Genomic DNA, 56,620 nt, shown 5'->3' with positions numbered 1-56,620 from the left:
GCCTGGAGCTGCCCCCTGGTGACGAGGGTCACGAGGGGAACTCCACAGACGTCCCGCCCGGCGCGGTGTCCCTGGCCCGGCCGATGGACGCCACGGGCTCCATCGGGCCGGAGCTGGAGTGGGGCGCCGACGCCTGGCTCGAGGTGCGTACGCGCGCCCAGCGGGCCGGCCGCGCCTACATCTGGCTGAACCTCGTCGAGCAGCGGATGCGGGCCGTCGTGGCCGCCGTGCTGCGGCCCATCTACGAACCCGTCCACGGCGACGACTGGGTGGTCGCCGCGGCCGGTCCGGCCGGCCAGGAGTGGGTCCAGCGGGCCGCCGCCGTCCGCGAGGTCAGCCGCCGCAAGGGCTATCTGCTGGACCCCGCCGACGACAACGTGCTCAGCTTCCTCACCCTCCCGCAGCTGCGCGAGCTGATGGTCCAGCACTGGCCCTGCTTCGAGCCGTACTTCGACGAGCGCCGGGACGTGGAACTCGCCCTGGACGAGCTGGAGGTGACCCGCAACATCGTCTCCCGCAACCGCGCCCTGTCCGGTGCCGTCCTCGACCAGGCCGAACGGGCCTCCGCCCGGCTCCTGGAGATGCTCGGCGCGGGCGGTGACGTGCCCTCCGCGCGCCGGCTGCCGGTGGACGCGGTGGAGGACCTGGTCGGCGACCGCTACGCGGACGTGGTCGCCGTGCACCCCGACCGGGTCCGCCTGATGCGCCAGTTCCCGGCCGAGGACCTCTTCGGCGGCGCCCGCCGGCTGGACGCCATCGGCATCGGCCTCAACCTGCTCGTGCAGAACTTCTCCGGCCGCCGCCTGGTCCGCCTCGCCGAGACCGGCTGCCGGGTCCGCCTGCTCTTCCTCAACCCCGCCTCCAGCGCGGTCAAGCGCCGCGAGCGCGAACTCGGGATGAAGCGGGGCGAACTGGCCCGCTCGGTCGAGATGAACATCCTCCACATGCGCCGGGTGCGGTCCCGGCTGCGCGATCCGGGCGCCTTCGAGATCCAGGTGTACGACGACACCCCCCGCTTCTCCGCCTACCTGGTGGACGGCGACGGCGCGGACGGCGTCGGGATCATCCAGTCCTATCTGCGCGGCGCGCGGGGCATGGAGTCGCCGGTGCTGGTGCTGCGCAACGGCAACAAGGTGGTCAAGACCGACGACGTCGTGGAAACCGGGCTCTTCCCGACATATCGCGAGGAGTTCGAAATGGCTTGGGCGGATTCGCGCCCGGTGTCCTGATGTGTGCGCGGCGCTAAGCGGAATGCCGGTCCTCTGATTGTCAGTGGCGCATGCGAGGGTGGAGACCACTGGGGGAAAGCACCACCAAGAAGGGGGGCCGCCCATGGGCTGGCACCAGGAGCTCCTGATCGGCTTCGACCTGGAGACGACGGGTACGGATCCGCGCGAGGCGCGGATCGTCACGGGGGCCGTGATCGAGGTCAGGGCCGGGCAGGAACTGGGCCGCCGCGAGTGGCTGGCCGATCCGGGCGTGGAGATCCCGGCGGACGCGGTGGCGGTGCACGGCATCAGCAACGAGCGGGCGGCGGCCGAGGGCCGGCCGGCCGACCAGGTCGCCGACGCCCTCGCGGACGTCCTCACCGGCTACTGGAAGACGGGCGTCCCGGTCGTCGCCTACAACGCGACCTTCGACCTCACCCTCCTCGCGGCGGAACTGCGCCGCCACGGACTGCCGTCCCTCTCCGACCGCCTCGGCGGCCTCGACCCCGCGCCGGTCGTCGACCCGTACACCATCGACCGCTGGGTCGACCGCTACCGGCGCGGCAAGCGCAACCTCGAAGCGGTCTGCGCCGAGTACGGCATCACTCTCGCCGCCGCCCACAACGCCTCCGCGGACGCGCTCGCCGCGGCGCGGCTGGCCGGTGCGATAGCCGAGCGCCACCCGAAGATCGCGGCGCTGGGTCCGGCGGAACTGCACCGGCGCCAGGTGGAGTGGTATGCGGAGTGGGCGGCGGACTTCCAGCAGTTCTTGCGGCGCAAGGGGGAGGCGGACGCGGTGGTGGACGGGGCGTGGCCCCTGCGGGAGCTGGCCGACGTGGTCTGAGTACCGGGTTACGTGGTTTGTTGGCCGCAGGCCGGTGGGGGCTGGTCGCGCCCACGCGGCGGTAGCCGCAGATCCAACACAGCCCCGCGCCCCTTCGGGGCGCTCCTCAGAAGGGGTACCAGCGCACCGACTCGTCGCCGTCCCGCAGGGATCCCACCCGGCGCTCGAATTCCGCCAGGGCCTTCGGGTTGCTCGGGGCGTGCTGGGCGACCCAGGCGCAACTGGCCGTCTCCCGGGCTCCGCGCAGGACGCCGCACCCCTCCCACTCGCGCACATCCCAGCCGTAGGTCTCGGTGAACGAGTCGTAGGCCTCGGCCGACAGCCCGTACCGGTCCCGGGAGAGTGCCATCACCACGAGGTCGTGCTCGCGCAGGTCCGAGGAGAAGGTCTCCAGGTCCACCAGCACCGGCCCCTCGGGCCCGACGTGCACATTGCGGGGCAGCGCGTCCCCGTGGATCGGACCGGGCGTCAGGTGGGGCGTCAGCGCGGCCGCGGCCGCGGCGAAGCCGTCCCGGCGCTCCCGCAGGTATGCCGCGTCGGCGGGGTCGATCGCGTCGCCGGCCAGCCGTAGCCAGCGCTCCACACCGCCCAGCAGCTCGCGGGGCGGCAAGGCGAAGGGAGGAGAGGGCAGTGCGTGGACGATGCGCAGCAGTTCGGCCAGATCGCGCGGCTCGGCCGGCCGCACCGGATCCGGCAGCCGGTGCCACACCGTCACCGGGTGGCCCTCGACGAGCCGCGCCTTCGGCTCGGCGGCGCGTACGGCCGGTACGTCGGCCTCCGCCAGCCAGCCGGCGATCTCCAGCTCGCGGCGGGCCCGGTCGAGGAGTTCGGCGTCCCGGCCGACCTTCACCACCAGGTCCCCTGCGGCGAACACCGCGTTCTCGCCCAGCGCGAGCAGCGAGGCGCCGGCCGCCGCACCGGGCAGCACATCCGCCGCCGCCAGTACGTCCCGCGCCCTTGCCTCGTCCATGGTCCGCCTCCGTGTCCGTGAGCGAAGCCCGCGCACCCGTGGCTGTGCGGGTGCACACGGCGTCGTCTTCTCGCCATCCGGCGGTCAGTCTCGCATCCACGGAGGTCGGACGGTGTGCGCGGTGCCTTGACGGGACCTCCGGCCTTCACGACCATGTCCAGGCCCGACCGGGCCGCGCAAAGGGGGATGACGTGGCATTGGTTACCGACGCGGCGAGTACGAGGCGGCCGGCCGCCGCACGTGTCACCGACCGCGGCGCCTGGTTCCTGGTCCTGCCCGCCCTGATCCCGATCCTCGTGCTGAGCGTCGGCCCGCTGCTCTACGGCATCCTGTTGGCGTTCACCGACGCCCAGTCGGGCCGCACCGCGGCGACCCGGTGGATCGGCGGCCTCAACTTCCAGGACCTGCTGCACGACACCCTCTTCTGGGAGTCGTTCCGGATCGGCCTGGTCTGGGCCGTCGGCGTGACCGTGCCCCAGTTCCTGCTCGCGCTCGGCCTGGCCCTCCTCCTGGACCAGGAGTTACGGCTGCGGTGGCTGGCCCGGGCCCTCGCGATCGTCCCCTGGGCGATGCCCGAGGTCGTGGTCGGCATCATGTGGCGGCTGGTCTACAACCCCGACGCGGGCGTGCTCAACGAGACCCTGCGGGACCTCGGCCTCGGCGACGGCCGGGACTGGCTGAGCGGCCTCGCCACCGCCCTGCCCGCCGTCATCGTCGTGGGCGTCTGGGCCGGGATGCCGCAGACCACGGTCGCGCTGCTCGCCGGCCTCCAGAACACCCCGCGCGAACTGCACGAGGCCGCCGCCGTGGACGGCGCGGGCGCCTGGCGCCGCTTCCGCACGGTCACCTGGCCCGCCCTCAGACCCGTCGCCCTGGCGATCACCGCGCTCAACCTGATCTGGAACTTCAACTCCTTCGCCCTGGTCTACGTCCTGACCAACGGCGGCCCCGGCGGCAGGACCCGGCTGCCGATGCTGTTCGCCTACGAAGAGGCCTTCCGCTACGGCCAGTTCGGGTACGCGGCCGCGATGGGCTGTGTGATGGTCGCGGTGATCGCGGTGCTGCTGGCCGTCTTCCTGGCGGGCCGGCTGCGGGGAGGCGAGGACGCGTGAGGACCCGTACCGGCACCCGCGTCGGCCAGTACGCGGCCCTGCTCGCCTATCTCGTCTTCCTGGCCTTCCCGCTGCTCTGGCTGCTCTCCACGGCCTTCAAGCCCCCGCAGGAGCTGGGCAGTCCGCACCCCACCTGGATCCCCCGGCACCCCACCCTGGACAACTTCCGCCAGGCCTTCGACGAACAGCCGCTGCTGCGCGCCGGCCTCAACTCCCTGCTGGCCGCGCTCGGCGCCGCCGTGATCGCCGTACTCCTCGCGACCCCGATGGCGTACGTCATGGCCCGGCGCCGCACCGCGCTCTCCCGGGCGGCCACCGGCTGGGTGGTGGTCAGCCAGGCCTTCCCGTTCGTGCTGGTGATCATCCCGCTGTTCCTGGTGCTGAAGAACCTGCGGCTGATCGACTCCCTGTCCGGCCTGGTGCTGGTCTACGTGGTGTGGGCGCTGCCGTTCGCGCTGTGGATGCTCGTCGGCTATGTCCGGGCGGTGCCCGTCGAACTGGAGGAGGCGGCGGCCGTGGACGGGGCCGGGCGGCTGCGGACGCTGGTGTCGGTGACGGCGCCGCTGCTGGCGCCGGGGATCGTGGCGACCGGGCTGTTCGCCTTCGTCACCGCGTGGAACGAGTTCTTCTTCGCGCTGGTGCTGCTGAAGACACCGGAGAAACAGACCCTGCCGGTCGTCCTCACCCACTTCATCGGCGCCGAGGGCGTGGCCGACCTGGGACCGCTGGCCGCTGCCGCCTTCCTCGCCACCCTGCCCTCGCTGCTGGTCTTCGCGCTGGTCCAGCGGCGGATCACGGGCGGGATGCTGGCCGGGGCGGTGAAGAGCTGATGCGGACCCGGGGCATCGCGGTACTCGTCGTCGCCTTCCTCCTGCTGCTCGCGGGATGCACGTCCGGGACCCGGCACGGCAAAGGCCCGATCACCCTCCGCTTCCAGTCCCTGGCCTGGCAGGAGGAGTCGGTGGCCGCCAACAAGGAGCTGGTGAAGGAGTGGAACGCCACCCACTCCGACGTCAAGGTCGAGTACGTCCAGGGAAGTTGGGACAGCGTCCACGACCAGCTGCTCACCTCCTTCGAGGGCGGCGAGGCCCCGGACATCATCCACGACGCCTCCGACGACCTCGCGGACTTCGCCTACGGCGGCTACCTCGCCGATCTCACCGATCTGCTGCCGGCCCGGCTGAAGTCCGAGATACCGCAGCGCAGTTGGGACACCGCGACGTTCGGCGACGGCGTGTACGGCGTGCCCTTCCTCCAGGAGCCGCGCGTACTGATCGCCAACACCACCTGGCTCGACCGGGCCGGTGTGCGCATACCCACCCCCGAACACCCCTGGACCTGGGCGGAGTTCCGGCAGATCACCAAGCGGCTCAGCGGCGGCGGGAAGTACGGCGTCGCATGGCCGCTCAAGGAGCCCGTCTCCGCCACGCTCAACCTGTCGCTGTCGGCGGGCGGGCGGCTCTTCCACCGGGACGCGGACGGCAGGGTGACCGTGCGGTTCGAGGCCGCCGACCAGGTCGTGCCACGGACCGTTCACGACCAGGTGGACGTCGACCACAGCGCGCCCGGCTCCACCCTGGGCAGCGGCGGTTCGGACACCCTGCCGGGCTTCTTCGGCGGCAAGTACGCGATGGTGCCGCTCGGCTTCTCCTACCGCCAGCAGATCGTCCAGCAGGCGCCCAAGGGCTTCGACTGGGAGGTGCTGCCCGCCCCGGCCGGTGCCGACGGGCTCGCGCAGGGCGTCAGCCCGCAGACGCTGTCCGTCGCCGAGGACAGCCCGCACAAGAAGGAGGCGGTCGAGTTCATCGACTTCCTGCTCCGGCCGGAGAACATGGTCAGGCTCGCCCTCGGCGACTGGATGCTGCCCACCGGCACCCAGGCCCTGAAGGATCCCGCCCTGCACACCGCGAAGTACGGCTGGGCCACCGGCACCGCCCTCGCCGCCCACCTCGGCCCGGCCCCCGCCCAGACGGTCCGGGGCTACCCGGAGTGGAAGGACAAGGTGGCCACCCCGGCCCTCCAGGAGTACTACAGCGGTGCCATCGGCATCGACGAACTCCGCCACCGGCTGGAGAAGGACGGCAACCTGGTGCTGGCCCGCTACCAGCGCTGAGCGGTCGTAGCCGCACGGACAGGGCCCGTTGGCTCCCCCGGAGACCAACGGACCCTGTGTCAGAGGCTGTTACCAGCAGGGTGCTGCCAGAGCGTCGCTAGACGGGCAGCCGGTCGTGCTCGCCGTGCCGGTCCGGCGCCACCGGCTCCGGCGACTCGTCGTGCGTCAGGTCCGGCAGCCAGCGCAGCCAGCTCGGCAGGTACCAGTTGCGCTCGCCGAGCAGGGCCATCACCGCCGGGAGCAGCACGCCCCGGATGACCGTCGCGTCGATGAGGACCGCGGCCGCCAGGCCCACGCCCATCTGCTTCATGGACTGCATGGAGAGCGTGCCGAAGATCGCGAACACGGCGACCATGATGACGGCGGCGCTGGTGACGACCCCGGCCGTGGTGACGACCCCGTGCTGGATGGCGTCCCGGGTGGACCGGCCGCGCAGCCGGGCCTCGCGGATCCGGGAGACCACGAACACGTGGTAGTCCATGGAGAGGCCGAAGAGGATCACGAAGAGGAACAGCGGCAGCCAGGTGACGATGGCACCGACCCCCTCCGCGCCCACCAGGGAGGCGCCCCAGCCGTGCTGGAAGACGGCGACCAGGATGCCGTAGGCCGCGCCCACCGAGAGCAGGTTGAGCACGATCGAGGTGATCGCGACCGTCAGCGAACGGAACGACAGCAGCATCAGGAGGAAGGCGAAGACCACCACGAAGGCGAAGACCGGGACGACCGAACCCATCAGCTGGTCGTTGAAGTCCTCGTTGCCCGCGACGTTCCCGGTCACCGGGGCCTGGACTCCGTCGACCTTCCCGAGCGTGGCGGGCCGCACCTCGTCGCGCAGCTTCTGCAGGCTCTGGCCGGCCTTGTCCATGTCGGAGCCGCCGACCAGCGGCACGGAGATCAGGGCGACGTTCTGGGCGTCGTGCAGCTTGATGTCGACCGGGCCGCGCGAGACGCCCGAACTGATCGCCCGTTCCCGGAAGTCGGTCAGGGCCTGCCTGACCTCGGGGGCGTTGATGTCCTTCGCCTTGACGACCACCTCGGCCGGCTCGGAGCCGCCCGGGAAGGCCTGGTTGAGCCGGTCGTAGGTGCCCACGATCGGCAGCGAGTGGCCGAACTCCTGGTCCAGGGTGAGCTGCGAGGTCTTCATGCCCAGGGCGGGCGCGGCGACCGCGAGCAGGGCGCCGACCGCGACGACCACGGAGACCAGCGGCCTGGCGAGGACGCCCCGCAGGACGGCCGTCCAGAAGCGGCTCTCGGAGGGGCCCTGCGTGCGCTTGCGGCGGCGCAGGAAGGGGATCCGGCCCTTCTCGACCCGCTCGCCGAGGAGCGAGAGCAGTGCGGGGAGCACCGTCACGGAGCCGACCATGGCGACCGCGACGACCATCAGGGAGGCCAGGCCCATCGCCTCGAACTCGGCGAGGCCGGTGAAGAGCATGCCCGCCATCGCCACGCACACCGTGACACCGGAGACGATGATCGCCCGGCCGCTGGTGGCGGCGGCGATCCTGAGCGCCGCGCCCGCGTCCCGGCCGGCGTCCCGCTCCTCCCGTTCCCGGCGGAGGTAGAACAGGCAGTAGTCGACCCCGACCGCCAGGCCGACCAGCAGCATCACGGAGTTGGCGGTGTCGCTCATCGGCTGGAGATGGCTGACGAGGCCCATCAGGCCCATCGTCGCCATGATCGCGGTGATCGCGAGGCCGACCGGCAGCAGCGCCGCCACCAGCGCGCCGAAGGCGATCAGCAGGATGCCGAAGGCCACCGGTACGGCCGAGTACTCGGCCCGCTGGAAGTCCTTGCCGAAGGCGTCGTCGTACTGCTTGTTCATGCTGGCGCCGCCGATCTCCTCGATCCGCAGCGTGCCGTGCGCCTTCTGCACCCCCGCCACCGCGTCCAGGACCGGCTGGACCCGGTCGGCGGCGGTCTCCGCGTCACCGCGCATGTCGAACTGGACCAGCGCGCTGCGGCCGTCCTTCGAGATGGTCCCGGCGTCGTACGGCGAGGTGACGTCCGTGACCTTGCCGGTGCCGTCGACGGCCTTCACCACGTCCGCGACGGCGGCCCTGAAGGCGGCGTCCGTGGCCTTGACCGATCCGTCCCTGCCCTGGATCAGGACCGTCTCACCGGCCGGTTCCTTGATCCCCGCGTCGTCGATGATCTTCGCTGCGGTGTGCGTCTCGCCCTTGAGCTGGTCGCTCTCGTCGACGTCGACCCGGCCGGCCGCCGAGCCGAGTCCCATCGCCAGGACGACGAACAGCACCCATATGCCGACGGCGGCCCAGCGGTGCCGGGCGCTCCAGCCGCCGGCCCGGGCGGCCAGGCCCCGCACCCGCGTGTCTCCGTTCCCCATGACGGGATTGCCCCCTCGTGTGCGGTGACGGCCCCCGGCCGCCACGGTCTCTTCACGACTTCCTTCGCTGGAATCGAAGGTAGGGGCCGGATAAGAGCGACTCGTCGTGCTCTCCGGTGAAGTACGGCGGCCGCCCGTCGTCACCCAGGAGGATGTCGGGCCCCTACATCTATCGCCCCATCTCGGGGGTGTTCATCAGGGCTGTCCCTTCCGACGACGGGGGTCCTCTTTGTGATTGCGAAACCTTGTTGAACAAGTCACAGGTGCGTGTAGGAGTTGATCCGGACCGGTCCGATCGGCCAGAGTTTCGGGCAGCCCGGCCTGCCCGGCACGGCCGTCGTGCCCACCCCCACGGGGCACGACGGCCGTTCTAAGGTGTTCGAATGACGACGTATGCGGCGCTGCTGCGCGGGATCAACGTGGGCGGCCGGAAGAAGCTCCCGATGGCCGAGCTGCGCGGGCTGATGACCGGGCTGGGCCACGACTCCGTGCAGACCTATCTGCAGAGCGGGCAGGCCGTCTTCTCCTGCGGCCACGGGGACGCCGAGTCGCTCGCCGCCGAGCTGGGCGGGGCGATCGAGGAGCGGTTCGGCTTCTCCGTCGACGTGCTCGTCCGCGACCACGCCTATCTGAAGGCGGTCGCCGAGGCCTGTCCGTTCCCGGCCGCCGAGCTGGAGGCCAAGCAGCTGCACGTCACCTACTTCTCGGCGCCGGTCGGCCCGGAACGCTTCGCGGACATGGACCCCGCCGCCCACCTCCCCGAGGAGTTCCGGCTCGGCGACCGCGCGCTGTACCTGTACGCCCCGGACGGCCTGGGCCGCTCCAAGCTGGCGGAGGCGCTGGCCCGGCCCCGGATCAACAAGGGGCTGATCGCCACCACCCGGAACTGGAACACGGTCGTCAAGCTGGTGGAGCTCACGGCGCGGGGAGCGTGACCGTCCGCAGGCCGAGGAAGGGGGCCCGCGACCGGATCTCGCGCGGTACCGCGAGCCGCGGGTCCCGGGCCAGGCGGCGCAGCTCGCCGGGGTCGTCCGCGGCCGCCACGGCGTCGACCAGCGCCAGCTCCTCCGCGGTGGGCGCGCCGTCCTCCAGACCGGCGAGGCGGCCCCAGCCGTCCCAGGGCAGCGGTTCGGTGCCGTGCCGGGCGGCGAGGTCCAGGACCACGTTGCGGCGCACCAGCCACAGGCCCCGCAGCCCGGGTTCGGACCACACCCCGAACGTCCCGGGGTCGGCCTCGCCCGCCCGGCAGGCCCGCCACGCCCGCCCCGCCACCACGAACCGGTCCCGGGGCACGTCCAGCGGGTCGAAGGGCACGTCGTAGAAGTCGGCGGACACCTGCGCGTCCGCCAGCCGCCGGCCGCCGTCGGGCGCCCGGTACTCGGTCACCCAGTGGTCGTCGTGGAAGCCCTCGACGAAGTAGGTGGCGTAGCCGCCCCGGATGCGGGCCGGTGTCCCGGTCGCCCGCAGCAGCGCGCACAGCAGCAGGGAGAAGTCCCGGCAGGTTCCGACGAACCGCTGGTCGAAGGAGCGGGGTCCGGTCAGCGGGGCGTCCTTGCGCTCGCGCAGCAGGCGCAGGATCTCCCGGACGTAGCGGGCCTCGCCGTCGTGGCGCAGCCGCTCCTCGGGGATGTCGTAGCCGAGCCGCCCGCCCTCCGCCCGGTGAACGATCAGCCCGCGGACGATCCGGGTGAGCGCGCGCGGATCACGGGGCAGGCCCCCGACGTCGAGGCCGCCCGGATCGCTGTACGGCGTCTGCTTCAGGCAGGTTTCCATGCCGGAACCCTGGGCCTTGTCCCGGGGGCAAGGTCAAGAGGGCGTACCGATCCGATGAATCAAGGGAGTTGGCCGGATCGCTTCCCGTATTTCTGTCCCCTTCATTGACTCGGGCATCCAAATGCTCCTACCTTTCCCGGCGTTGGGTACCGGCTGATCCCACGGGAGGGGTATATGCCCGCGCACCGAAGAGCCGCCCTCGTCACCCTCGCCGCCACCGTTCTCGCCCTCGGCACCCCGGGTCTCGCCACCCCGGCCCCGGCGGCCGGGGCCGCGGCCTCCTCCGACGTCTACGTCTCACCCGCCGGCGACGACCACGCCGACGGCACCGCCCGCCACCCCGTCCGCACCCTGGACCGCGCCCGCGACCTGGTCCGGGCCCGGGTGGCCCACCTGAGCGCCGACCTCACCGTGCACCTCGCCCCGGGCACCTACCGCCGCACGAAGCCCCTCGTCCTCGACGCCCGCGACTCCGGCGCGGGCGGCCACCGGGTGATCTGGCAGGGCACTGGCGACGACACCCTGATCAGCGGCGGCCGCCGGGTCACCGGCTGGCAGCGGGTGCCGGGCCGGGCCGGGCTGTGGTCCGCGCCCGCGCCCCAAGGCCTCCGCGACACACGGCAGTTGTACGTCGACGGGGTGCGGGCGCAACGGGCCCGCGGAGCCGTTCCGGTGACGCTCACCCAGACCGCCACCGGCTACACCGCTTCCTCCGACACGATCGCCCACTGGAAGCACCCCGCCGACGCCGAGTTCGTGTACACCAGCGGTGAGGCCCTCTGGAACATCGAGCGCAACGGACTCGGCCAGTGGACCGAGCCGCGCTGCCGTATCGCCGCCGCCGAGGGCACCACGATCACCATGACCCAGCCCTGCTGGGACAACTCCAACAAGCGGGTGGAATTCCCCGACATCCCCGGCCGCACCGTCAGCATGGTCGGCCCGGGCAGACTCACCAACGGCGGCGAGCCGTCGTACGTCGAGAACGCCTACGAACTCCTCGACCAGCCCGGTGAGTGGTACCTCGACCGGAGCGCGCACCGGGTCTACTACCTGCCCCGCAAGGGCGAACAGGTGGCCCGCGCCGACGTCGAGGCCGCCGCGGCCGAGAAACTCGTCGAGGGACGGGGCACGGCGGACGCGCCCGTGCACGACATCGCCTTCCGCGGTATCGAGTTCGGGTACGCCACCTGGCTGACCCCGTCCACGCCCGAGGGCTTCTCCGAGATCCAGGCCGGCTACACCGTCACCGGGGACAAGGGCTGGGCCACCCAGGGCCTGTGCCAGTACGTGGCGGGCGGCACCTGCCCGTTCGCCTCCTGGACGAAGATGCCGGGCAACGTGACCTTCGCGTACGGCCGGCGCATCGAGTTCGCCGACGACGTCTTCGCCCATCTCGGCGCGTCCGGGCTGGAGTTGGGGGCGGGTTCGGCGGACTCCACGGTCAGCGGAAGCGTCTTCACCGACATCTCGGGCAACGGCGTCGAGATCGGCGGAGTGGACGGACAGACCCCGGCCTCCGGCGTCCAGGTGACGGACAACCACCTCTACGGGCTGCCCCGCGAATACCACGGCGGGGTCGCGATCCTCAACGGCTACACCGAGCGCGACACCATCGCCCACAACCAGATCGACCACGTCGGCTACTCGGCCGTCTCCCTGGGCTGGGGCGGCTGGCCCGACAAGATCGGCGACGCGGCCACCCCGAACCCGAGCCACGACAACGCCGTACGGAACAACCTGATCTTCGACTACATGCAGATGCTCGACGACGGCGGCGGCATCTACACCCAGGGCCTGACCGGCACCTCCATGACGGACGGCGAGAAGGTCACCGGGAACGTCATCCACGACCAGTGGGGCCTGGGCAAGAACGTCTACACCGACAACGGCTGCACCTACGAGACCGTCGAGGGCAACGTCCTCTACCACGCCTCCTACGCCAACGTCGCCTCCCGGCACACCGACTACCGCGACGCCCTCGGCAACAACGACCCGACCCTGGTCAAGGACAACTGGTGGGAGGAGGGCACCGCCGACGGCGACAACAAGGGACTGGTCACCACCGGGAACACGATCATGACGGGACTCTCCGACGTGCCGCCGGACGTCCTCGGCGACGCGGGACTTGAGCCCGCCTACCGGCACCTCCTCGACCGCCGGACCGGCGCCCTCTCCGTCCCCGAGGCGCCCTCCCGGGTCGGGACCGCGACGGCCGGTACCGACGCGCTGTGGGTGACCTTCAACCCGGCCTTCGCGGACGGCGGTTCACCGGTGACCGGCTACACCGCCCGGGCCTACGACGCGACAGGCAGCCAGGTCGCCGAAGAGAGCGTCTCCGCGGCCGAGTTCAAGCGGACCGCCCTGATCCACCTCGGCGTCTCCGGGGGCGGCCCCGTCACCGTCGCGGTCAGCGCCCGCAACGCCCGGGGCGAGAGCGCCCCCTCGCTCGCCTCGGCACCGCTGGCCCCGACCGCCGCGACCACCCTCCCGGCCGCACCGACCGCCCCCAAATTCCGCACCTCGGCCACCGCGGCCACCCTCGCCTGGACCCCGCCGACCGGCACCGGCGACGCCCGGGTGACCGGCTATCGGGTGACCGTCTCCGACGGCCGTGCCCCGATCGACGTCACCGGACGGGACGTACTGGTGACCCAGCCCTCCGCCAAGGGCATGTTCCGCGTGATCGGCGGGCTCACTCCCGGCACGGCCTACACCGTGACCGTCGCCGCGGTCACCGCGGCCGGCCTCGGACCCGCCGCCACGGTCACCGCGACCACCCGATCAACTACCCAATAGGGACAAGTCGTTGGGAACCTGAACCGGTAAAGCCCCAGGTGTGACACCTTCACCGCACTCGACGCAGTAGTAAGAGCCGGCCACGGCAGGGAACCTCGCGAGAGCCCCCGCCGTAGGCCGGCTGTTCGCGGTCCGACGCCACAGGGGAGCGCCGGACCGCGAACCCCGGCCCGTCCTCAGGCCCCCACGGCCGCCAGCGCGGGCCGCCGCGCCGCGTCGTACCGCTCCAGCAGCACCCGGGCCACCTCCGGCGCCGGGCCCAACACCTCTGCCAGCACGTCCGCCTCCGCCGCGCCCCGGGCTATCCGGTCGGGGAGGAAGCCGGGGGCGAGGACGTAGGGGGCCACGGCCACCCGGGCACAGCCCAGCTCCCGCAGTTCGCGTACCGCGTCCTCGGTGCGGGGGAGGGCCGCGGAGGCGAACGCGGGCCGCACGGCACACCAGCCGGTGCGCCGCCACTCCCGCGCGGTTTCCGCGATCACCGCGATCGCCTCCGGGTCGGTGGACCCCGCCGCCGCCAGCACGACCCCGGTCGAGGACTTGTCGTCGGGGGACAGTCCCGCCTCGTACAGGCGCCGTTCCAGGGCCGACAGGAGCAGGGGGGACGGGCCCAGGACCTCCGCCTGGCGGATGCGCAGTTGCGGCGGCGCGTCGCGCAGGACCGCCGGGATGTCGGCCTTCGCGTGGAAGGCGCGCGTCAGCAGCAGGGGGAGGGCCACGACGTCCCGGACGCCCTCCGCCGCGAGCGACTCCAGCACCCCGTGCACCGACGGGATGTTGAAGTCCAGGAAGCCCGTCTCCACGCGCAGCCCGGGCCGCAGCGACCGTACCCGGCGCACCAGGGCGTGGACGGTCGCCGCGTGCCGCGGATCGCGGCTGCCGTGGGCGATGACGAGGAGAACGGGCTTCGTACGCATGGACCTCAGCTCTTCACCAGCAGACCGCGACTGCGCAGCACCCACCGCTCCAGCGGGCTGAAGATGAGCAGGTCGATCGCGATACCGACGAACAGGATGAGCAGGATGGCCAGGAAGACCGTCGACATGTCGCTGTTGGTACGGCCCACCTCCAGCAACTGGCCCAGGCCCATGCCCATGTCCGGCGACTGGGCGATGATCTCGGCGGCCATCAGCGAACGCCAGGAGAACGCCCAGCCCTGCTTGAGACCGGCCACATAGCCGGGCAGCGCGGCCGGCATCACGATGTGCCAGGTGCCGCGCAGGCCGGTCGCGCCCAGAGTGCGGCCCGCCCGCAGGAACAGCGGGGGAACCTGGTCGACGCCCGACACCAGGCCGTTGGCGATGGAGGGCACGGCGCCCAGCAGGATCACCGTGAACATCACCGAGTTGTTCAGGCCCAGCCAGATGACCGCCGGCGCCACCCAGGCGACCGAAGGCAGCGACTGGAGGCCGGAGAGGATCGGGCCGAACGCCGCGCGGACGAACTTCACCCGCGCCACCAGCAGGCCCAGCGGCGTACCGATGACCAGCGCGAGGAGGAAGCCCAGCAGGCCGCGGGAGACGCTGCCCCAGATGTATTCGAGGAGGGTTCCCTTGAGCCACTGGTCCTCGACCGCGCTCCACACATCCGAGGGGGAAGGCAGCTTCGACGGGTTGTCGACGACCGGGTAGAGCAGGGTCCACGCGATCAGGACCACGGCGACGGCGATGATCGGCGGCAGGATCTTGTTCTTGAAGGTCTGGCTGAAGGGCGTCCGGCCGGCGACCGAGGTCTCCAGCGCGTCGAGGCCCGCCTCGACGCTTCCGGCGTCCTGCGTCGGCGTGGTCTCAGTGCTGGCCATGGCGGCGGATCTCCCCACGCAGTACGTCGGTGATTTCAAGGGACAGTTCGGCCACGGGCGCGTCCTCGATGCGACGAGGCTGCGGGATGCCGACCGTCCACTCGCGCGCGATGCGACCCGGTCGGGACGACAGCAGGATGACCCGCTGCGCGAGCCGGACCGCCTCGCGCACGTTGTGCGTGACGAAGAGAACGGACAAGCCGGTCTCCGTCCAGATCCGCGTCAGCTCGTCGTGCAGCACGTCACGCGTGATGGCGTCGAGGGCCGCGAACGGCTCGTCCATCAGCAGCAGGTTGCTCTCCTGGCCGAGTGCCCGGGCCAGCGCCACCCGCTGCCGCATACCGCCCGACAGCTCGTGCACGCGCTTGCCGTACGCACCCTTCAGCCGGACCAGTTCGAGCAGCTCCTCGGCCTTGCCGCGCCGCTCGTTCTTCGGGACTCCGCGGAGCCGGAGAGCCAGTTCGATGTTCTTGCCCGCGGTCAGCCACGGGAAGAGGGCGTGTTCCTGGAACATCAGGGCCGGGCGGCCGTCCGTCGCGATGGAACCGGTGGTCGGCGCGTCCAGGCCGGCCACCAGGTTCAGCAGTGTGGACTTGCCGCAGCCCGAGGCCCCCAGGAGGGTGACGAACTCACCCGGGGCGACATCGAGGCTGATGTCGTCCAGGACGAGCTGCTGTCCACCCGGTCCGGCGAAGGACTTCGAGACGTGCTCAAGCCGCGCCGCGTACTCGACGGTCTCGTCGGCCTTGGCGAGGGTCGTGGCCATGGTCGTCACCTCCTGGGATCTCGTCGGGGTCCGTCAGCTGCTGCCGAGACCGGCGTCGGAGACGGTGGTCTCACCCTCGGCCTTGAGGACCTTGTTGAGGATCGTCAGGTCGTAGATCCCCTTCAGGTCGGGCTTCTCCAGCAGACCGGCCTTGACCGCGTGCTCCGCCTCGGTGTTGAGGGTGGAGGCCAGCGGGTCGTCGGTGAACTGGATGGACTTCCACGCCGGGTCCAGGACGTCCGCCGGCAGTGCCTTGCCGGAGTCGGCCTCCAGCTGCTTGTTCGCCACCGCCTTGGCCTGGTCGGGGTTGGCGTTGATCCACTTGTTGGCCTCGACCGAGGCCTTCAGCACCGCCTCGACGGCCTTCGGGTGCTCCTTGAGGAACTGCTGGCGCACGATGATGTTCGTGATCACGAACTTCTTGTCCGGCCACAGGGTCGACTCGTCGAGCAGTACCTTGCCGCCCTCGGCGACCAGCTTGGACGCGGTCGGCTCCGGCACCCAGGCACCGTCGATGGCACCGGACTGGTACGCGTCCGGGGTGATCTTGTTGTCGGTGCGGACCACCGACACGTCGCCCTTGCCGGTGTTCGCGTCGACCTTCCAGCCCTGGTCCGCGATCCAGTTCAGGAACGCCACGTCCTGCGTGTTGCCCAGCTGCGGCGTCGCGATCTTCTTGCCCTTGACGTCCTTCAGGGACTTGATCTTCTTCGGGTTCACGACGAGCTTCACGCCGCCGGAGGCCGAACCGCTGATGATCTTCAGGCTCTTGCCGTCGGACTTGGTGTAACCGTTGATCGACGGGGAAGGGCCGATCCAGCCGATGTCGATGGAACCGGAGTTCAGTGCCTCGATCTCCGAGGGGCCGGCGTTGAAGATCTGGTAGGCCGCCTTGGTGGCGCCCAGCTGCTTCTGGAAGTAGCCCTGCTGACGGGCGACGAGCGCGGTGCCGTGGGTCAGATTGCCGAAGTAGCCGATCTTGACGGAGTCGAGGCCGTCGATCTTCGAGGATCCGGCGGAGACCTTTTCCTTGGCGTTGTCGGCCGTGGAGTCCGACCCGTACCCGCACGCGGCGAGCGTGAGCAGGGGAAGTGCGGCGAGCGCGGCTATGCCGCGGCGGAGGAGCTGGGAGCGGTTGGCAGGCACGGGAGGCGTTCCTCTCGTTGGCCCGGCGGTCACGGTCTTTCAGGTCGTGGCCGGGAGGTCGGCAGGTCTTCGTCGCATCCGGGACGGCGGGTGGGGGGTGAGGGCGCGCAAGCGGTGCGCGTACGTCAACGCACACATCGCGCCACCCCGCCCTGTCCGCTGCCGAGGGCGCCGCTGCCGACGCGGCCGCCCTCCTTCGCGAACGTCGAGTAGACGTCGGTCATCGTCATGTCAGAAGTCCCAGCCGTCGTCTTCGGTCTCGTCCTTGACCGGCTCGGGGGACGCGAACGACTCGCCGACCATGCCCGCGGTGAGCGTGGTGCCGTCGGCGGGGTCGATCAGGATGAACGAGCCGGTGCGGCGCGAGTCGGCGTAGGAGTCGACCGGCAGCGGCTCGGCGGTACGGATCTTGACCCGGCCGATGTCGTTGGCGACGAGCTGCCCCGGGTGCGGGTGCAGGGACAGGTCGTCGAGCGTCAGGCGGGACGGGATGTCCTTGACGACCGCCTTGACCGTGCGGGTGCCGTGCTTGAGCAGCACCCGGTGGCCGACGGCCAGCGGCTGGTCGGCCACGTGGCAGACGGTCGCCTCGACGTCCTGGGTGGTCGCCGGGGCGTCCTTGGTCGGGACGATCAGGTCGCCGCGCGAGACGTCGATGTCGTCGGTGAGCAGCAGGGTCACCGACTGGGTGGTCCACGCCGCGTCGACCGGCTTGCCGAGCAGGTCGATGCCCGAGATCGTCGTCGTACGGCCGGACGGCAGGACCGTGACGGCCTCGCCGACGTGGAAGGTGCCGGCCGCGATCTGGCCGGCGTAGCCCCGGTAGTCGGGGTGCTCGGCGGTCTGCGGGCGGATCACGTACTGCACGGGCAGCCGGGCGTGGCAGTGCGCCAGGTCGTGGCTGACCGGGACGGTCTCCAGGTGCTCCAGGACGGTCGGGCCGCCGTACCAGTCCATGTTCGCGGACGCCTCCACGACGTTGTCGCCGACGAGCGCCGAGATCGGGATCGCGGTGACCTCCGGGACGCCCAGCTCGGTGGCGTACGCCGTGAACTCCTCGGCGATCCCGGCGAAGATCGACTCCTGGTAGTCGACCAGGTCCATCTTGTTGACGGCGAGGACGACGTGCGGGACGCGCAGCAGGGCGGCGATCGCGGCGTGCCGGCGGGTCTGCTCGACGACGCCGTTGCGAGCGTCGACCAGGACCACGGTCAGTTCGGCGGTGGAGGCGCCGGTGACCATGTTCCGGGTGTACTGCACGTGCCCGGGGGTGTCGGCGAGGATGAACCGGCGCTTCGGGGTGGCGAAGTAGCGGTAGGCCACGTCGATGGTGATGCCCTGCTCGCGCTCGGCGCGCAGCCCGTCGGTGAGCAGCGCCAGGTCGGGGGCGTCCTGGCCGCGTGAGGCGGAGGCGCGCTCGACGGCTTCCAGCTGGTCGGTGAGGACCGACTTGGAGTCGTGCAGCAGCCGTCCGACCAGGGTGGACTTGCCGTCGTCGACGGAGCCCGCGGTCGCGAACCGCAGCAGGGTGGTCTCGGTGAGGCCGAGTTCCGTGGTGCTGGTGGTCATGGTTAGAAGTACCCCTCGCGCTTGCGGTCTTCCATCGCGGCCTCGGAGAGCTTGTCGTCGGCGCGCGTGGCGCCGCGCTCGGTGAGCCGGGAGGCGGCGATCTCGGCGATCACGGCGTCCAGCGTGCCGGCGTCGGAGTCGACGGCACCGGTGCAGGACATGTCACCGACCGTCCGGTAGCGCACCTGGCGCTTCTCGACGCTCTCGCCGTCCTTCGGGCCGCCCCACTCCCCGGCGGTCAGCCACATGCCGTTGCGCCGGAACACCTCACGCTCGTGCGCGAAGTAGATCTCCGGCAGCTCGATGCCCTCGCGGGCGATGTACTGCCATACGTCCAGCTCGGTCCAGTTGGAGAGCGGGAACACGCGGACGTGCTCGCCGGGGGCGTGCCGGCCGTTGTAGAGGTTCCACAGCTCGGGGCGCTGGCGGCGCGGGTCCCACTGGGAGAACTCGTCGCGCAGCGAGAACACCCGCTCCTTGGCGCGGGCCTTCTCCTCGTCCCGGCGGCCGCCGCCGAAGACCGCGTCGAACTTCTCGCTCTGGATCTTCTCGGTCAGCGGGAGGGTCTGCAGCGGGTTGCGGACGCCGTCCGGGCGCTCGCGCAGCACACCGCGGTCGATGTAGTCCTGCACGGAGGCGACGTGCAGCCGCAGCCCGTGCCGCTCCACCGTGCGGTCCCGGTACTCCAGGACCTCGGAGAAGTTGTGGCCGGTGTCGACGTGCAGCAGGGTGAAGGGGATCGCCGCCGGGGCGAACGCCTTGAGCGCCAGGTGCAGCATGACGATGGAGTCCTTGCCGCCGGAGAACAGGATCACCGGCCGCTCGAACTCGCCCGCCACCTCGCGGAAGATGTGGACCGCCTCGGACTCCAGCGCGTCCAGGTGGGACAGGGCGTACGGGGTGCCCGTGCCCTCCCCGTGAGCCGCCACGGTCGTCGTCATGCCAGTCCCTTCTCGCTCAGCAGCGCGTGCACCGCCGCCGCGGACTCCGCGACGGTCTGGTCCTGCGACTCGATCCGCAGATCGGGCGTCTCGGGCTCCTCGTACGGGTCGTCGACGCCGGTCAGCCCGGTCAGCTCACCGGCGGCCTGCTTGGCGTACAGACCCTTCACATCGCGTACGGAGCACACCTCGACCGGGGTCGCCACATGCACCTCGACATACGCGGTGCCGTTCTCGCCGTGGCGCCCCCGCACCGCGTCGCGGCTGTCCGCGTAGGGGGCGATCACCGGGACGAGCGCCTTGACGCCGTTGCGGGCCAGCAGCTCGGCGACGAAGCCGATGCGCTGCACGTTGGTGTGCCGGTCCTCGCGGCTGAAGCCGAGGCCCGCCGAGATGAACTCGCGGATCTCGTCGCCGTCGAGCACCTCGACCTGGTGGCCCTCGTCGCGCAGCCGGCCCGCCAGCTCGTACGCGATGGTGGTCTTGCCGGCGCTCGGCAGACCCGTGAGCCAGACGGTGGCTCCGGTCGTCACGGTGTTCTCCTGGTTCGTAGGGTTCGTCGAAGACGCGGTGGTCGTCATTCGTGCAGCCCGCACTCGGTCTTGGCCCGCCCGGCCCAGCGGCCGGCGCGCGTGTCCTCGCCCTCGAGGACCCGGCGGGTGCAGGGGGCGCAGCCGACGGAGGTGTAGCCGTCCATCAGCAGGGGGTTGGTGAGTACGCCGTGTTCGGCGACGTAGTCGTCCACGTCGTCCTGGGTCCAGCGGGCGATCGGGGAGATCTTGACCTTCTGCCGCTTCTCGTCCCAGCCGACGACCGGGGTGTTCGCCCGGGTCGGGGACTCGTCGCGGCGCAGCCCGGTCGCCCAGGCCGCGTACTTGGTCAGGCCCCGCTCCAGGGGCTGGACCTTGCGGAGCTTGCAGCACAGGTCGGGGTCGCGGTCGTGCAGCTTCGGGCCGTACTCCGCGTCCTGCTCGGCGACCGTCTGGCGCGGGGTGAGGGTGATGACGTTGACGTCCATCACGGCCTCGACCGCGTCCCGGGTGCCGATGGTCTCCGGGAAGTGGTAACCGGTGTCGAGGAAGACGACGTCCACGCCCTTCTGGACGCGCGACGCCAGATGGGCCACCACCGCGTCCTCCATCGAGGAGGTCACGCAGAAGCCCTTGCCGAAGGTGTCCACCGCCCACTGGATGATCTCCAGGGCGGAGGCGTCTTCGAGATCGCGGCCGGCCTGCTCGGCCAGCGCCTTCAACTCCTCGCTCGTGCGCTCTTCCTGAGCGGTGGTCATATCTGATCCCCTCCGGCTTCGGAATGCTTCAGCCCCCGGGCGAGCAGCCCGAGGAACTTCAGCTGGAATGCGCGGTTGCAGGCCGCGCATTCCCAGGCACCGTGGCCCTGCTCACTGGGTCGCAGGTCCTCGTCGCCGCAGTAGGGGCAGTAGAAGGGGGCGGCCCGCTCGCTCATGAGAGGGCCTCCTCGTCGGCACGGGACGCCCAGGCGGCGAACCGCTCGCCGTCCTCGCGCTCGGCCTGGAAACGCTTGAGCACCCGCTCGACGTAGTCGGGCAGCTCCTCCGAGGTCACCTTGAGACCGCGGACCTTGCGGCCGAAACCGGCCTCCAGGCCCAGGGCGCCGCCCAGGTGCACCTGGTAGCCCTCGACCTGCTCGCCCGCGTCGTTCAGGACCAGCTGGCCCTTGAGACCGATGTCCGCGACCTGGATACGGGCGCAGGCGTTGGGGCAGCCGTTGAGGTTGATGGTGAGCGGCTCGTCGAAGTCCGGCAGGCGGCGCTCCAGCTCGTCGATGAGCGAGCTGCCGCGCTGCTTGGTCTCGACGATGGCGAGCTTGCAGTACTCGATGCCGGTGCAGGCCATGGTGCCGCGCCGGAACGAGGACGGCCGGGCGGTGAGGTCCAGCGCCTCCAGGGCCTCGACCAGCGACTCGACCTGTGCCTCGGTGACATCGAGGATGATCATCTTCTGCTCGACGGTGGTGCGCACCCGGCCCGAGCCGTGCGCCTCGGCGAGGTCCGCGATCTTCGCCAGGGTGGCGCCGTCCACCCGGCCGACGCGCGGGGCGAAGCCGACGTAGAAGTTGCCGTCCTGCTGCCGGTGCACACCGACGTGGTCGCGCCAGCGCTGCAGCGGCTGGGCCGGCGCGGGGCCGTCGACGAGCGGGCGCTTGAGGTACTCGTCCTCCAGCACCTGGCGGAACTTCTCCGGGCCCCAGTCGGCGACGAGGAACTTCAGGCGGGCGCGGGTGCGCAGCCGGCGGTAGCCGTAGTCGCGGAAGATGCCGATCACGCCGGCCCAGACGTCCGGGACCTCCGCCAGCGGCACCCAGGCGCCGAGCCGGACGCCGATCTTCGGGTTGGTGGAGAGGCCGCCGCCGACCCACAGGTCGAAGCCGGGGCCGTGCTCGGGGTGGTCCACGCCGACGAAGGCGATGTCGTTGATCTCGTGCACCACGTCCAGGAGCGGCGAGCCGGAGATCGCGGACTTGAACTTGCGGGGCAGGTTGGAGAACTCCTTGCTGCCGATGTAGCGCCGCTGGATCTCGTCGATGGCCCAGGTGCCGTCGATGATCTCGTCCTCGGCGATACCGGCGACCGGCGAGCCGATCACCACACGCGGGCAGTCGCCGCACGCCTCGGTGGTGGACAGCCCGACGGCCTCAAGACGGTTCCAGATCTCCGGAACGTCCTCGATGCGGATCCAGTGCAGCTGGATGTTCTGCCGGTCGGTGATGTCCGCGCTGCCCCGGGCGAACTCCTGCGAGATCTCGCCGATCACCCGCAGCTGCTGGGTGGTGAGGCGGCCGCCGTCGATCCGCACCCGCAGCATGAAGTACTTGTCGTCCAGCTCCTCCGGCTCCAGGATGGCGGTCTTGCCGCCGTCGATGCCGGGCTTGCGCTGGGTGTACAGCCCCCACCAGCGCATACGGCCGCGCAGGTCGTTGGGGTCGATCGAGTCGAAGCCGCGCTTGGAGTAGATCGTCTCAATGCGTGTCCGCACATTGAGACCGTCGTCGTCCTTCTTGAACTGCTCGTTGCCGTTGAGCGGGGTGAAGTGCCCCATAGCCCACTGACCCTCACCGCGGTGACGGCTCACCTTGCGGCGGGGCGCGGAGGCGGCAGGGTTCTGCGGGGTGGCGGCCATGGTTGATACGTCCTTCGGGACAGGCGGGGAAGCGGCTCTGACCTGCGCGTGCGGGCGCATGCGGGCATACGTGCGCAACATTGCGCGACGGAAGGTCTGGACAGGAAAGCGCGGCGGTGCTGTGCTCTCAGCCCGCCGGACAGATGGCGCTGGACATGCGGCCGAGGTCGACGTGCCGCCGACTCACCAAGGCAATTCCAGTTCCAGACATGACGGAAGCGTGTCACGCGGATCTCCGGGCAGTCCACCATTGTCCGCGATTCGGACGGATCTATTCTGAATGGTGAGACAAGGTGTCGTGCGTCACGCCGGGGGCGTGTTTACGGCCGGGTGTCCGGGTGCGCCCCCGGCCAGGGCCCCGGCGCCGTTACGTCCGGTTCCTCCTCGGTCTTCGTGTCGAAGAGCCGGAAGCCGCGTCGCTGGTAGTTCGCCATCGCGTGCTCGCCGTCCAGGCTGCAGGTGTGCAGCCACACCCGCTTGGTCGGCGGGCGCTCGGTCCACCGCTCCGCCAGGTCCCAGGCGCGGGCGGCGCCGTACGAGAGCAGGTGGCCGCCGATCCGGCGGCCCCGGAACGCCGGGATCAGACCGAAGTAGACGATCTCCACGACCCCGTCGTCCTGCGGTTCGAGCTCGACGTAGCCCGCCGGGGTGCCCCGGTCGTAGGCGACCCAGGTCTCCACGCCCGGCCGCGCCAGGTGCTGCTGCCAGCTGGCGTGGCTCCAGCCCAGCCGGTCGGTCCAGCGGATGTCACCGCCCACCGAGGCGTACAGGAAGCGGCTGAACTCGGGGGAGGGGACCGCGGAGCGGACGATCCGGACCGCGTCGCCGTCGGGGGTGGCGGCGGGGCGGAGGTCGATGGGGGACGTCTGCTCCAGGGACCAGGTGGTCACGGCGATGGTGCTCATGGGGCCAGGCAATCATCCCGGCCCCGGGCGTGTCGACGGCTGTTATCCGAGCGACGCGTCGATCGAGCGCAGCGGTACCGAGAACAGCATGCGATCTGTGACCGACCACACCTCGCCCGTGTCCGGGGCGTAGGAGAGCGAGCCGGTGCCCTCGGCCCAGCAGCGGTGCGAGTCGTCCGAGCCGCAGCGCGCCGCCCGGGCGCCCTTCGTGTCCTGCCGCCACAGGCCGCCGTGCCCGTCCATGGCGCCGGGGAGGTGGCCGACGTACCACAGGGAGCCGGTCGCGCCCGGCGGGCGGTACGACAGCACGCCCCGGATCTCGGAGACCCCGGTCCGGTACGCCTCGACGGCGTCGGCCCGGCCGAAGGTGTCCGTGGCGAGCAGCCCGTCCCGCTGGGAGGCCTCGTCGAACGCGTACCGCCACAGCCGGGCCGGCCGGTCGCTGTCCGCGGAGGTCCACTCGCCGAGGACCAGGCTGTCCGGGGCCGTCCCGCGGTCCACGGAGAGCGCGCTCGGACAGGGCGCGCCGCTCGCCGAGCAGGCTCCGGCGGTGAAGCTGTACGAGCCCACGGCGGGCATCACGTACCGGAAGCCGTCGGCCGACCAGCCGCCCCGCACCCGGCCGATCGCGTCGGCCAGCACCGAGGTGCGCTGGATGCGGTTCAGGTCGTACACGTAGAGCGCGTCGGTGCTGCCCTGGACGGTGGTGACCAGGAGCTTGTCCTCGTACCAGGCCATGCCGGAGATCTGCGAGGAAAGGCCCCGGTAGGTGCTGCCGTCGGCGCTGGGCACGGTCAGCAGGACCCAGGAGTAGGAGGGGTGCGCCGGGTCGTTCGTGTTGATCACGGCGACCCGGGCCAGGCCCCGGGAGGCGGCGGGGCCGGTGTCGGTGCTGTGCGTCCAGCCGGCCAGGACGACCCGGTTGGCGCCCCACAGGCCGTCGTCGTCGGCGTCGGAGGAGGTGGTCACCGACGCGGGCCGCCAGTCGTCGGTGAGGGTGTCGGCCGGGTCCCAGCAGTACGCCTCGTCGGCCGCCGGGGTGACCGGCAGCGAGTCCCGGTCCCCGGAGTCGCAGTCGGCCGCCTCGCGCAGGGTGTGGTCGGCGGTGGCCAGGACGTCGGCGACCCCGATCGTGCCGCCCATCGCGGCGGCGAGCCGGTCCAGCGAGCGGTGCGGTACGAGGTGCTCCTGCAACTGCAGCCGCGCGCTGTCGGTCGTGGAGACCAGCGGCTTCAGCGCGCCGGGGTCCTCGGCGACCGTGGCCTGCGAGGCGCTGACGATCGTGGCAGTCGCGGTGAGCGCGAGTGCGGTCCCGGCCAGGGCGGCGCGCAGTGCCGCGCCCCGCCTGCGTCGCCGGTGTCTGCCGCGATGCTTCATGTCTCCTCCCGAGGCGGGCCAACTGCGCCTGATGGTCCGTACGTTGACCGAGGAGCAGGTGGGGAGGCCCGTACCGGGATGCTACGGCAGTCCGGGCCGCCGTACCTCGAAGACCCCGTAAATATGCGGAAGATACCTCCCCTGATGCACCGGATGCGTTAAATAAGCCCAGAGTAAGGCGACACTTATTCAGGCCGTCGGCCCGGCGTCCGACCCGCCGTCACCGCCGGGGCGGTCGAGTACGGCAGCAGGTCGCGCGGGTCGTCCGGGAACAGCACCTCGATCTCCGCGTCCTCCCGGAAGCGGTACGGCCGGTGTTCGAGCAACGCCCCGAGATACCGCCGGATCCTGGACATCTCGGCCCGCACGGTGACGGTCCGTGAGGCGTCCCCGAACACGTCCTCGGCCAGCCCGGCCGCACTGCGCCCGGCGCGCCGCGTCGCCAGCAGGTACAGCAACTCGGCGTGCCGGGGACTCAGTTCGCGCGACCAGGAGCCCGCGCCGCCGCCGACGGTCACCGAGGACCGGCGCGGCCGGGTCAGGTCCAGCACGAGCCGGCCCCCGCCCACCGGCACCGGCTCGTCCACCGCCCGCAGCAGCCAGCCCCCGGCCAGCGGCTCCACCGCGCACAGTCCGAGCGAGGGCAGCAGGCGGCGGCCCGGCGACAGGGACTTGGGCAGCGTGAGCCGCCGTGGACACGGCATCCCGGTCACCGCCGCCGTCCAGCCGTCGGCGTCCACCACCAACGCCCGCCCGCCCAGCCGGGCCAGCACCGGCGCGGCGACCGCCCGCAGCCGCTCCAGCGTGTCCAGATGCAGCTCCCGCAACCGCGCCTCGGCGAGCTTGGCCACCGAGTTCACCCAGGCCAGGGTGGCCGGATGCATGGTCTCCAGCGGGCCGCTGACGTCCACCACACCGAGCAGGGCGCCGTCCCGGGGGTCGGTGATCGGGGCGCCGGAGCAGGTCCAGGAGGCGTGCGAGCGGACGAAGTGCTCGGCGGCGAAGACCTGCACGGGCCGGCGCACCACCGCCGGCGTGCCGACCCCGTTGGTGCCGACGACGTCTTCGCGCCAGTCGGCGCCGAGTTCGAAGCCCAGCCCGTCCGCCTTGCGCAGCACCGGCGAGGAACCCTCCCGCCACAGCACACGGCCGTCGGCGTCCGCCACCACCATGATGTGCTGGGCGACGTCCGCGACCGAAAGCAACCCCTCGCGCAGCACCGGCAGCACGTCCCTGAGCGGTGACTCCTCACGTCTGCGCCGGACTTCGTCGGCGGACAGCAGCCCGGTGCGGAAGTCGTGGTCGGGGTCGACACCGCTGCGCAGCATCCGCCCCCAGGACTGTTCGATCACGGGCCGGGGCGGGACCCGCCCGCGGTTCCCGGCGAGTCTGGCCTCGCGCACCTCGCTCAGTACCCGCGCCGCCTGTGCCGCGTTCTTCGCGGCGAGTCGCGCCACGTCCATCGGCGGGTTCCCCACGGAGGTCCTCCCGGATACGCCTTGAAAAAGGCATCGATGAGTCGCTGTCAAGCCGTCCGGGCGGCGGTTTCCGGTCCGACTCCGTGTCTCATACTGCCGTTTTCCGATGCCGGAGGCACACAGTCCGCACACAGTCACCGAGATGTTGCAACCCCTTGCAACCCTGGTGAACGAGCCGGGGGTGGCCGAAAATTGAGCCGACGCCACGGCGTCAATGGCCTGACATGGGCCGAGGGGGCGGGGGTGGTGCCGTGTCGGCGCAGCACCACCCCTGCCTGCGGCGCTTGGGCCGTGCGCGACAGAGGGTGCGTGGTGGCGGTGCGTCGGCGGCTGACGGTTGGTGGGGGCTTGTCGCGCAGTTCCCCGCGCCCCTAGGCGGGTCTAGTCACCCTTGCTCGATCCACAACGGTGGTCAGGTCCAGGCCCGTCGGCAATGTTCCGAAGGTCGAGCCCCAGTCGTTGCCCAGCCTCGACGCGCAGAAGGCGTCCGCCACCTCTGGTGGGGCGAAGCGGACCAGTAGGGAACCCTGGAGGACCGTCGCCAGGCGTTCCACGAGGCGTCTGGCTCGGGCTTCCATGCCTTCCAGGTCGGCGAGTTCGGAGAAGAGGTCCTTGACGGCGCGGTCGAGGCGGTGGTCGGCGCCGTGGGCGCGGCCGATCTCCTGGAGGTAGGCGTCGAGGGCGCCGGGTTCGCGGTGCAGGGCGCGCAGGACGTCGAGGGCCTGGATGTTGCCGGCGCCCTCCCAGACCGAGTTGAGCGGGGACTCGCGGACCAGCCGGGGCAGGCCCGACTCCTCCACGTAGCCGTTGCCGCCGAGGCATTCGGCGGCCTCGACGGTCAGCGGAGCGCAGCGCTTGGTCACCCAGTACTTGGCGGCGGGCAACGCCAGCCGCAGGAACGCCCGTTCGGCCTCGCTGCCGTCGTCGTAGGCGGCGGCCAGCCGGAGCGCGAGGGTGGTCGCGGCCTCCGACTCGATCGCGAGGTCGGCCAGTACGTTGCGCATCAGCGGCTTGTCGGCCAGTCGGCCGCCGAACGCCTCGCGGTGAGTGGCGTGGTGCACGGCCTGGGCCACCGCCTGCCGCATCAGGCCCGCCGAGCCCAGCACGCAGTCCAGCCGGGTCGCGGCGACCATCTCGATGATGGCCGGCACCCCGCGCCCCTCCTCACCCACCCGCCGCGCCCAGGTCCCGTCGAACTCGACCTCGCTCGACGCGTTGGACCGGTTGCCGAGCTTGTCCTTGAGCCGCTGCAGGAGGAAGGCGTTGCGGGTGCCGTCCGCCAGCACCCGGGGGACGAGGAAACAGGTGAGCCCGGCGGGCGCCTGGGCCAGCACCAGGAAGCCGTCCGACATCGGCGCCGAGCAGAACCACTTGTGTCCGGTGAGGGTGTACGTCCCGGACTCGGCGAGCGGCACCGCGGCGGTAGTATTCGCGCGTACGTCGCTGCCGCCCTGCTTCTCCGTCATGCCCATGCCGAAGAGGGCGCCGGCCTTCCGGGCGGCGGGCCGCAGCTCACGGTCGTAGATCACGGACGTCAGCAGCGGCTCCCACACGGCGGCCAGCTCCGGGTCGGCGCGCAGCACGGGCACCGCCGCGTTCGTCATCGACAGCGGGCAGCAGTTGCCGGCCTCGGCCTGGGTCCAGACCAGGAAGGCGGCCGCGCGCCGGACGTGCCCGGACGGCCGTACCCAGCCCGTGGTCAGGCCCGCGCCCACGCCCTTGCCGAGCAGCCGGTGCCAGGCGGGATGGAACTCGACCTCGTCGGTCCGGTGCCCGTAGCGGTCGTGGGTGCGCAGCCGCGGCGGGTGCTCGTTCGCCTGCGCCGCCCACTCCTGCACCTGCGCCGAACCGGCCGAGACGCCGATCCCCGACAGCTCGGCGCGCACCTCGTCCAGCAGCTCGGGGGCGGTGTGCCGCCCGACGGCCTCGACGAGGGCGTGGTCGGCGCCGAAGAGGTCGTATCCGACGAGCGGGGGAGGCTGGTTGGTCACGGTGTGGGTGGTGGTGCATGCCATGTCTGCGAACCTACCCGGGGCGACGGCGGTGGTCTCCAGCCTGACACAGCGGCACCGCCGGCCGCGTCGCGTGATCCGCTGTTCGCGGAAGATCACGATCGGGGCCCCGGAAGATGAGTAGCGCCCCGGACGGCGGATACCGTTAGGGCGTGCAGCCAGCAAGCGATACCCCCGAGCCGCCCTCCGGCCGGCTCCATCGGGCCAGGGCCCTCTACCGGAACGTCTCCAAGCGCCGGACGGCCTGGCTGCTGGTCAAGGACACCGTCAACTCCTGCATGGAGTACCGCATCCTCGGCCTGGCCGCCGAGGCCGCCTTCTTCACCCTGCTGTCGGTCCCGCCGCTGCTGCTCAGCCTCATCGGACTGCTCGGCTACGTCGACGACTGGACCGGCGCCGACACCATCGCCAGCCTGGAGAGCAACCTTCTGGAGGCCTCCCGCACCGTCCTGTCCGACAAGGGCGTGAAGGAGATCGCGGAGCCGATCCTGCACGACGTGATGAAGGGCGGCCGCCCCGACGTCATCTCCATCGGCTTCCTGTTCGCCCTGTGGTCGGGCTCCCGCGCGGTGAACGTCTTCATCGACACCATCACCGTGATGTACGGCCTCGACGGCGTCCGGGGCATCGTGAAGACCCGGATCGTCTCCTTCCTGCTCTTCATCGCCGCGCTGCTGATCGGCTCGGTGGCGCTGCCGCTGATGGTGGCGGGACCGGACGCGGTGGTCGGGATCGTGCCCTGGTCGGAGACGCTCGTTCAGGTCCTGTACTGGCCGGTCGTGATCGTCTTGTCCATCGTCTTCCTGACCACGCTGTACCACGTCTCCGTGCCGGTCCGCTCGCCGTGGATCGAGGACGTGCCCGGCGCCCTGGTCGCCCTGGGCATGTGGGTCCTCGGCAGCTTCCTGCTGCGCATCTACCTGACCAACACCATCGAGGGCGCGACGATCTACGGCTCGCTCGCCGCGTCCGTCGCCGTGCTCCTGTGGATCGGTGTGTCGGCCTTCGCCGTGCTGGTCGGCGCCGCGGTCAACGCCGCGATCGACCGGGTCTGGCCGGCCGCCGCGACCGCCGCGGCCCGCGCCGCCAACGAACGGCTGCGCGAGGTCCAGGTCGCCGAGTACGTCGCCCGCGCCGCCGCGGCCCGCGAGGTGGACCCCGACCCCGACGACCCCGACATGCCCTCCGAGTTCCCGGAGCGCTGGTCCCGCTTCCTGCCCCCCGAGGACGTCACGGCCCGGCTGCGCACCCATGTGAAGAGCAGCCACCCGCCGCACAAGCCCAAGCCGGAGAGCCGCTGAGCGGTCAGGGCTTCCACACGCCCGTCGCCGCGGTCTCCCGGACGAAGTCCCCGAAGTCCCGGGGCTCCCGGCCCAGTACCTCCCGCACCCCGTCCGAGAGATACGCGTTCCGGCCGTCCAGCAGGGACTCGAACAGTTCCACCAGGAACTCGACCTCCGGCTCCGGCACCCCGAAGGCGGCGAGGTGCGCGCCGTACTCACGTGCCGTCACCGCCCGGTAGGACAGCTCCCGCCCGGTGGCCGCCGCGATCTCCGCGACCGCCTCGCCGAAGGTGAGCAGCCGCGGCCCCGAGACGGTCAGCGCCCGGCCGGCGTACCGCTCGCCGTCGGTCAGCGCCGCCACCACCACCTCCGCGACATCCCGCAGGTCGATGAACGGCTCCCGCACCGCCCCGCCCGGGAACACCAGCTCCCCGCTCTCCCGCAACTCCGCCACCAGCGGACCCTCGCTGAAGTTCTGCGCGAACCACGCGGCCCGTACGACCGTCCAGTCCGCCCCCGACTCGCGCAGCGCCTCCTCCGTCGGCCGCGCCCGCTCCTCGCCCCGGGAGGAGAGCAGCACCAGCCGCCGCACCCCGAGCGCCACCGCCTCGTGGGCCAGCAGCCCCACCGCGTGCGTCGCCTCCGGCGAGCCGACGTCCGTGGGGAACACCAGGTACGCGGCGTCCGCGCCGCGCAGCGTGTCCGCCCACGTCGACCGGTCCCGCCAGTCGAAGCCCTGCGCCCGCGAGGCCGGCCGCACGGTCAGCCCCGCCGCCCGCGCCGCGTCGGCGACCCGGCTCCCCGTACGACCGGTCGCACCGGTCACCACCACCGTCATGTCCCGCGTGTCCCGCGCTTTCGAGGTCATGCCAGCCAGTCAACCGCCGTACCGCGACCGCCGCCCATCGCCGAACGGCTCGTTCCCATAAGCGCGCGTCTACGCTGGCCCCATGGACGCTCTCGCGGGCCTGCTGGAGGGCCCCCGCGCCCGGGGCGCCTTCATGATCCGTGCCTGTTTCGACCCGCCGTGGGGCGTGCGGGTCGAGGACCGCGCCCCGCTCACCGTGATGCTCATGGTCCGCGGCGACGCCTGGATCCTGCCCGACACCGGGGACCCGGTGCGGCTGCGGGCCGGCGACCTCGCCATCGCGCGCGGCCCCGACCCGTACACCTGCGCCGACGACCCCGGTACGGTCCCGCAGGCGCTGATCCTGCCCGGCGCGGAGTGCGCCCGCCCCGACGGGCGGCCGCTGAACGGCTCCATGGACCTGGGCGTCCGCACCTGGGGCGGCAGCCTGGACGGCGGCACGGTGGTGTTCATCGGCACGTATCTGCTGCGGGGCGAGATCAGCGGGCGGCTGCTGGAGGCGCTGCCGCCGCTGCTGACGCTCACCGCCGACGTCTGGGAGTGCCCGCTCACCCCGCTGCTGATGGCGGAGATCGTCCGCGACGAACCGGGCCAGGAGGTGGTCCTCGACCGCCTCCTCGACCTGCTGGTCATCGCCGCGCTGCGGGCGTGGTTCGCCCGGCCGGAGGCGGAGGCGCCCGGCTGGTACCGGGCGCTGGCGGACCCGGTGGTCGGCCGGGTGCTGCGGCTGCTCCAGGACGACCCCGCCCACCCCTGGACGGTCGCCGCCCTCGCGGCCAAGGCGGGCGTGTCTCGGGCGGCCCTGGCCCGGCGGTTCACCGAACTGGTGGGCGAGCCGCCGATGACCTACCTGACCGGCTGGCGGCTGGCCCTGGCGGCGGACGCGCTGCGGGACACCGACGACACGCTGGAGACGATCGCGCGGCGGGTCGGGTACGGGAGCGCGTTCGCGCTGTCGAGTGCGTTCAAGAGGGTGTACGGGGTGAGTCCGCAGGAGCATCGGACGGGCTGAGGGGGGTGGGCGGCTGACCGTTGCAGGGGGTCCTCGCGCAGTTCCCCGCGCCCCTGACGGGGCGCGTCTACGCTGGCGTATGTGTACAGGGAAAGGGCGTCCCGGCTCGCCGGTGCGGTCGTGTGGACGAATGCCCCTTCTGCCGCCGGTGCGGGGCGGGTGCTGCCCGACGGGTGCATGGACCTGCTCTGGAACGAGGGGCGGCTGCTGGTCGCCGGGCCCGACACGCGCGCGTATGTCACGGAGGGCGGCACGGGTGTGTGGACGGGCCTGCGCTTCCCGCCGGGGGCCGCGCCCGGCTTCCTCGGCGTCCCGGCCCACGAACTCCGCGACCGGCGCGTCGAGTTGAGCGACCTGTGGGCGGCCTCCGCCGTACGGCGGCTGACCGCCCGCGTCGACGGCGCCGACGATCCCGGCGCCGCGCTCGAACAGATCGCGCTCGACCGGGCCGTGCCCCGCGACCCGTTGCTGTCACGGCTCGTCGAGGCGCTGGACGCGGGACGTGCGGTGGCGGCCACCGCCGATGAACTCGGCATCGGCACCCGGCAGTTGCACCGCCGGTCCCTGGTGTCCTTCGGGTACGGACCCAAGACGCTCGCCCGGGTGCTCCGGATGCAGCGGGCGCTCGCGCTCGCCAGGGCGGGGGTGCCGCTCGCGGAGACGGCCGTCCGGGCCGGGTACGCGGATCAGGCCCATCTCTCCCGCGAGGTGCGGGAACTGGCGGGAGCGCCGCTGACCGGGCTACTTCGGTAGCGGGGCGAACAGGTCGACACCGTTGCCGTCGGGGTCGTGCACCGTCGCGTAGCGCTGGCCCCAGAAGGCGTCCCACGGCTTGAGCTCGCCGTGGTGTCCGGCGCCGACCAGGTCCTCGTACACGGTGTCCACCTCGGCGGGCGAACCGCAGCGGAAGGCGAGCGACACGCGGCCCCCGCCGGCGGGCGGCTGCCAGCCCGGGTGGAAGGAGCGGATCGTCTCCTCGGTGTCGATGGCGAGGGTGAGGCCGCCGGGCAACTCGGCCTCGACGTGCGGCTGCTCCTCGGCGTCGGGCGGGAAGGCCAGGCCGAGGCGGCGGTAGAAGGCGAGGGACGCGGCCAGGTCGGAGGTGACGAGGCCGATCACGGCGAATCGCGGAGTCATGGCGTCACCGTAGGCGGAGAGCCCGCCGCCGGTCTTGAACGAATCGGACACGGCCCGGCTCGGCGTGCCGACGGCGAAGGAGAGCGCACCGGCCCCGAGGTCGGGGCGGGGGCGGTGGCGGCCGGCGCGAGCAGCGGGGTGCCGGGGCCGTGGTCGCACACCCGCGCCGCCGCCGCGACCGCCGCGTCCAGGTCCGGCGGACTGATCGCCCAGGTCACCGTGCGGGCGGTGGTGAGTCCGTCGGCGGCGAGGGGACGGGCGTCCGTACAGGTGGCGCGGCGACCGGAAAACCCGGTGCCTGTGGAACACCTGTGCGGCACGATGGGCGCATGATCCGTGCCGTGCGCGTCCTGCCGCCCCTGCTCCTCGCCGCCGCCCTGCTCACCGGCTGCGGAACGCAGAAGGCGGGCGCCGGCGGCTCCGGTGCGCCCGCCGATCCCGGTGAACTCGCCTCCAAGGCAGCGGCGTTGGGCATCAACCCGAAGATGGTGTACGTCACCGAGGCCGCCGGCTTCACCCTCGCCCAGCAGTCCGTCGGCGTCCAGGGCGACGAAGGCTTCTCCGCCTCCTACGCGGACCGCACCGGTGCCGTCATCCACCTCTACACCGACCACGCGCGCTACGCCGGCCGGTACACGTACGAGGTGACCGAGAAGGACTGCGTGGTGTGGCTCGAAGGCGAGGGCGGGGTCTCCGGCGCCGTGCTGAAGAAGGCGCTGCGCGCGGTCCACCGCCCCACCGCAGCCGAACTCGACACCCTGCTGCCGACGCCCGACCCGGCCTTCACCGACGACGTTCCGGTGCAGCGCGGCGACCTGTCCCCGGGCGGGGACGGCGTCCCCGACAACAGCGTGCCCACCCCCGGCCTTTGAGCCGCGGCGGTCCCTGGGCGACCATGCGGTCATGGCCCTTCGACTGCTCCTGCACACCCGCACCACCGGTTACCGCCACGACTCCATCCCGGACGGCATCGCCGCCGTACGGGAGTTCGGCGATTTCGAGGTCGACGCCACGGAGGACCCGGCCGCCCTCGAACAGCCGCTGGACGGATACGCGGCCGTCGTCTTCCTCTCCACCAGCGGCGAGATCCTGACCCCGGCCGGGCGCGCGCGGCTGGCCGCCTACGTGGAGGCGGGCGGCGGCTTCGCCGGCGTGCACGCGGCGGCCTGCACCGAGTACGACTGGCCGTACTACGGCGAACTCCTCGGCGCCCGCTTCGACCGCCACCCGGAGTACCAGCCCGGCAAGGTGCTCGTCGAGGACGACGGCCATCCGGCGACCCGGCACCTGCCCGCCGTCTGGGACTTCACCGACGAGTGGTACGACTTCCGCGACAGCCCGCGCGGCCGGGCGCGGGTGCTGCTGCGCGCCGACGAGTCGTCGTACGACGGTGGCGGGATGGGGGACGACCACCCGCTGGCCTGGTGCCGTGAGCAGGGGGCCGGACGGGTGTTCTACACCGCTCTCGGGCACGCCCCGGAGGCCTACCGGGATCCGGCCTTCCTGGCCCATCTGCACGGGGGCATCACCTGGGCCGCACGGCCCGGCCAGTGACGTTTCTCCGGTGAACCCGCTCGGCCATTGGGGTGAGTAAAGGTCGCGCACGGAGATAGTCACGTGCGTATCTAGAGATGCTCTTGTCTTGGCAAAGGGCTGTCGAGACGTGGAGGCCGCTCGTGCCTTCGCGCCACCCACCCACAGGAGGAGCCGGACCTTGACTTACGGGAAGAAGCTGCGCGAGCAGATCGCCGGGCCGGGAACCACCCCGCTGATCGGCGTGTACGACATGTACTCGGCGTCGATCGCGGCCAAGCACTACGACGGGATGTTCGTCTCCGGCTTCGGATTCGCCGCCTCGTACTACGGCCTGCCGGACATCGGATTCATCGCCTGGCCCGACATGGTGGCCTTCGTCCAGCGGCTGCGGGGCGCGTTCCCGCACCACCATCTGCTCGTCGACATCGACGACGGGTACGTCGACCCCGAGGTCGCCTGCCACGTCGTGGAGGGCCTGGAACGCATCGGCGCCTCCGGGGTGATCCTGGAGGACCAGAAGCGGCCGCGCCGCTGCGGGCACGCCGACGGCAAACAGGTGCTGCCCCTGGAGGAATACCTGGACAAGCTGGAGAAGGTCCTGGAGACCCGCAACGACCTGGTCGTCGTGGCCCGTACGGACGCCACCGACGAGCACGACATCCTGCACCGCGCGGAGCGGCTCGCCGCCACCGACGCCGACGTGATCCTCGTCGACGGGGTGCGCAGCGAGGAGTGGATCCGCCGGATCCGCAAGGTCGTCGGCGACAAGCCGCTGCTGTTCAACCAGATCGCCGGCGGCAAGTCGCCGAGGCTCTCGCTGACCGAACTGGACGACCTCGGCGTCGACGTCGCGATCTACTCCACGCCGTGTCTGTTCGCCGCGCACGAGGCGATGAACTCGGCGCTCGGCGAGCTGAAGGCCGCCGACGGCAGGCTGCCCGAGGTGGACGCGGCGAGCGGGGTCGGCGTCAAGGCGTCCACGACCCTGCTGGAGCGCAACATCGCCCGCGAACGGCTCGACGAGCCCGAGGGCGTGGGCGTGTGACACGGCTGCGGACCGCCGCGGCCGTCACGGCGGCGCTCCTCGGCGTGGCCGCGGCACCCGTGCACGCGGCCGGCAGTCTGATCACCGTGATCGACAACTCCCACGCGGACTCCATCCTGGAGGTGGACCGCACGGCGAACGTCCAGACCGGGCGAGGCGACGCCGGCAGCGACCACGACGGCAGCGCCGTGGACGCGATCCAGGCGCTGCTCGGCGAGCCGCGCCAGGACGACGACGACTGAGCGACTCGTCGGCACAGCCCCGCGCCCATGTCGGGCGCGGGGCTGTGCGCGCTCAGTCCTCGTTCAGGTCCGGACGGCCGTTCTCGTCCAGTTCCACGTCCTCCTTCGGGTCGTGCTCGTCGAGCGGCGCGGCCACCGCGGCGTGCTGCCGGGACGGGGCGAGGGTCCGGGTCGTGGCGTGGGCGGTGCCCAGGGCCGTCGTCGTCAGGGCGGCCGCGGCGAGCGCGCAGGCGGCCGCCGTGCGCAGGGTGAGTGTCATGCCCGGTAAACGATCTTGAGGGGAGCGCGGTCACCCGCGTAGGGCCGAACGAGCGGGCGGCGGAGCCGTACTCGCCCGTTCCACCAGCTGCGTCGACAACTCCGTCCGGGTGCCCTCCGGACGGTCCCCGTGCATCAGCCGCACCAGCAGCCGCAGCGCGGTCGCCGCCATCTCGGACAGCGGCTGGCGGACCGTCGTCAGCGCCGGGGTGCCCCAGCGGGCCTCGGGCAGATCGTCGAAGCCGACCACGCTGATGTCGTGCGGCACCCGCAGCCCGCGTTCGGCCAGCGCCGCGTACGCCCCGAGCGCCATCCGGTCCGAGCAGACGAACACCGCGGTCGGCGGCTCCGGCAGATCGAGCAGCTCGTGCATCCGGTGCCGGGCCGTGCCCTCGTCGAAGCCCGCGTGCCGGACGTACTCGGCGCGGTGCCGCAGCCCGGCCGAGGCGAGCGCCGAGCGGTAGCCGGCCACCCGGGCGCCGCTGCACATCCGGCGCCGGTTGCCGGCGATCACCGCGATCCGCTCATGGCCGAGGGCGAGCAGGTGCTCGGTCGCGGTGACCCCGCCCTGCCAGTTCGCCGCCCCGACGGAGACCACACCGGCCGGGGGCTCGTGGACCGGGTCGATCAGCACGTACGGGATGCGGTGGTGGTCCAGCCAGGCGTACTGCGCCGGGGTCAGCTCGGCCAGGTTGAACAGCACCCCGGAGGACCCCCGCGCGGTGAGCTTGTCCAGCCAGCCGCGCTCCGGTCCGCCCGGCCGGGTCCGGGTCAGCCCCGCCGACACGACGACCTCCAGCCCCGCCTCGTGCGCCGCCTCCTCCACCCCGTGCAGCACCGCGCCCGACCACGAGCTGTCCAGGGTGTGCACGACCAGGTCGATCAGGGCGGGGGCCTTCGCCGCGTCGAAACGCGGCCTGCGGACGTAACCGAGCCGTTCCAGGGCCTCGGTGACCCGGCGGCGGGTCTCGGGGGCCACGTCCTCACGGCCGTTCACCACCTTCGACGCGGTCGGCACGGAGACACCCGCCTCGCGGGCCACCACCGCCAGCGTCGGACCGGCCGCCGCCACGCTCGTACCTCCCGCACGGACCATGGGGAACCCGCCTCTCCGGCCCGCCCTTGGGCCAACGAAAGTAACGAAAGTTGCGACCAACGCTGCTTCCGCGGTCTGTGCGCAAGCCGTGCAGTAAGCGCTTCCTACGATAGGTGCGCGTCAACACGGCGTGAAGACCTGGGAATTCGCGGGATCACCGCTGGCGGGACTTTCGAAACTTCGAACAGAGGTGGGCGGATCAGCCGGGGGCGCAGATGACTTGGAAATCCGTGAAATCCGCGGTGAAAGAGGCGCCGACGAGGTCCACGACGTGCGTCGCGGCCATTGCGCCGGTGAATCGGAGGGTGCAACAAGGGGTTGCGTTGTCGGCTGCGGGGCGGTGGGGGCCGGTCGCGCGGTTCCCCGCGCCCCTAAGGGCGGGGCGTTGCCCGGATCAGCGGGTTGTGGAGCACGGTCACTTGAGGGCTCCCAGGGTGACACCGGTCCGCCAGTAGCGGCGCATCGCGATCATCATGACGGCCATCGGGACGATGGAGAGCAGGGCGCCGGTCAGGACCAGGCTGGTCAGGTCGACGCCGGATTCCAGGCGCTTGCCGGACCAGTTGTACAGGCCGAGGTTGAGAGTCCAGTTCTGCTCGCCGCGCAGGACGGTGAGGGGGAGGAAGAAGGCGTTCCAGGTGTTGACGAAGGCCAGCAGGAAGACCGTGGCGCCGCCGGTCGTCATCATGCGCAGGACGATCGAGAAGAAGATGCGCAGCTCGCCGGCGCCGTCGATGCGGGCCGCTTCGAGGAGTTCGTACGGGACCGTCGCCTCGGTGTACACCTTCGCCAGGTAGACGCTGAACGGGTTGATCAGGCAGGGGATCAGCATCGCCCAGGGCGTGTCCACCAGGCCGATCTCGGAGAACAGCAGGTACAGCGGAAGGGTGAGCAGGGCGATCGGGATCAGGAAGGAGCCGACCACGCAGGCGAAGACGAGGTCGCGGCCGGGGAATCGGAAGCGGGCCAGGCCGTAGCCGGTGGCGAGGGCGATGAGGGTGCCGCCGAGGGAGCCGACTCCGGCGTAGAGGAAGGAGTTGGCGGTCCAGCGCAGGAAGATGCCGTTCTCGTAGGTGAAGAGCTGGCGCAGGTTGGTCCAGAGGTGCCAGCCGGAGAACCAGAGGCCGTTGCTCTGGTACAGGGCAGTGCGGTCCTTCGTCGCGGCGACGATCAGCCACCAGACCGGGAAGAGGCTGTACGCGCTGGCCAGGGCGAGGCCGACGAGGAGGAAGCGCTGGCCGCCCCGTGAACGGGACGCGGGGTCGGGCTTGTCGATGCGCCGGACGTGGTGGGTGCTCGTGCGTTCCTCGGTGAGCGCCATCAGTCGGCCTCCTTCGCGGTGAGCCGGTAGAAGAGGAAGGAGGCGATGCCGAGGAACAGGGCCAGCAGGACCGAAAGGGCCGCCGCGTAGTGGTAGTTGCCCGCGTTGAAAGCCTGGTTGTAGATCACCATGATCGGGGTGAAACTGTCGTTCACCGTCTGGGGTGTGACGTTGCGGAACAGGGCCGGCTCGTTGAAGATCTGGAGCATCTGGATGATCGACAGCATGCCGGTGAGGACCAGCGCGCCCCGGACGTAGGGCACCTTGATGCTCAGGGCGATACGGCGCTCCGAGGCGCCGTCCAGCCGTGCCGCCTCGAAGAGTTCGCGCGGGACGCCCTGCAGGGCCGCGTAGATGATCACCATGTTGTAGCCGATGCCGTGCCAGGTGAGCAGGTTGCCGATGGACGGCCACACCATCGACGGGGAGAAGAAGTTCCAGTCGAGGCCGAAGACCTTGCCCAGGGGGGTGAGGGGACCGACGTCGGGGCTGTAGAGATTGATCCAGACGATGGCCGCCACGACGCCCGGGATCATGTACGGCACAAGGAGCAGCACCCGGAAGCGGCCCGCCGCCCGGGACGTCAGCGCGTCCAGGAAGAGCGCCAGGAGCAGGCTGACCAGCAGCATCACCGGGATCTGTACGCACGCGAAGAGGAGCACGCGGAGCACGGAGCCGAGGAACGCCGGGTCCGTGAGGCCCGCGCGGTAGTTGGCGAGACCGGCGAACCGGTCCGTGGTGCCGCCGAGACCGAGGCCGGAGGACTGGGAGCGGTACAGCGACTGGTGGACGGCGTACCCGATCGGGACGAGATAGAGGAAGACGAAACCTAGCTGGAAGGGCACCGTGAAGGCGGCGCCCTTCCAGCGCTGGGAGCGGACCATCCGTGCCGCCTCAGCCCTTGACGCCGATGCCGCGGGACTTCAGGTCGGCGACCGTCCACTGCTGCATGTGGGCGAGGAGGTCGGTGACCTTCTGCTGCTTGCTGACCACCTTGGCCCAGCCGCTCTGCAGCTCGGTGAACATGGCGGTCCAGTCGGGGCCGAAGGTCCAGTCCGTGGTGACCGTGCCCAGGCTGTCGGTGACGACCTTCTTGGCCGGGTCGTAGTTCGCCCCGAGCAGCTTCTGCGAGATCGCCTCGTCGACGTAGGCACTGCTGTCGGCGAGCGCGGGCATCACGCCGTTGCCGGTGGTCGGGCTGGCCATCGTCTTCACCGCGCCGGCGTCGGTGGACATCCACAACGCGGCCTCGGCGGCCTGCTGCTGGTGCGCGCACTGCTTGGTGACGAGGGTGACGCTGCCGGTGAGGTTGGTGCCGGCCGGGGTCTTGGCTGCCTCGCCGGCGAAGGCGGGCCAGGGGGCGAGGGCCCACTTGCCGAAGGACTTGGTGAAGTTCTGCACCATGCCGGCCATCTGCCAGGTGGAGATCTGACGGGTGACGGTGCCGCCGTTGTCGTAATTGCGCTGCACGGCCGCGTAGTCGGCGAACGACAGCTTCGAGTCGAGGTCGTTGTCGACGATCTGCTGGATCACGGCGGCGGCCTTGAGGGTGCCCGCGTCCTGGAAGTCCACCTTCCAGGAGTCGCCGTCGATCGCGTACCAGTGGGCGCCCGCCTGCATGGCGAGGACCTCCAGGGTGCTGGGGTCCTCACCGGCGTAGTTGGTGATCTTGACGCCGTGCTTCTTGAGCACCTTGCCGGCGGCGATGAACTCGTCCCAGGTGGTCGGCGCCTTGAGGCCGTACTTCTGGAAGACGTCGGTGCGGTAGATCGTGAAGTTCGGCGAGGAGCTGGTGGGGACGCCGTACAGCTTGCCCTGCACCTGCGCGGCCGACCAGGAACCGGAGTTGAACTCGGCCTTGGCCGTGCCGACGTACTTCGTGATGTCGGCGAGAGCGCCCTGCGCGACCCAGCTCGTCACGTACTCGGCGGTGTTCTGCACCAGGCAGGGCGCGTTGCCCGCCTTCACCGCGTTGGTGAGCTGCTTCTGCATGGTCAGCTGGTCGGTGACCTTCGTGTACTTCAGCCGCACGTCCTTGTGGGCGGCGTTGAACGCCTTCACCACGGCCTCCTGACCGTTCGCCCAGCCCCAGAAGGGCAGGGTGACCGGTCCTGAGGCCGCGTCGGAGCCGTCGGAGCCGGAGCCCGATCCGCCGCAGGCGGCGAGCAGACCTGTCAGCGCGAGACCCGCGATCGCGGCGCGGACCAACCTGGTGGAGTTCATGTGACCGTGTTCCTTCGGAGATGGGCGCTCTCGGGAGGAGGGCGGCGGCTCGGCGGTGCCTTAGAAACCGGTTTCCACGAGACCGTAGGACGGCTCAGCCGCTCCCAGCAAGGGGTATGAGTCGGAATCTTTCGACGTACGGTCGATCGAACGGCCCGTGAACAGCAACCGGTGCGCAAGAGCAACCGGTTGCGGACGAAGGGTTTTCGAAAGTTCGCCACGCCTCTTGACGGTGCCCTCCCACGGGTTGAAGCTCCCCTCACCGCCCATAGCAACCGGTTGCCTACCAGTCGATGTCTCGTCACCTCCGTGCAGAGAGTGGGAAGTCCATGCAGACGCACGCCCGTGCTCCGGTCGGCCGGCGCCGGTTTCTCGCGCTCGGCGGCACCGCGATGGCCACGGCCGCGCTTGGTGGCTGTGCCCTTCCGGTGTCCGGAAGCGTCGGCGGCCCGGGCGAGACCGTCACCCTGATGACCAAGGCCGACGACATCAGCACCGACCTCCTCGCGCAGGCCCACAAGGAACTCGGGATCCGCATCAACACGGTGCGGTACGACATCACCAAGCTGATCGCGATGATGACCAGCGGCAACCCGCCCGACCTGGTGCGCGGCGTCGGCGCCGTCGACACGCCGTATCTCGCGGCACGAGGGGTGGCCGAGAACCTCGACCCCTACTTCGCGGCCAGCGGCGTCCTCAAGGCCGACGACCTCGATCCGGTCAACGACCTGTGGCGCTACGACGGCCGCACCCAGGGCAAGGGCCCGCGCTACGGCATGGCCAAGGACTTCTCCCAGGACTCCATGTACTGGTACGACACCGCCCTGTTCGACAGCGCGGGCGTCGACCCCCCGCCGGAGACCGAGCCGGTCACCTTCGAGGAGTGGCTGGACAAGGCGAAGCGGCTGACCCGGACCAGCAAGGGCCAGACGACCGTGTTCGGCGGCAGCTACAACGGCCTCGGCGCCTCCACCCTGCTGTCCGGTCTCACGGCCTCGGCCGGCGGCAGTCTCTTCAGCGCCGACTTCTCCCGGGTCGACTTCACCGCCCCCGAGGCCCGCAAGGCACTGGACTGGTACATCGAGCTGTGCCGGGCCAAGGTCGGCCCGAGCCTGATCCAGCCCGACCCGAACGGCTGGGACGGACCCACCTACCAGGCCCGCCGGATGGCGATGTCCAACTCGGGCTACTGGCTGGGCGGTCTGATCAACACCGACAAGAAGCTCGCCGCCGTCTCCCGGCTGGCACCGGCACCGGTCTTCGCGGGCGGACCGCGCATCAGCTCCTGCCAGGGCGCCACCGGGATGTGGATGCCGAGGAAGGCCAGGAACAAGGACGCGGCCTGGCGGGTCTTCGAGTGGTTCTTCGGCGAGGCCCCGGCGAAGGCACGCGCGTCCGGCGGCTGGGGGATCCCCACGCTCAAGTCGCTCCGGTCCCTGATGCCCCATCAGGAGAGCTACCAGCAGGACGTGCTGAAGGTGCAGCAGGCCGAACTGCGGCACTTCTCGGTGATCTCCTTCACGCCGTACGCCCGGACGGACGCCCTCGACGCCCTCTTCAACCAGGCCGCCCCGGCCGCGATGCGCGGCGAGATGTCCGTGGACACCCTCGCCCGGCACCTGAACTCGACCATGAACGAGCAGCTCAAGCGCGGGAAGGAGCAGGTGGGATGAGCGTCGAGGAGATGCCCGCCGTGCGGGGCGGGACCGCCGCGGCGACCGGCCGGACCCGGTCGGCGGAGCGCCCCCGCTCCTCCATGACCACGCGACGGCACCGCGCGTTCTATCTCTTCACCGCACCCTGGATCATCGGCTTCCTGCTGCTGACCATCGTCCCCATGGGCTACGCCCTGTGGCTCAGCCTCACCACCTTCGACGGCCTCTCGCCGCGCTGGCGGTTCGTCGGCCTCGCCAACTACCGCGAGCTGCTGGGTGATTCGATCACCTGGCAGGCGCTCGGCCGGACCGGTCTGTTCGCCGTCACCTCGGTCCCGCTGTCGATCGTCGCCGGGCTGGGTCTCGCGGTACTGGTCAACCGGCCGCTGAAGGCCCGCGGGTTGTTCCGGACGCTGCTGTACCTGCCGGCCGTGGTGCCCCCGGTGGGCGCGGGACTCGCCTTCAAATGGCTCTTCGACCAGAACTCCGGTGCCGCGAACGGCGTACTGACCGGCCTCGGCCTCGACGCCCTCAACTGGCTCTCCGACCCCTACGCCCGCTACGTCCTGCTGATGACCGTGCTGTGGGCCGCCGGAAACATCATGATCATTTCTCTGGCCGGACTCCAGGACATCCCCCGGGAACTCCTCGAAGCCGCCCGGATCGACGGCGCGAGCGCCTGGCGGTCCTTCCGCAGCATCACCGTGCCGCTGCTGTCACCGGTCCTGCTCTTCCAGACCGTGACCGGCGTGATCGCCTCGGTGCAGACCATCATGCCGCTGCTGCTGGCCCCCGACGGCACCACCGCGGGCGTCACCGCCATCCCGCAGTCCACCTACCTCTACATGATGCACGTCTTCGCCGAGTACTTCGCGCTCGGCCGCTACGGCTACGCCTCGGCGCTGCTCTGGGTGCTCTTCGTGCTGATCCTGCTGGTGACCGCCGTCATCTTCAAAGCCACGTCCGGCGTGGTGTTCTACAACGTCGACCCGGAGGCGAAGAAGTGACCGCCCCCCTTCCCGGCCCGCGGACGCGGATCCACGGCCGCCGTCTCGTCCTCTACACCGCCCTGGTGGCGATCACCGGCCTCTTCCTCGGCCCCTTCGGCTGGCTCGTCCTCACCGGCCTCAAGACCCCCGCCGAACTCGCCGCGTCCCCCGTCCACTGGCTGCCCGCCCACCTCCAGTGGCACAACTTCGCCGACGCCTACCGCCTGATCGACTTCCTCGGCTACGCCCGCAACTCCCTGATCATCGCCACCCTCTACGCGACCCTCGTGACGCTGAGCTCCGCCTGGGTCGGCTTCGGCTTCGCCCGGCTGTCCGCGCCCGGCAAGAAGGCGCTGTTCGGCATCCTGCTCGGCTCGATGATGCTGCCCCAGATGGTCACCCTGCTCCCGACCTACCTGATCTTCGCCAAGCTCGGCATGGTCGACACCTACTGGCCCTGGGTGCTGTGGGGCCTGGCCGCCACCCCCTATCTCGTCTTCCTCTTCCGGCAGTTCTTCGCCGGACTGCCCCGGGAACTGGAGGAGGCCGCGATCGTCGACGGCTGCGGCTACGCCGGGATCTTCTGGCGGATCTTCCTGCCCCAGTCCTGGCCGGTCCTCGCCGCGAGCTTCGTGATCGCCTTCACCTGGACCTGGGGCGACTACATCGCCCCCCAACTGCTGCTCTCCACCGACCGCACCACGCTCGCCGTCGCCGTCATGACCACCTACGTCACCGAGGCCGGCCAGCCGGTCACCCATCTGCAGGCCGCCGCCTCCGTCATGTACGTCGTCCCGATCCTGCTGGTCTTCCTCGTCGCCCAGCGCGGCTTCGTCGCCGGCATGTCGACGTCCGGTCTCAAGTAGCCCACTGTCGCAAGGAGTCACGCATGAACACGCCCCTGTCCCGCCGTACGGCCCTCCAGGCGGCCGGCGCCACCGTCCTCGCCGCCGGTCTGACCGGTGTGACGGCCACGGCGGCCCGGGCCGACGCCTCCGGCAACAAGTCCGCCCCCAGGCTGGTGACCTACCCCCGCCCGGCCGCCATGCCCACGAACACCAGCTTCAGGGTGAGAGTCCGCACCGCCCCCGACGGTGACTGGCAAACCCCGGACATCTGGCGGCCCCAACTGGAGGAGATCAACGCCACCACCGGATCCGGCAAGGTCTACAGCAGCTCGATGGTGTACTTCGACTTCCGGGGCTCCGTCGAGATCGAGGTCACGTACCTCAAGGGCGGGACCACCAAGGCCAGGATCCGCCCGGACGCGCTCGGCATCACGCCGGAACTCGGCGGCGACACACTGGTGTTCACCCTGGACGAGCCGAAGGACGTCGTCGTCCAGATCAACGACGAGATCTTCGACTGCCTGCACGTCATCACCAACCACGTCGACTGCGATCCACCGTCCGCAGACGACCCCGACGTCATCTACTTCGGTCCCGGCGTTCACTCGGTCACCGGCAACGTCCTGACCGTGCCCAGCGGCAAGACCGTCTACCTGGCCGGCGGCGCCGTCCTGACCGCCCAGGTCTACTTCAAGGACGTCGAGAAGGCCCGCCTGACCGGACGCGGGATCCTCTACAACAACCCGGGCGGCGCCATCCTCAGCGAGGGCAGCAGGAACATCCGGGTCGAGGACGTCATCATCCTCAACCCGGCCGGTTACGCGGGCACCTTCGCCGAGAGCCACAACGTCCATGTGAAGAAGGCGCGCGCCTTCAGCTCGAAGGGCAACGGAGACGGCTTCGACGTCTTCTCCAGCACCGGGGTCACCTTCGACGGCTGCTTCATGCGCAACTCCGACGACTGCATCGCGATCTACTGCCACCGCTGGAACTACTACGGCGACACCCGCGACGTCACCGTCCAGAACTGCACCCTGTGGGCGGACGTCGCCCACCCGGTCAACGTCGGCACCCACGGCAACACCGACGCCCCCGAGACGATCGAGAACCTGCTCATCAGGAACATCGACGTCCTCGACCACCGCGAGCCGCAGATGAACTACCAGGGCTGCATCGCCCTCAACCCCGGCGACTCCAACCTCATCAGGAACGTCCGCATCGAGGACGTCCGCATCGAGGACTTCCGCTGGGGCCAGGTCATCTACATGAAGGTCATGTACAACACGAAGTACAACACCTCGGTCGGCCGCGGCATCGAGAACGTCTACGTCAAGAACCTCAGCTACACCGGCACCCACGCCAACCCGTCGCTCCTCCTCGGCTACGACGCCGACCACGCCATCAACAACGTCACCTTCGAGAACCTCGTCGTCAACGGCGTCGTCATCGCCGACTCGATGAAGAAGCCGAGCTGGTACTACACCACCGACGCCATCCAGTGGTTCTCCAACGAGCACGTGACGAACCTGAGGTTCCTCACCACCGCCGAGGCGGAGGCGGCCACCGCGTCATGAGCCTCCCCGCCACCAGCCGCCGGGGCTTCCTCGGCGGCACGGCGGCCCTGCTGCTGGCGTCGGGCACGAGCGGTCTGCTCGTGCCCGGCACCGCGGCGGCCGTCGAGAGCGACACCGCCACCAGAGCCTTCGCCCACCCCGGCCTGCTCCACTCCGCCGCGGACCTCGCCCGGATGAAGGCCGCGGTCGCCGCCAAGCAGTCCCCGGTCTACGACGGCTACCTGGCGCTCGCGGCCCACGCCCGCTCCTCCGCCTCGTACGCCGTGCAGAACACGGGCCAGATCACCACCTGGGGCCGAGGTCCCGCCAACTACCAGAACCAGGCCGTCGCCGACTCGGCCGCCGCCTACCAGAACGCCCTGCTCTGGTCCGTCACCGGCGAGACCGCACACGCCGACAAGGCCCGCGACATCCTCGATGCCTGGTCCGCCTCGCTCACCGCCGTCACCGGAGCCGACGGCCCACTGGGCGCCGGGCTCCAGGCCTTCAAGTTCGTCAACGCGGCCGAACTCCTGCGCCACACCGGCTACGACGGCTGGAGCGACGCCGACATCGCCCGCTGCGCGGAGTCCTTCCTGCGCGTCTGGTATCCGGCCCTGTCCTGCTACATGCTCTACGCCAACGGCAACTGGGACCTGACGTCCCTTCAGTCCCTGCTCGCCATCGGCGTGTTCTGCGACGAACCCGCCCTCTTCCAGGACGCACTGCGCTTCGCCGCGGCCGGCGCGGGCAACGGCAGCGTCCTGCACCGCATCGTCACCGACGCGGGCCAGGGCCAGGAGAGCGGCCGGGACCAGGGCCACGAACAGCTCGCGGTCGGCCTGCTCGCCGACGCCGCGCAGGTCGCCTGGAACCAGGGCGTCGACCTCTGGGGCTTCGACGGCAACCGCATCCTCGCCAACGTCGAGTACGCCGCCCGCTACAACCTCGGCGGCGACGTCCCCTTCGTCCCCGACCTCGACCGCACCGGCAAGTACATCAAGCTTGCCGTCTCGGCCACCTCGCGCGGCACCCTGCCGCCGATCTACGAGATGGCGTACGCGCACTACGCGGGTGTGCGCGGCCTCGACACCCCGTACACGAGGAACGCCGTCTTCCGCGGCCCCGCCGGTGCCCGGGTCGTCGAGGGCAGCAACGACGACCTGCCGAGCTGGGGCACCTTCGCCTACGCCGGTGCGACGGCGACCGCGCCGCGCGTGCCGACGCCGCCGGCCGGTGTCACGGCGGTGGGGGAGGACCGGTCCGTCACCGTGACCTGGCTGCCCTCGGCGGGGGCCGACTCCTACACGGTGCTGCGGGCGGGCGCCGCGGACGGCCGTTACGAGGAGATCGCGTCCGGGGTCGCGGGTCCGGCGTACACCGACCGGCGCGTACAGGCCGGACGGACCTACTACTACACGGTCGCCGCCGCCAACTCCCTGGGTGGCAGCGGGAGTTCCGCGTGGGCGGCGGCCTCCGCCGGACTCCCCGGGCCCTGGTCCACCCAGGATGTCGGAGAGGTGCGGATCCCCGGCTCCGCGGTCTTCGACGGCGAGCGCTTCCTCCTGGAGGCGAGCGGCACCGACGACACCTACCGCCTCGTCCACCTGCCCCTGCGCGGCGACGGCACCGTCACCGCGCGGATCGTGTGGCCGCTCAGCTCGCAGTACTCCAAGATCGGCGTCACCGTCCGCGCCTCCCTCGACGCGGACGCGGCCCACGCCGCCATGCTGATCCAGGGGCTGCCGCTGCACACCTGGAGCGGGGTGTGGACGGTACGTCCGGCGGCCGGTGCGGAGGTCTCCGCGACCGGCAGCACCCCGGTGCCGCCCTCCCAGCAGCAGGCGATCACCGTGAACGCGGCCTTCCCGCTCTCCGACCTGGGTGCGCTGCCCGCATCGGCGACCCCCTTGGAGGCGCCCTGTGTCGAGGGCGCGGGCGACGGCTACCGGCTGCGGGCGCCCTACTGGGTGCGGGTGACCCGGAAGGGCCCGCGGTGCACGGGCGCCGTCTCCCCGGACGGCGTCCACTGGACCGAGGTCGGCGCCACCGACGTCGAGCTGGGGCGGACCGCGTACGCGGGCCTCCTGCTCACCTCCTGCCTCGGCGTCGACGAGGAGTACGCCGGGACCGGCACCGGCGCCTTCGACAATGTCGGCGTGACCGCACCGTCCGGCCCGGTGTGGTGCGTGCCGCGCCCCGCCCGCACCCCCACCGACCTGCGGGCCGGCACCGGTGACGACGCCGTCGAACTGGCCTGGAGCGACCCGGACCCGTCCGCCCGCTACACGGTGCTGCGCGCCTCCCGCGCCGACGGACCGTACCGGACCCTCGCCACCGGCGTCGGCCCGGTCGGCTTCGGCACCCGCGTCCGGTACACCGACGCGACCGGCACACCGGGCACGACCTACCACTACACCGTCGCGAAGACCAACACCGCGGGACGCGGCCCGCGTTCGACGCCGGTCCAGGCGGTCATGCCGACCCCGGCGCCACCCCGGCTCACCTCCGCCGGCGCCGCGTTCGCCAACCAGGGCGCCGGTTTCCGGCATCTGCTGCGGGCCGCGCACGAGCCCGTGCTGTTCACGGCGGACGGGCTGCCCGGCGGGCTGCGGATCGACCGGCGCACCGGTCTGGTCTCCGGAACCCCCAGCGGGACGGGCGAGTTCACCGTCACCACCACCGCGGCCAACGCCGCCGGCACCACCACCGGAACCCTCGCGCTCACCGTCGGTACCGCGCCGCCCGAGCCGTGGACGTACGGGGACCTCGGCGACACCGTGCTCGACGACCGCGCCTTCGGCACGCTGGGCGTGGTCGCGATCACCACGCCGGGCAGCACGTCCTACCACGACGGCACCTTCACCGTGCGGGGCGCGGGCGTCGACCTGAACGCCAACGGCCAGGGAATGACCGGCCAGTTCGTACGGCAGCCGGTCGGCGGCGACTGCGAGATCGTCGCCCGGCTGGTCTCCCGCACCGGCGCGAGCGCCGACCGGGTGGGCCTGCTGATGGCGAAGTCGCTGTCGCCGTTCGACCAGGCCGCCGGAGTCGTCGTCACCGGCGGCACCACCGCACAGCTCATGCTCCGCAGGACCGTCGCCGGAGCCTCCGCCTTCACCGGCGGCGCGGCCGTCACCCTCCCCGCCCTGCTGCGGCTGAAGCGCACCGGGACCGCCTTCGCCGCAGCCCTGTCCACCGACGACGGCGTCACCTGGACCCCCGTGGCCGACGGGGAGATCCCCTCCTTCGGTGACGCCCCCTACCACGTGGGCCTGGTGGTGTGCTCCCGCACCCCGTCGGCCCTCGGCACCGCGCAGTTCGAAGAGGTGAGCGTCCGACTCACCTGAACTCCCCCCACCGAAGGAGAACCATCGCGATGAGCCGCCGCGAACAACAACCAACGAAAACAGGCGGATTGAGCCGCCGTGGCGTCCTGAAGTCCGCCGCCGCGCTCGCCGTCGCCGCAACGGTCACCGCCCCCAGGGTGGCCGACGCGGCCCCGGCCGCCTTCACCCACCCCGGCATGCTGCACAACGCCGGTGACATCAACCGCGCCAAGGTGCGGGTCGCCGCCGGCACCGACCCCTGGCTGTCCGGCTGGAACCGGCTGACCGCCAACTCCCACTCCGCGTCCACCTGGACGCCCAACCCGCAGGCCACCATCATCCGCGGCGGGACCGGCGAGAACTACGGCATCCTCTACAACGACATCGCCGCCGCCTACCAGAACGCCCTGCGCTGGAAGGTCGCCGGTACGGCCGCCAACGGCGACACCGCCGTGAAGATCCTCAACGCCTGGTCGTCCACGCTGACCACCCTCACCGGGAACGCCGACCGGTTCCTCGCCGCCGGCATCTACGGCTGGGAGTTCTGCCAGGCCGCCGAACTCATGCGCGGCTACGCCGGGTTCGACCTCGCCGCGTTCCAGACGATGATGGTCGACGTCTTCTACCCGCTCAACAACAGCTTCCTGACCAACCACAACGACGCCTGCATCACCAACTACTGGGCCAACTGGGACCTGTGCAACATGGCCTCGGTCATGGCCATCGGGATCCTCACCGACAACGCGGCCAAGTACGACCAGGCCGTCACCTACTTCAAGTCCGGCGCGGGCAACGGGTCCCTCGCACACGCGGTGCCGTACCTCTACACCGACTCCGACGGCTACGGCCTCGGCCAGTGGCAGGAGTCCGGCCGCGACCAGGGCCACACCGTCATGGGCATGGGCCAGATGGGCGCGATCTGCGAGATGGCCTGGAACCAGGGCGACGACCTGTACTCGTACGACGACCGGCGGTTCATGAAGGCCGCCCAGTACGTCGCCAAGTACAACCTCGGCCAGGACGTGCCGTACACCACCTACACCTGGGGCACCGGGCAGAGCTGCGCCCAGTCCTCCCAGACGGTGATCTCCGACTCCTCCCGCGGCCAGCTCCGCCCCGTGTGGGCGATGCTCCACTTCCACTACAACCGGCGTATAGGCCTCGACGACAAGTACATCTCCGCCATGTACTACGACCTCGTCGCCCCCGAGGGCGGCGGCGGTGACTACGGCTCCACCAGCGGCGGCTACGACCAGCTCGGCTTCGGCACCCTGATGTACGCCAAGTAGCCCCGAACGTCAGTCCGAACGTCCGTCCGAACGCCGTGCGTGCCGGAATACCGGGAGCGGATGTGGTGCTCTTGTCGTACCGGCGTACCGGTACGCGCGGCGGGAGGAGCTGGTGGCGGATGACGGCAGACCGGACGGACCCGACGGACTCGACGGACCCTGTGGCCGACACCCCGTACGGGGCGGTGCGCGGCAGGTGGGAGCACGGCATCGCCGTGTTCCGCGGCATCCCGTACGCCGCCCCGCCCTTCGGGGAACACCGGTTCCGCCCGCCCGTGCCGCCCGAACCCTGGGACGGCGTCCGGGACGCGGGCGCCTTCGGGCCGACGGCGCCCAAACCGCCGTACTCGGAGGCGTTCGCGCAGTACCTGTCCGACCCGGTGATCCCCGGCGACGACTGCCTCAACCTCAACGTGTGGACCCCGGAGCCGGGCCCCGGTGCCCGGCTCCCGGTCCTGCTCTGGCTGCACGGCGGGGCCCTGACCAGGGGATCCTCTGCCGTGCAGGTGTACGACGGACACGCGTTCGCCCGTGACGGGGTGGTCCTCGTCTCGGTGAACTACCGACTGGGCGTGGAGGGCTACGGACTGTTCCCGGACACCCCGGCCAACCCCGGCCTGCGCGACCAACTCGCCGCCCTGCGCTGGGTCCACGAGGCGATCACCGCGTTCGGCGGCGACCCGGACCGGGTCACCCTCTGCGGCCAGTCCGCCGGCGCCATCAGCGCCGGCGCGCTGCTCGCCGCCCCCCAGGCCCAGGGCCTGATCCGCAGGGCAGTGCTGCAGAGCGGCCCGCCCGAGGCCGCGGACCGGGACAAGGTACGGCGCATGGTCCGCCGGATGGCGAACCGGCTGAAGATCCCCGCGACCGCCCAGGCCTTCGCCGAGGCCGACCGCGCACTGCTGCTGCGCACCCAGGCCGAGGTGAGCCGGCTGAGCAGCCCGGTGCTCGGCGGCCCCGCCTTCGGCATCGTCGTCGACGGCGACCTCGTCCCGCGCGACCCGATGGCAGCCCTCCTCGACGGCGAGGCGGCCGGGGGCGTCGACCTCCTCATGGGCTGGACCCGCGACGAGTACCGGCTCTGGCTGGTCCCCGGCGGTCTCCACGACCACGTCGACCGGCTCGGCCCGGTCGCCTTCGCCGGTGCCATGGCCCGCTGCCACGTCGGCCACGAGGTGCCGCGCGGCTACCGCGCCCGGTACCCGGAGGCGGGACCCGCCGAGATCGTCGGCCAGATGGTCACCGACCACCTGCTCCGCCTTCCGCTGCGCCGCCTGGCCGAGGCCCGCCCCGGCTCGTCGTACCTCTACGAGTTCGCCTGGCCCTCCGGCCGGCCCGGCCTCGGCGCCTGCCACGCCCTGGAGCTGGGCTTCGTCTTCGACACCGGGGACCGGCCCGACTCCGCCCGGCTGGCCGGCGAGGACGCCCCGCAGGACCTGGCCGACGCCATGCACGGCGCGTGGGTCCGCTTCGCGACGACCGGCGACCCCGGCTGGCAGGCCTGGGACGACACCCACCCGGTCCGCGTCGTCGGCGACGGCGAGCCCCGCACGGTACCCGGCCTCCGGGACGCGGACCTCGCGCTCTGGACGGCCGCGGAGCCCCGGCCGCCCCACCCCGACCGGTCGGCCGAACTCGCCCTCGCCGTACGCCGGTTGCGTCGGTCAATGGCCGCCGTGCGCCGCCACCGAGTCCCGTACGACGACATGCGTCCCTAGCAGCAGGTGCTCGTCGGCCGACTCCCCGCCGTGCCCGAGCGCGGTGCGTACGGCGAGCCGCCCCAGCTCCTCGTAGGGCACGTGCACGGTGGTCAGGGCCGGGTGCAGATCACGGGCGAACGGAATGTCGTCGTACCCGGCCAGCGACACGTCCCCCGGCACCGCCAGCCCGGCCTCGTGCAGCGCGGTCAGCGCCCCCGCCGCGACCATGTCGGTGGCGGCGACCACGGCGCTGAACTCCAGCTCCCGCGCCAGCGCCTGCCGCATCAGGCGGTGCCCCGAGTCCCGCGTGAAGTCCCCGTGCAGCAGCAGCGCGGGGTCGGGCTCCAGCCCCCTGGCCCGGTGCGCGGCCGCGTATCCCCGCTCCCGCCCCAGCGCCGTCGTGTGGTCCGGCTTCCCGCCCAGGAACAGCACCCGCCGATGGCCCTGCGCGAGCACATGGGAGACCAGGGCGTAGGCCCCGCCCTCGTTGTCGTACTCGATGACCGTGACCGGCGCGCCGGGCCCGAGCGGCGGCCGCCCGCACAGCACCAGCCGGGACCCCGCCGAGGCCAGCGAGTCCGCGATCCGCCGGGTCCGCTCCCGGTACTCGGGCGTGTCCGCCGCCCCGCCGACCAGGATCACGGCCGCGGCCCGCTGCGCCCGCATCATCTCGATGAACTCCAGCTCACGCCGCACATCACCGTCCGTGCTGCACACCAGACTCAGATGCCCCAGCCGAGCCGCCTCCCGCTCCACCCCGTGCGCCATGTGCGCGAACGAGGGGCCGGTGATGTCTTCGAGCACGAAGGCGAGCGTGGGCGTCCCGGCGCCGGCGACGGCCTTCGCACGGGCATCGGCGACATAGTCCAGCTCACGGACCGCCCGCAGGACGCGCGTCCGCGTGGCGGCACTGACGGGGTAGTCGCCGGCGAGCACACGAGAGACGGTGGACGCGGACACCCCCGCCCGTGCGGCCACATCTCTGATGGTGCTCCGGCCCGCATCATCGCTTTTCCTGGTCAACCCCACCCCCGCCAACCGGTTCCCCGGGGGACAGTAGCGCCCCTTCAGGGGCGCGGGGAACTGCGCGACCAGCCCCCACGGCCCGCAGCCGCCCTCCCTCCGCACTCTCACGGCGAACCGGCGCCGCTCACACCACCTTCGCGATCCCGGCAATCCCCTCCGGCCCCACCCGACAGCACCCCCCGATCAACCGAGCCCCCGCCTTCCGCCACCCGGCAACCTGCTCCGCCGTGAACGTCGACCGCCCCGTCCACGCCCGGACCTCCGCGTCCCACACCTCACCGCTGTTGGGATAGACGACGACCGGCTTCCCGGTCACCCGCACCGCCGTCTCCACCGCGAACTCCACGTCCTGCGGCGCACAGCAGTTCACGCCCACGGCGATCACCTCGTCCACGTCGGCGGCCAGGGCGAACGCCTCCTCCAGGGGCTGCCCGGCCCGGGTCCGCCCGCCCGCCACGCTGTACGACAGCCAGGCCGGCACCCCCAGCCCCCGCACCGCCCGCAGCAGCGCCGCCGCCTCGTCCGCGTCGGGCACGGTCTCCAGCGCGAGCACGTCAGGACCCGCCCCGGCCAGCACCTCGATCCGCGGCCGGTGGAACCGCTCCAGCTCGTCGACGCTCACCCCGTACCGCCCCCGGTACTCGGAGCCGTCCGCGAGCATCGCCCCGTACGGCCCGACCGACGCGGCCACCCACAACGGCCGTACGATCCCCTCGTCCCGCGCCCGCCGCACCGCGTCCCGCCCCAGCTCCACGCTCAGCGCGAGCAGCCGGGCCGCCTCCTCGGGTCCGATCCCGCGCCGGGCGAAGCCCTCGAACGTGGCCTGGTAGCTCGCGGTGATCGCGACGTCCGCGCCCGCCCTGAAGTACGCGAGATGCGCGTCGCCGACCGCGTCGGGCCGGTCGGCCAGCAGCCGTGCCGACCACAGCTCGTCGCTCAGGTCGTGCCCGGCGGACGCCAGCTGGTTGGACATGCCGCCGTCGAGGACGACCGTCCCGGCCGCGAGGGCGTCGGCGAGGCTGGGGGAGCTGTTGCTGGTCATGACATGACGCTAGTCGACTAGGCTCGCCGCCGTGAACGTCACCCTCGTCCGGGCCTGTCTGCGCGACGGCCGCGGTGGCAGCCCCACCGCGGTCCTGGACGACGGCCCCCTCACCGACGAACAGCGCCGCGCGGTACCCGTCCGGGCCGGCACCTCGCACGCCGTGTTCCTCTCGACCGGCCCGACCTCGGCCGACGCGGGCACCGCCGAGGTCTCCCTCCGCTTCTTCACCAGCGAGGGCGAACTCCCCGGCTGTGGCCACGGCACGGTCGCGGCGCTGGCCGTCCTGGCCGACCGCACCGGCACCCGCGAGGTCACCGTGCGGACCCCGGCGGGCGCACTCCGGGGCAGGGCGGTCCGCCACCCGAACGGCGAGCTGGAGGCCTGGTTCGCCCCGGGACCGGTCACCCTGCGCGCGCCCCGCAACGGCGAACACGAGGACGTCCTGGCCGCGCTGGGCCTCGCCGCCGACACCCCCGGCGCCGTCATCGCCTCGCTCGGACGCCCCCGCCTGCTGCTCCCGCTGCCCACCCGGTCCGCCCTCGCGGCGCTGACCCCGGACCCGGACCGCCTGCGCGCCGCCTGCGACCGGCCGGCCCTGCTCGGCTGCTACCTCTACTCCGCCCCCACCCCGGACGGCCGCGTCGCGGCCCGCATGTTCGCCCCGTCGATCGGCGTCCCCGAGGACATCGCCAACGCCAACAGCACCGCCTGCCTCGCCGCCCACCTGGCCCGCGACGGCCGCCCCGGCGTCACCGCCGACATGGGCGACGCACTCGGCACCCCGGCGACGATCACGGCCGTCGTACGTTCCGGCTCGAACGGCCCGGAGATCAGCGTGGGCGGCATGGCGAAGATCACCGACGAACCGGCCCAGGACACACCCGGAACCCCACACCGCCCCACCCACCGCCCCACCCACTGAACCACCCACTCAACCGCCCACCGACCGCCGCCGTGATCCGTCAGCCGTCGGCGCCCAAGCCGCCCGCGACGGTCAGTTCCCGACCGGTGAACTCGCCGGTCAGCATGGGCATGGCGGCCGTGATCGCCTCCTTGGCCTCGGGCAGCCGCAGCGACGCGTCGTGGTGTTCCTTCGACTCCCAGACCTCGGTGACCACGATCGTGTCCGGGTCGTCGTCGGCCAGGCCCACCACGTAGCTGCGGCAGCCGAGTCCGCGGAGGTTCTCGGCCGCGGAGAGCAGGATCGCGACCACGTCGTCGCGTCTGCCGGGCCGGGTCTTCATCGAGCCGATGTATCCGTAGGCCATGCCGAGCCGCCTTCCTCGGAGGTGTGCGTCGGGTCCGGCGTCATCATCCCGCGTGTCGCCCGCCCCTTCGCCGTCCCTTCTTCTGGGTGCGCAGGCTCGCCGGGACCATCAGGCCGCCGAGGAGGCCGAGGGCGAGGGCGTACGGCCACCAGCCGAAGGCCTGGGAGGAGTCGGCGGCGGAGCGGGTGGTCACGGTCGGGGGAGCGGTGGCGGGGGAGCCGGTGGGGTCGGTCTTCGTCGTGGCCTTGGCCGGCTGTGCGTTCAGGAGCACGTCGTTGCCGTCGCCGCCCCGGTAGGTGATCCGGTAGACGGTGTCGGCCAGTTTCACCTCGGTGCCCTCGGGCAGGCCGTCGAAGGCGCCGGTGGTGCGGGCCGTGCCGGTGTGGTCGATCACCGTGATGTGGCGGGCCGGGGCCGTGCCGGCGTCGGACAGGTCGAGGGCGCCGGCCAGGGCGAGCCGGCCGGTCACCTTCAACGGCGCCTCCCGCAGCACCAGTTCGCCGCGCCGGTGCTGGGTGTAGTCCCCCTGCACGGTCAACCCGCTCGCCACCAGGCTGTCGTTGGTCACCGCGCCCCGCACCGTGCCCCTGCCCGAGAGGCTGGTGGCGACCCGGAGGCCGGCCGTGCCGACGTCCAGCCTCGCGCCCGCCGAGGTGAGACGGATCGCCCTGCTGTGGGCGAGTGTGGCTCCGGAGCGCAGGGCCAGGGTGCCGCCGGTGACGGTCGTCGTTCCCGTGTACGCGACCGAGCTTCCGGTGAGCGTGGTCCTCGCCCGGCCCGACTGGACCAGTGACCCGGAGCCGCCGAGGTAGGACAGGGTCACGGGGGTCGACGTGTTGCGGACGTACAGCGTGCCGTCGTTCACGATCCGGCGGGTCGGCGTGCCGGTCAGCAGGGAGCCGTCGCCGCCGCGCGCGCCCGAGCCCAGCCGGAGCACCGCGCCCTTCTCGACCGTCGTCGAGCCGTCGTAGTCCTGGGCGGCCGCGAAGGTCACGTCGTTGCCGCGGGTCCCCGCGACGACGATGTCCCCGGCGCCGGGCGCGGCGAGCGTGTCGTGGTAGCGGCCGCCGCCGATCGGGGCGCCCAGCGTCACCGGGCCGTCGTAGTCGAAGGTGAGCCGGGACCGCCGGCCGCTCGCGGCGTGCAGGTTGATGTAGACGGTGTCCTTCGTGCCCGGCATGAAGATGCGGTGGGTGGTGCCGTCGCCCCAGTGCACGTCGGCGCCCTCGATGTTGGTGCCGCGCTTGTTCAACTGGTGGGGAATCGCCTTCCAGTTGAGCGAGGGGTCGCTGAGCGACGGGTCGGTGTCGCCGCCCTGGTCGCTGTAGCCGTACTGCCCGGTGAGGACCACCTTGCTGCCGGGCCGCGAGTGGACGTTGACGTCGCTGCCGTACTCCCGTTGGTAGAAGTTCTGGCGCAGGGTGACCGTCTGGTACAGCGGGGTGTCGATGATCCAGGAGCCCTGGTTGAGGATCGCGCGGGCGGCGGGCAGCGCGACCGGGTACTCGGGGCGGCCGACCGCCATCCCGGTGCCGTTGTCGATGACCCCGGAGAAGGGGTGGGTGCCCGCCAGGTCCAGGG

51 protein-coding genes (2 of these 51 cut by a window edge) are annotated in these 56,620 nt (G+C 71.7%); 22 read left to right on the top strand and 29 right to left on the bottom strand.

Going from position 1 to position 56,620, the window contains the following annotated elements; translation table 11 throughout:
• Together ACGFZS_RS24560 and ACGFZS_RS24555 are read left to right on the top strand one after the other, a co-directional pair.
• Positions 1-1,229, top strand: the 3' portion of a protein-coding gene (locus ACGFZS_RS24560; RefSeq protein WP_365684231.1) for an SAV2148 family HEPN domain-containing protein. Its footprint begins 13 nt before the window's first position; the window shows 1,229 of its 1,242 coding nt (coding positions 14-1,242); its start codon lies off the left edge, out of view; its stop codon occupies positions 1,227-1,229.
• Positions 1,230-1,332: 103 nt separating this feature from the next.
• Positions 1,333-2,052 carry a 3'-5' exonuclease gene (locus ACGFZS_RS24555; RefSeq protein ID WP_359224557.1) on the top strand — a complete coding sequence of 240 codons (720 nt, stop codon included), beginning with the start codon at positions 1,333-1,335 and terminating at the stop codon, positions 2,050-2,052.
• A gap of 106 nt (positions 2,053-2,158) precedes the next feature.
• On the opposite strand, the gene ACGFZS_RS24550 is transcribed toward ACGFZS_RS24555, so the two are convergent.
• Entirely contained in the window at positions 2,159-3,022 is an 864-nt protein-coding gene (locus tag ACGFZS_RS24550) for a phosphotransferase (protein ID WP_393796928.1), read from the bottom strand.
• 191 nt (positions 3,023-3,213) lie between these two features.
• Between ACGFZS_RS24550 and ACGFZS_RS24545 the strand changes: the two genes are divergently transcribed.
• From ACGFZS_RS24545 to ACGFZS_RS24535, 3 genes are read left to right on the top strand one after another with little or no spacing between them, the layout of a single operon-like run.
• Positions 3,214-4,134: a carbohydrate ABC transporter permease gene (locus ACGFZS_RS24545; protein WP_393796927.1), complete on the top strand. Its 921-nt coding sequence runs from the start codon at positions 3,214-3,216 to the stop codon at positions 4,132-4,134.
• Positions 4,131-4,964: a carbohydrate ABC transporter permease gene (locus tag ACGFZS_RS24540; protein ID WP_393796926.1), complete on the top strand. Its 834-nt coding sequence runs from the start codon at positions 4,131-4,133 to the stop codon at positions 4,962-4,964. Before ACGFZS_RS24545 ends, ACGFZS_RS24540 begins: the two co-directional genes overlap by 4 nt.
• Entirely contained in the window at positions 4,964-6,247 is a 1,284-nt protein-coding gene (locus tag ACGFZS_RS24535; RefSeq protein WP_393796925.1) for an ABC transporter substrate-binding protein, read from the top strand. Before ACGFZS_RS24540 ends, ACGFZS_RS24535 begins: the two co-directional genes overlap by 1 nt.
• 97 nt (positions 6,248-6,344) lie before the next feature.
• Here ACGFZS_RS24535 and ACGFZS_RS24530 read toward each other — a convergent pair whose 3' ends face one another.
• The gene (locus ACGFZS_RS24530) at positions 6,345-8,591 is read right to left on the bottom strand and encodes an MMPL family transporter (RefSeq protein WP_393796924.1); all 2,247 of its coding nucleotides are present in this window, start codon (positions 8,589-8,591) and stop codon (positions 6,345-6,347) included.
• Positions 8,592-8,974: 383 nt separating this feature from the next.
• On the opposite strand from ACGFZS_RS24530, the gene ACGFZS_RS24525 reads away from it, so the two are divergent.
• On the top strand, positions 8,975-9,526 hold the full coding sequence (locus ACGFZS_RS24525) for a DUF1697 domain-containing protein (protein ID WP_393796923.1): 552 nt from the start codon (positions 8,975-8,977) through the stop codon (positions 9,524-9,526).
• Here ACGFZS_RS24525 and ACGFZS_RS24520 read toward each other — a convergent pair.
• Positions 9,507-10,364: a transglutaminase-like domain-containing protein gene (locus ACGFZS_RS24520; protein ID WP_393796922.1), complete on the bottom strand. Its 858-nt coding sequence runs from the start codon at positions 10,362-10,364 to the stop codon at positions 9,507-9,509. The genes ACGFZS_RS24525 and ACGFZS_RS24520 overlap by 20 nt on opposite strands.
• Positions 10,365-10,538: 174 nt before the next feature.
• Between ACGFZS_RS24520 and ACGFZS_RS24515 the strand changes: the two genes are divergently transcribed.
• Complete coding sequence (locus ACGFZS_RS24515) at positions 10,539-13,163, top strand: fibronectin type III domain-containing protein (RefSeq protein WP_393796921.1); 2,625 nt, start codon at positions 10,539-10,541, stop codon at positions 13,161-13,163.
• Between the two features lie 176 nt (positions 13,164-13,339).
• On the opposite strand, the gene ACGFZS_RS24510 is transcribed toward ACGFZS_RS24515, so the two are convergent.
• The 15 genes from ACGFZS_RS24510 to ACGFZS_RS24440 all read right to left on the bottom strand — a co-directional run bounded on the left by ACGFZS_RS24510 (position 13,340) and on the right by ACGFZS_RS24440 (position 28,319).
• The gene (locus tag ACGFZS_RS24510) at positions 13,340-14,080 is read right to left on the bottom strand and encodes a sirohydrochlorin chelatase (protein WP_393796920.1); all 741 of its coding nucleotides are present in this window, start codon (positions 14,078-14,080) and stop codon (positions 13,340-13,342) included.
• Positions 14,081-14,085: 5 nt separating this feature from the next.
• Positions 14,086-14,964: an ABC transporter permease gene (locus ACGFZS_RS24505; RefSeq protein WP_393796919.1), complete on the bottom strand. Its 879-nt coding sequence runs from the start codon at positions 14,962-14,964 to the stop codon at positions 14,086-14,088.
• Complete coding sequence (locus ACGFZS_RS24500) at positions 14,951-15,730, bottom strand: ABC transporter ATP-binding protein (protein ID WP_393796918.1); 780 nt, start codon at positions 15,728-15,730, stop codon at positions 14,951-14,953. The genes ACGFZS_RS24505 and ACGFZS_RS24500 overlap by 14 nt, the downstream gene beginning before the upstream one ends.
• Positions 15,731-15,763: 33 nt before the next feature.
• On the bottom strand, positions 15,764-16,876 hold the full coding sequence (locus ACGFZS_RS24495; protein WP_393796917.1) for an aliphatic sulfonate ABC transporter substrate-binding protein: 1,113 nt from the start codon (positions 16,874-16,876) through the stop codon (positions 15,764-15,766).
• 231 nt (positions 16,877-17,107) lie between these two features.
• A complete protein-coding gene (locus ACGFZS_RS24490; protein WP_393796916.1) occupies positions 17,108-18,445 on the bottom strand; it encodes a sulfate adenylyltransferase subunit 1 in 1,338 nt (445 codons plus the stop codon).
• Between the two features lie 2 nt (positions 18,446-18,447).
• Positions 18,448-19,386, bottom strand: coding sequence for a sulfate adenylyltransferase subunit CysD (gene cysD / locus ACGFZS_RS24485; RefSeq protein ID WP_393796915.1), 939 nt, complete (start codon positions 19,384-19,386; stop codon positions 18,448-18,450).
• A complete protein-coding gene (gene cysC / locus ACGFZS_RS24480; protein ID WP_393796914.1) occupies positions 19,383-19,967 on the bottom strand; it encodes an adenylyl-sulfate kinase in 585 nt (194 codons plus the stop codon). The genes cysD and cysC overlap by 4 nt, the downstream gene beginning before the upstream one ends.
• On the bottom strand, positions 19,964-20,674 hold the full coding sequence (locus ACGFZS_RS24475) for a phosphoadenylyl-sulfate reductase (RefSeq protein WP_393796913.1): 711 nt from the start codon (positions 20,672-20,674) through the stop codon (positions 19,964-19,966). The genes cysC and ACGFZS_RS24475 overlap by 4 nt, the downstream gene beginning before the upstream one ends.
• Positions 20,671-20,850 (bottom strand): hypothetical protein, encoded by a 180-nt coding sequence (locus tag ACGFZS_RS24470; RefSeq protein WP_393796912.1) that lies wholly within the window; start codon positions 20,848-20,850, stop codon positions 20,671-20,673. The genes ACGFZS_RS24475 and ACGFZS_RS24470 overlap by 4 nt, the downstream gene beginning before the upstream one ends.
• The gene (locus ACGFZS_RS24465; protein WP_393796911.1) at positions 20,847-22,544 is read right to left on the bottom strand and encodes a nitrite/sulfite reductase; all 1,698 of its coding nucleotides are present in this window, start codon (positions 22,542-22,544) and stop codon (positions 20,847-20,849) included. The genes ACGFZS_RS24470 and ACGFZS_RS24465 overlap by 4 nt, the downstream gene beginning before the upstream one ends.
• 127 nt (positions 22,545-22,671) lie before the next feature.
• A complete protein-coding gene (locus ACGFZS_RS24460) occupies positions 22,672-22,755 on the bottom strand; it encodes a putative leader peptide (RefSeq protein ID WP_309500612.1) in 84 nt (27 codons plus the stop codon).
• A gap of 109 nt (positions 22,756-22,864) precedes the next feature.
• On the bottom strand, positions 22,865-23,449 hold the full coding sequence (locus ACGFZS_RS24455; protein ID WP_393796910.1) for a GNAT family N-acetyltransferase: 585 nt from the start codon (positions 23,447-23,449) through the stop codon (positions 22,865-22,867).
• Between the two features lie 42 nt (positions 23,450-23,491).
• Complete coding sequence (locus ACGFZS_RS24450; RefSeq protein ID WP_393796909.1) at positions 23,492-24,826, bottom strand: hypothetical protein; 1,335 nt, start codon at positions 24,824-24,826, stop codon at positions 23,492-23,494.
• Between the two features lie 185 nt (positions 24,827-25,011).
• Entirely contained in the window at positions 25,012-26,289 is a 1,278-nt protein-coding gene (locus ACGFZS_RS24445) for a GAF domain-containing protein (protein ID WP_393796908.1), read from the bottom strand.
• 386 nt (positions 26,290-26,675) lie between these two features.
• The gene (locus tag ACGFZS_RS24440) at positions 26,676-28,319 is read right to left on the bottom strand and encodes an acyl-CoA dehydrogenase family protein (protein WP_393796907.1); all 1,644 of its coding nucleotides are present in this window, start codon (positions 28,317-28,319) and stop codon (positions 26,676-26,678) included.
• 149 nt (positions 28,320-28,468) lie between these two features.
• On the opposite strand from ACGFZS_RS24440, the gene ACGFZS_RS24435 reads away from it, so the two are divergent.
• Entirely contained in the window at positions 28,469-29,617 is a 1,149-nt protein-coding gene (locus ACGFZS_RS24435; RefSeq protein WP_393535450.1) for a YihY/virulence factor BrkB family protein, read from the top strand.
• A 4-nt stretch (positions 29,618-29,621) separates the two neighbouring features.
• On the opposite strand, the gene ACGFZS_RS24430 is transcribed toward ACGFZS_RS24435, so the two are convergent.
• Complete coding sequence (locus ACGFZS_RS24430; RefSeq protein WP_393796906.1) at positions 29,622-30,467, bottom strand: NAD(P)H-binding protein; 846 nt, start codon at positions 30,465-30,467, stop codon at positions 29,622-29,624.
• Between the two features lie 82 nt (positions 30,468-30,549).
• On the opposite strand from ACGFZS_RS24430, the gene ACGFZS_RS24425 reads away from it, so the two are divergent.
• Both ACGFZS_RS24425 and ACGFZS_RS24420 read left to right on the top strand, forming a co-directional pair.
• A complete protein-coding gene (locus tag ACGFZS_RS24425; protein WP_393796905.1) occupies positions 30,550-31,479 on the top strand; it encodes an AraC family transcriptional regulator in 930 nt (309 codons plus the stop codon).
• An 81-nt stretch (positions 31,480-31,560) separates the two neighbouring features.
• Entirely contained in the window at positions 31,561-32,232 is a 672-nt protein-coding gene (locus ACGFZS_RS24420) for a helix-turn-helix domain-containing protein (protein ID WP_393796904.1), read from the top strand.
• Here ACGFZS_RS24420 and ACGFZS_RS24415 read toward each other — a convergent pair.
• Entirely contained in the window at positions 32,221-32,616 is a 396-nt protein-coding gene (locus tag ACGFZS_RS24415; RefSeq protein ID WP_393796903.1) for a VOC family protein, read from the bottom strand. The two genes, ACGFZS_RS24420 and ACGFZS_RS24415, sit on opposite strands and share 12 nt — an antisense overlap.
• A 329-nt stretch (positions 32,617-32,945) precedes the next feature.
• On the opposite strand from ACGFZS_RS24415, the gene ACGFZS_RS24410 reads away from it, so the two are divergent.
• The 4 genes from ACGFZS_RS24410 (at position 32,946) to ACGFZS_RS24395 (ending at position 35,439) form a co-directional block, all read left to right on the top strand.
• On the top strand, positions 32,946-33,488 hold the full coding sequence (locus ACGFZS_RS24410; protein ID WP_393796902.1) for a membrane lipoprotein: 543 nt from the start codon (positions 32,946-32,948) through the stop codon (positions 33,486-33,488).
• A 31-nt stretch (positions 33,489-33,519) separates the two neighbouring features.
• Positions 33,520-34,170, top strand: a complete 651-nt coding sequence (locus ACGFZS_RS24405) for a ThuA domain-containing protein (protein ID WP_393796901.1) — start codon at positions 33,520-33,522, stop codon at positions 34,168-34,170.
• A 160-nt stretch (positions 34,171-34,330) separates the two neighbouring features.
• Positions 34,331-35,197 (top strand): oxaloacetate decarboxylase, encoded by an 867-nt coding sequence (locus tag ACGFZS_RS24400; protein ID WP_393796900.1) that lies wholly within the window; start codon positions 34,331-34,333, stop codon positions 35,195-35,197.
• Positions 35,194-35,439 (top strand): hypothetical protein, encoded by a 246-nt coding sequence (locus ACGFZS_RS24395; RefSeq protein ID WP_359219088.1) that lies wholly within the window; start codon positions 35,194-35,196, stop codon positions 35,437-35,439. The genes ACGFZS_RS24400 and ACGFZS_RS24395 overlap by 4 nt, the downstream gene beginning before the upstream one ends.
• Before the next feature lie 52 nt (positions 35,440-35,491).
• Here ACGFZS_RS24395 and ACGFZS_RS24390 read toward each other — a convergent pair whose 3' ends face one another.
• The 5 genes from ACGFZS_RS24390 to ACGFZS_RS24370 all read right to left on the bottom strand — a co-directional run bounded on the left by ACGFZS_RS24390 (position 35,492) and on the right by ACGFZS_RS24370 (position 40,337).
• Positions 35,492-35,698, bottom strand: coding sequence for a hypothetical protein (locus ACGFZS_RS24390; protein ID WP_393796899.1), 207 nt, complete (start codon positions 35,696-35,698; stop codon positions 35,492-35,494).
• A 30-nt stretch (positions 35,699-35,728) separates the two neighbouring features.
• Entirely contained in the window at positions 35,729-36,793 is a 1,065-nt protein-coding gene (locus tag ACGFZS_RS24385) for a LacI family DNA-binding transcriptional regulator (RefSeq protein ID WP_393796898.1), read from the bottom strand.
• A gap of 415 nt (positions 36,794-37,208) precedes the next feature.
• Positions 37,209-38,114, bottom strand: a complete 906-nt coding sequence (locus ACGFZS_RS24380) for a carbohydrate ABC transporter permease (RefSeq protein ID WP_393796897.1) — start codon at positions 38,112-38,114, stop codon at positions 37,209-37,211.
• Positions 38,114-38,998 carry a carbohydrate ABC transporter permease gene (locus tag ACGFZS_RS24375; protein WP_393796896.1) on the bottom strand — a complete coding sequence of 295 codons (885 nt, stop codon included), beginning with the start codon at positions 38,996-38,998 and terminating at the stop codon, positions 38,114-38,116. The genes ACGFZS_RS24380 and ACGFZS_RS24375 overlap by 1 nt, the downstream gene beginning before the upstream one ends.
• 10 nt (positions 38,999-39,008) lie before the next feature.
• On the bottom strand, positions 39,009-40,337 hold the full coding sequence (locus ACGFZS_RS24370) for an ABC transporter substrate-binding protein (RefSeq protein WP_393796895.1): 1,329 nt from the start codon (positions 40,335-40,337) through the stop codon (positions 39,009-39,011).
• 329 nt (positions 40,338-40,666) lie between these two features.
• Between ACGFZS_RS24370 and ACGFZS_RS24365 the strand changes: the two genes are divergently transcribed.
• From ACGFZS_RS24365 to ACGFZS_RS24335, 7 genes are all read left to right on the top strand, one after another.
• Positions 40,667-42,010 carry an ABC transporter substrate-binding protein gene (locus ACGFZS_RS24365; protein WP_393796894.1) on the top strand — a complete coding sequence of 448 codons (1,344 nt, stop codon included), beginning with the start codon at positions 40,667-40,669 and terminating at the stop codon, positions 42,008-42,010.
• The gene (locus tag ACGFZS_RS24360) at positions 42,007-42,999 is read left to right on the top strand and encodes a carbohydrate ABC transporter permease (protein ID WP_393796893.1); all 993 of its coding nucleotides are present in this window, start codon (positions 42,007-42,009) and stop codon (positions 42,997-42,999) included. The genes ACGFZS_RS24365 and ACGFZS_RS24360 overlap by 4 nt, the downstream gene beginning before the upstream one ends.
• Positions 42,996-43,847, top strand: coding sequence for a carbohydrate ABC transporter permease (locus ACGFZS_RS24355; protein WP_393796892.1), 852 nt, complete (start codon positions 42,996-42,998; stop codon positions 43,845-43,847). Before ACGFZS_RS24360 ends, ACGFZS_RS24355 begins: the two co-directional genes overlap by 4 nt.
• Positions 43,848-43,870: 23 nt before the next feature.
• Positions 43,871-45,403: a glycosyl hydrolase family 28 protein gene (locus tag ACGFZS_RS24350; protein WP_393796891.1), complete on the top strand. Its 1,533-nt coding sequence runs from the start codon at positions 43,871-43,873 to the stop codon at positions 45,401-45,403.
• Positions 45,400-48,732 carry an alginate lyase family protein gene (locus tag ACGFZS_RS24345; protein ID WP_393796890.1) on the top strand — a complete coding sequence of 1,111 codons (3,333 nt, stop codon included), beginning with the start codon at positions 45,400-45,402 and terminating at the stop codon, positions 48,730-48,732. The genes ACGFZS_RS24350 and ACGFZS_RS24345 overlap by 4 nt, the downstream gene beginning before the upstream one ends.
• Positions 48,733-48,761: 29 nt before the next feature.
• The gene (locus ACGFZS_RS24340; protein WP_393796889.1) at positions 48,762-50,000 is read left to right on the top strand and encodes an alginate lyase family protein; all 1,239 of its coding nucleotides are present in this window, start codon (positions 48,762-48,764) and stop codon (positions 49,998-50,000) included.
• A gap of 119 nt (positions 50,001-50,119) precedes the next feature.
• A complete protein-coding gene (locus ACGFZS_RS24335) occupies positions 50,120-51,718 on the top strand; it encodes a carboxylesterase/lipase family protein (RefSeq protein ID WP_393796888.1) in 1,599 nt (532 codons plus the stop codon).
• Here the strand turns inward: ACGFZS_RS24335 and ACGFZS_RS24330 are convergent.
• Both ACGFZS_RS24330 and mmuM read right to left on the bottom strand, forming a co-directional pair.
• Positions 51,665-52,723: a LacI family DNA-binding transcriptional regulator gene (locus tag ACGFZS_RS24330; protein ID WP_393796887.1), complete on the bottom strand. Its 1,059-nt coding sequence runs from the start codon at positions 52,721-52,723 to the stop codon at positions 51,665-51,667. The genes ACGFZS_RS24335 and ACGFZS_RS24330 overlap by 54 nt on opposite strands.
• Positions 52,724-52,850: 127 nt before the next feature.
• Positions 52,851-53,768: a homocysteine S-methyltransferase gene (gene mmuM / locus ACGFZS_RS24325; protein WP_393796886.1), complete on the bottom strand. Its 918-nt coding sequence runs from the start codon at positions 53,766-53,768 to the stop codon at positions 52,851-52,853.
• A 31-nt stretch (positions 53,769-53,799) separates the two neighbouring features.
• On the opposite strand from mmuM, the gene ACGFZS_RS24320 reads away from it, so the two are divergent.
• Positions 53,800-54,693 carry a PhzF family phenazine biosynthesis protein gene (locus ACGFZS_RS24320; protein ID WP_393796885.1) on the top strand — a complete coding sequence of 298 codons (894 nt, stop codon included), beginning with the start codon at positions 53,800-53,802 and terminating at the stop codon, positions 54,691-54,693.
• A 40-nt stretch (positions 54,694-54,733) separates the two neighbouring features.
• Here the strand turns inward: ACGFZS_RS24320 and ACGFZS_RS24315 are convergent, their stop codons facing one another.
• On the bottom strand, positions 54,734-55,039 hold the full coding sequence (locus ACGFZS_RS24315; protein WP_393796884.1) for a putative quinol monooxygenase: 306 nt from the start codon (positions 55,037-55,039) through the stop codon (positions 54,734-54,736).
• Between the two features lie 43 nt (positions 55,040-55,082).
• Positions 55,083-56,620 carry the 3' portion of an autotransporter gene (locus ACGFZS_RS24310; RefSeq protein WP_393796883.1) on the bottom strand. Its footprint extends 559 nt past the window's final position, so the window shows 1,538 of its 2,097 coding nt (coding positions 560-2,097); the start codon falls outside the window, past its right edge; it ends in the stop codon at positions 55,083-55,085.

The sequence above is a fragment of the Streptomyces sp. NPDC048288 genome, from assembly GCF_043201555.1.
In the GTDB taxonomy this organism is placed as follows: domain Bacteria; phylum Actinomycetota; class Actinomycetes; order Streptomycetales; family Streptomycetaceae; genus Streptomyces.
This window is presented reverse-complemented; position numbering and strand designations above follow the sequence as displayed.

Coding starts and splice junctions, on each gene's coding strand:
- ACGFZS_RS24410 (WP_393796902.1), top strand. CDS start 32,946: ATGATCCGTGCCGTGCGCGTCCTGCCGCCCCTGCTCCTCGCCGCCGCC.
- ACGFZS_RS24335 (WP_393796888.1), top strand. CDS start 50,120: ATGACGGCAGACCGGACGGACCCGACGGACTCGACGGACCCTGTGGCC.
- ACGFZS_RS24315 (WP_393796884.1), bottom strand. CDS start 55,039: ATGGCCTACGGATACATCGGCTCGATGAAGACCCGGCCCGGCAGACGC.
- ACGFZS_RS24445 (WP_393796908.1), bottom strand. CDS start 26,289: ATGGACGTGGCGCGACTCGCCGCGAAGAACGCGGCACAGGCGGCGCGG.
- ACGFZS_RS24520 (WP_393796922.1), bottom strand. CDS start 10,364: ATGGAAACCTGCCTGAAGCAGACGCCGTACAGCGATCCGGGCGGCCTC.
- ACGFZS_RS24460 (WP_309500612.1), bottom strand. CDS start 22,755: ATGTCTGGAACTGGAATTGCCTTGGTGAGTCGGCGGCACGTCGACCTC.
- ACGFZS_RS24440 (WP_393796907.1), bottom strand. CDS start 28,319: ATGGCATGCACCACCACCCACACCGTGACCAACCAGCCTCCCCCGCTC.
- ACGFZS_RS24370 (WP_393796895.1), bottom strand. CDS start 40,337: ATGAACTCCACCAGGTTGGTCCGCGCCGCGATCGCGGGTCTCGCGCTG.
- ACGFZS_RS24450 (WP_393796909.1), bottom strand. CDS start 24,826: ATGAAGCATCGCGGCAGACACCGGCGACGCAGGCGGGGCGCGGCACTG.
- ACGFZS_RS24505 (WP_393796919.1), bottom strand. CDS start 14,964: ATGGCCAGCACTGAGACCACGCCGACGCAGGACGCCGGAAGCGTCGAG.
- ACGFZS_RS24350 (WP_393796891.1), top strand. CDS start 43,871: ATGAACACGCCCCTGTCCCGCCGTACGGCCCTCCAGGCGGCCGGCGCC.
- cysD (WP_393796915.1), bottom strand. CDS start 19,386: ATGACGACGACCGTGGCGGCTCACGGGGAGGGCACGGGCACCCCGTAC.
- ACGFZS_RS24490 (WP_393796916.1), bottom strand. CDS start 18,445: ATGACCACCAGCACCACGGAACTCGGCCTCACCGAGACCACCCTGCTG.
- ACGFZS_RS24455 (WP_393796910.1), bottom strand. CDS start 23,449: ATGAGCACCATCGCCGTGACCACCTGGTCCCTGGAGCAGACGTCCCCC.
- ACGFZS_RS24550 (WP_393796928.1), bottom strand. CDS start 3,022: ATGGACGAGGCAAGGGCGCGGGACGTACTGGCGGCGGCGGATGTGCTG.
- ACGFZS_RS24515 (WP_393796921.1), top strand. CDS start 10,539: ATGCCCGCGCACCGAAGAGCCGCCCTCGTCACCCTCGCCGCCACCGTT.
- ACGFZS_RS24555 (WP_359224557.1), top strand. CDS start 1,333: ATGGGCTGGCACCAGGAGCTCCTGATCGGCTTCGACCTGGAGACGACG.
- ACGFZS_RS24525 (WP_393796923.1), top strand. CDS start 8,975: ATGACGACGTATGCGGCGCTGCTGCGCGGGATCAACGTGGGCGGCCGG.
- ACGFZS_RS24430 (WP_393796906.1), bottom strand. CDS start 30,467: ATGACCTCGAAAGCGCGGGACACGCGGGACATGACGGTGGTGGTGACC.
- ACGFZS_RS24465 (WP_393796911.1), bottom strand. CDS start 22,544: ATGGCCGCCACCCCGCAGAACCCTGCCGCCTCCGCGCCCCGCCGCAAG.
- ACGFZS_RS24415 (WP_393796903.1), bottom strand. CDS start 32,616: ATGACTCCGCGATTCGCCGTGATCGGCCTCGTCACCTCCGACCTGGCC.
- ACGFZS_RS24470 (WP_393796912.1), bottom strand. CDS start 20,850: ATGAGCGAGCGGGCCGCCCCCTTCTACTGCCCCTACTGCGGCGACGAG.
- ACGFZS_RS24425 (WP_393796905.1), top strand. CDS start 30,550: ATGGACGCTCTCGCGGGCCTGCTGGAGGGCCCCCGCGCCCGGGGCGCC.
- ACGFZS_RS24530 (WP_393796924.1), bottom strand. CDS start 8,591: ATGGGGAACGGAGACACGCGGGTGCGGGGCCTGGCCGCCCGGGCCGGC.
- ACGFZS_RS24390 (WP_393796899.1), bottom strand. CDS start 35,698: ATGACACTCACCCTGCGCACGGCGGCCGCCTGCGCGCTCGCCGCGGCC.
- ACGFZS_RS24405 (WP_393796901.1), top strand. CDS start 33,520: ATGGCCCTTCGACTGCTCCTGCACACCCGCACCACCGGTTACCGCCAC.
- ACGFZS_RS24345 (WP_393796890.1), top strand. CDS start 45,400: ATGAGCCTCCCCGCCACCAGCCGCCGGGGCTTCCTCGGCGGCACGGCG.
- mmuM (WP_393796886.1), bottom strand. CDS start 53,768: ATGACCAGCAACAGCTCCCCCAGCCTCGCCGACGCCCTCGCGGCCGGG.
- ACGFZS_RS24365 (WP_393796894.1), top strand. CDS start 40,667: ATGCAGACGCACGCCCGTGCTCCGGTCGGCCGGCGCCGGTTTCTCGCG.
- ACGFZS_RS24535 (WP_393796925.1), top strand. CDS start 4,964: ATGCGGACCCGGGGCATCGCGGTACTCGTCGTCGCCTTCCTCCTGCTG.
- ACGFZS_RS24375 (WP_393796896.1), bottom strand. CDS start 38,998: ATGGTCCGCTCCCAGCGCTGGAAGGGCGCCGCCTTCACGGTGCCCTTC.
- ACGFZS_RS24500 (WP_393796918.1), bottom strand. CDS start 15,730: ATGGCCACGACCCTCGCCAAGGCCGACGAGACCGTCGAGTACGCGGCG.
- ACGFZS_RS24380 (WP_393796897.1), bottom strand. CDS start 38,114: ATGGCGCTCACCGAGGAACGCACGAGCACCCACCACGTCCGGCGCATC.
- cysC (WP_393796914.1), bottom strand. CDS start 19,967: ATGACGACCACCGCGTCTTCGACGAACCCTACGAACCAGGAGAACACC.
- ACGFZS_RS24340 (WP_393796889.1), top strand. CDS start 48,762: ATGAGCCGCCGCGAACAACAACCAACGAAAACAGGCGGATTGAGCCGC.
- ACGFZS_RS24510 (WP_393796920.1), bottom strand. CDS start 14,080: ATGCGTACGAAGCCCGTTCTCCTCGTCATCGCCCACGGCAGCCGCGAT.
- ACGFZS_RS24360 (WP_393796893.1), top strand. CDS start 42,007: ATGAGCGTCGAGGAGATGCCCGCCGTGCGGGGCGGGACCGCCGCGGCG.
- ACGFZS_RS24385 (WP_393796898.1), bottom strand. CDS start 36,793: ATGGTCCGTGCGGGAGGTACGAGCGTGGCGGCGGCCGGTCCGACGCTG.
- ACGFZS_RS24475 (WP_393796913.1), bottom strand. CDS start 20,674: ATGACCACCGCTCAGGAAGAGCGCACGAGCGAGGAGTTGAAGGCGCTG.